Source organism: Flagellimonas pelagia (genome assembly GCF_003584135.1).
In the GTDB taxonomy this organism is placed as follows: Bacteria; Bacteroidota; Bacteroidia; order Flavobacteriales; family Flavobacteriaceae; genus Flagellimonas; species Flagellimonas pelagia.
In genome coordinates, this window is the sequence record NZ_QXFI01000036.1 from 362,495 (window position 1) to 420,165 (window position 57,671).

The following is a 57,671-nucleotide window of genomic DNA, read 5'->3' on the forward strand; positions in this document are numbered from 1 at the left end:
TTGGAGCCTGAACGGCAGCAATGCTTTTTACAATTCCGGGAACGTGGGCATCGGGACAAACGCCCCAGGATACAATTTGGAGGTAGCAGGTTCTTTTAATGCGACAAGCATTTTCCTCAATGGTGATGCCATAGCTTCATCACCATGGACTGTGGCGGGAAATGACATTATTTACAACAATGGAAATATCGGTATAGGTAAGACACCCGGTTACACACTGGATGTAGCAGGAACTATCAATGCAGCCAACATTTTAGTCAATGGGTCCCCCTTAACATCAGGTTCCTCACCTTGGTCCACTTCTGGAAATAACCTTTTTTATACTGCTGGAAATGTGTCTATCGGAACCAATAGCGTACCTAGTGGATATAACTTTGCCGTCGATGGAAATATTATAGCAGAGGGAGTTACCATACTGTTAAGTGAAAATTGGCCAGATTTTGTATTCATAAACAATTATGATCTTTGGAGCTTATACCAAGTCGAAACCTATATCAAACAGTATGGCCATCTACCCAATGTGCCTAGTGCCCAAGATATCCGAAAGAATGGGGTCCAATTGGGTGAAATGGATGCAACATTACTTCAAAAAATTGAAGAACTTACACTCCACTCCATACGACAACAAAAGGAAATCGACAGTCTTCGGGTCATTAACAAAAAATTGACCGATCAAGACAATATGATCAAACAACTTCAACAAAGATTAGAGAAATTGGAAAAGTCCAATTAATAAAAAAGGCCCCTAATCATAGGGGTCTTTTTATTTAAAAATAAAATGTTATTTGCTCAAATACATCTTTCTTCGAGAGTACAGGTTGTAGAACTCGTCGTCCTTCAAACTCTCAATGAACAGAATGCTCTCACCGGTACTCTTCATCTCGGGGCCCAAGTTCTTGTTTACATTGGGGAACTTATTAAAGGAGAACACAGGCTGCTTGATGGCATAACCCTCCAATTTTGGATTGAACACAAAGTCCTTCACCTTTTTCTCGCCCAACATTACTTTGGTGGCATAGTTCACATATGGTTCGCCATACGCTTTCGCGATAAAAGGAACCGTGCGCGACGCCCTAGGATTAGCTTCGATAATGTACACGATATCATCCTTGATGGCAAATTGGATGTTGATCAACCCCACTGTGTTCAAGGCCAAGGCAATCTTCTTGGTGTGATCCTTGATCTGCTGCAACACAAATTCTCCCAAGTTGAAAGGGGGCAATGTAGCATTGGAATCCCCGGAGTGTATTCCACAAGGCTCTATATGCTCCATGATACCGATGATGTACACATCCTCTCCATCACAAATGGCGTCGGCTTCCGCCTCAATGGCGCCATCCAGATAATGGTCTAGAAGCAATTTGTTGTTGGGGATACTTTTCAACAAGGAAACCACGTGGGATTCCAGTTCTTCTTTGTTGATCACGATCTTCATACCCTGTCCACCCAATACATATGAAGGTCTTACCAAAAGAGGGAAATTCAATTGATCCGCTAAATCCAAGGCCTCATCCGCTGTCTCGGCAACACCAAACCTAGGATAAGGAATGTTGTTGTCCTTCAAAAGCGTGGAGAAACTTCCCCTATCCTCGGCCAAATCCAGGGAGTGGAAACTGGTTCCGATGATATTGATCCCGTATTTGTCCAATTTTTCGGCCAATTTAAGGGCAGTTTGGCCACCTAATTGAACGATTACACCTTCCGGTTTTTCGTGAAGGATGATATCATAGATGTGTTCCCAGAATACAGGTTCAAAATATAGCTTGTCAGCGGTGTCGAAATCCGTGGAAACGGTTTCGGGGTTACAGTTGATCATGATGGTCTCATAACCACATTCGGCAGCGGCCAAAACCCCGTGCACACAGCAGTAATCGAACTCTATCCCTTGCCCGATTCGGTTGGGTCCAGAGCCCAGTACCACCACTTTTTTCTTATCGGTGACCTCACTATCGTTGGCCACGTAGCGTTTTCCTTCCGGAGTCTCTATCTCTTCTTCGAAAGTGGAATAATAGTATGGCGTTACAGCTTTGAACTCCGCCGCACAGGTATCCACCAGTTTATAGACCCTGTTGATTCCCAAATCCATACGTTTGGAGTGTACCTCACTTTCGTAGCAATCCAACATATGGGCAATCTGGCGGTCGGCAAACCCTTTTTGTTTGGCTTCGAGCAACAAATCTTTGGGCAGACTTTCTATGGTATATTTTGAAACCTCCAATTCCAGATAATGCAGTTCTTCATATTGTTTCAAGAACCACATATCGATTTTGGTGATATCATGAATCCTCTTCAACGGAATACCCAATTGAATGGCATCATAAATTACGAAAACCCTGTCCCAACTAGGCACGCGAAGTTTCTCGATGATGGTATCATAATCTTTATATCCTTTTCCATCGGCTCCCAATCCATTTCGCTTAATCTCAAGGGATTGCGTGGCTTTATGCAAAGCTTCCTGAAAAGAACGACCAATACCCATTACCTCTCCCACAGATTTCATCTGGAGTCCCAACGTCCTGTCAGAACCTTCGAACTTATCAAAATTCCAACGGGGTATTTTTACGATCACGTAGTCCAAAGTAGGCTCGAACAAAGCAGAAGTAGACTTGGTTATTTGGTTGTCCAATTCATCCAACGTATAGCCGATGGCCAATTTGGCGGCAATCTTTGCAATGGGGTAACCGGTTGCCTTGGATGCCAAGGCAGACGAACGGGAAACCCTTGGGTTGATCTCAATGGCGATGATGTCCTCTTTTTCATCCGGACTCACGGCGAACTGCACGTTACAACCCCCGGCAAAATCCCCGATACTGCGCATCATATGGATGGCCATGTCCCTCATCCGTTGGAAAGTCCTATCAGAAAGGGTCATGGCAGGGGCCACAGTAATGGAATCCCCTGTGTGGATACCCATCGGGTCCATATTCTCAATGGTACAGATGATCACCACATTGTCGTTCTTGTCGCGCAATAGCTCCAACTCATACTCTTTCCAGCCCATCAAGGCCTTGTCGATCATTACCTCGTGAATGGGCGATACTTCCAGGCCATGACTTAGCATATCATCAAAATCCTCTGGATCATAAACAATACCTGCCCCAGCGCCTCCCAAAGTAAAGGAAGCACGGATGACCAAGGGGAATCCAAACTCTTGGGCAATTTCTTTTCCTTTTAGGAAAGAAGTGGCCGAAGCCTGAGGGGGCATGCCTATCCCGATTTTCAACATGAGTTCCCTGAATTTCTCACGGTCCTCGGTAATGTTGATGGCATCAATATCCACACCTATGATCTCTACTCCAAAATCTGCCCAAATGCCTTTTTCATCCGCTTCAATACAGAGGTTCAAGGCCGTTTGTCCTCCCATGGTCGGTAAAACGGCATCAATATTGGGGTGTTTCTTTAAAATTTCCACAATGGATTTGGTGGTCAGCGGTTTCAGGTACACGTGGTCCGCCATGGAAGGGTCGGTCATGATCGTAGCGGGGTTGCTATTGATCAGGACGGTCTCAATACCATCTTCCCGAAGCGACCTAAGTGCTTGGGAACCAGAATAATCGAACTCACATGCCTGACCAATGATGATAGGGCCAGAACCAATAATCAAAATGGAATTTAAATCTTTTCTTTTTGGCATTCTCGTTGGTGTTTCTCGTTATTTGCTTTTAAGTCAAAAAAAAGGTGTTACCTAGAAAAGTAACACCTTTAATTTAAATTTTGAAAACTATCATTATTTTTTATGTCTTGGCTCAGAGGAAACAGTTAATCTCTTTCTTCCTTTGGCTCTTCTTCTCGCAAGAACTTTTCTACCATTGGCAGTCGCCATGCGCTCCCTAAAACCATGCTTGTTTCTTCTCTTCCTTTTTGACGGCTGATACGTTCTTTTCATTACGGAACTCTTTTATGGATTTTGTTGATTGGGAAAATTGTCCTTCCCGAAAAATTCTGGGCGCAAATATACAAAGACTTTTTACTTTGGCAAGCCCAAAAGGAAAATATTTAAATTAGTTTTTAGTACTTTTGCCACCTCTTAACCCAAGGAAAAATCTCCGGAGATATGTTCAATAAAAATATCAAGCTCGTTATCGCAGGTCTTATCATTGCTTATGCCATTTACCAGTTCGTGGAAGGCAACATTGGCAATGGCATTGCCCTGATATTGCTGTCCCTTGTTTTTATCTTTCTTTATTTTAGGAACGAGTTCATTCTATTGGCTTTCTTGAGAATGAGGAAACAAGATTTGGAAGGCACCCAAAAATGGCTTAATAAGATTAAGAACCCCGGAGCCGCTCTGATCAAGAAACAACAGGGATACTTTAACTACCTACACGGGATCATCTACTCCCAGAAAAACCTGACCCAGGCGGAAAAGTACTTCAAAAAGGCGTTGCAGTTTGGCCTTACTATGGATTACGATGTGGCCATGGCCAAGTTGAGCCTCGCTGGTATTGCCATGCAAAAGCGCAGAAAGCGCGAAGCCACCCAGTTGTTGCAAGAAGCCAAAAAGTTGGACAAAAACAACATGTTGACCGAGCAGATCAAGATGATGCAGCAGCAGATGAAGAAGATTTAAGGGGTTCTCTATTTATTCACATTAATAAATTTTCAATTCATTCGTCAATCCAGAAGTTCCTTTGGTCAATTTATAGAAATTTGTCCTGTGTCTTTTTTTTTCTTTGTTGCTGAAAATACCAGCTCGATACTTGATAACTAATGTCTAATCTTTATTATCATACTTCGAAGTCATGACAATATAACAATCGTGAAGAAAATATTCATTTCTATCGCCGTTACCTTATTATTAAGTGCAGCTTCAGCTTTTATCATATTCCTTTGGTTAGAAAAACAGGTTATTTCTCCAGAAATTGAAAATACTTTTGGCAAAGAGAATGCAATTTTTGATTACCTAAAATTATTTCTTGGCGCTATATCCTATTTTTTCTCTTTACTGACTTTACCTTTCCTATTGAATCATATACTATCAAAAAAGGTCGAAATCAAAGTAACATCATGGTGGAAAATCCTTGCTTTATTTGAGGTATATGTCTCTATACTTACCTTTTTCTGTTCTCCTTTCGAAAAAGTTGCAATGCTTATTTTTTTTACCGTAAGCCAACCCATCGTCATAATCAATACCATTATAGTATTCCAAAAAATGAACAAATTAAATTAGTCAATATACTTTCATAACTATGTATTAGAATAGCTTTATTTCCAAGAATTCCCAGCTTGGAAATATCATTTGTATGGCAATTCAATGGTTTATTTTTTAAACTTGCTCTCTTTATCTTGCTGATGATGGGTAATCCAAACATGGTAATGGTCCATTTCCAGTGGAATTTTAACCCGAAAAGTACTAACTTCACTTACCTGTGTCGAACTGGTTTCGGTATCGGTCACTAAAAATCATTGAAACGATGTTTAGTTTAACCGTTGCCAGCAATATGAACAAAAAAACGCATAGAAAAATTGAATTAATGAAATTACCTTTTTTTATACTACTTATGGGAATTACATTCTCATTAAACGCCCAAAATCTTTTCCCTGTAAAATTAGACAACTGTAAGACTGATAAATTTTGTCTGGACTGCGGAGATACCCAAGCTGGGTATCAAGAAAAGGAGTTTTTAAAACTTCAAGAAAAATTGAACGATGAATTAAAATTGGATGGAATTAAAGGAGCTGTTATGTTTCAAGTTCTTGTCAATTCAAAAGGACATGCTTGTGTTTTGAGTCATACAGACCAATCAAAAAACTTCATAACACAGAAATTAATTAAAGAGCTGAATCGATTCAAAAATTGGACACCTGCAATAACAAACGGTAAAATAGAAGAAAAATCTTCAATCAATATTGTTTTCAAAGTAGATAACAACAAAATCACAGGACAAATTGAGAGAGTTGATAAAAAGGCTTTTGAGAAATCATTTGACAAGCCAAATAGCCCAGAAATCTATAATGAAAATTACGTTTACAAAAACGAAAACTTAAGCAATTATGAAATAACTGTTTGGAATTCAAAAAACTCAAATTTACCTAATAATTGGAATGACCATATTTCCATTGATAAAAATGGCTTAATATGGCTTACAGTGAGCCAAGGTTTGGTAACTTTTGATGGAAGAGAATTTAAAAATGCCGAACAAAATATAACCGATAAAGGAAAATACTTCGCCTATTACGAATTAGCAACGGATAACAATAATGTAAAATGGATTTATGCTAAAAACAACATATACAGTTATGATAATGATAAATGGATAAAATATAACTCAACACAAATTGGAATTAATTCTGTCTATAATATTGTTAACAACCCAAAAACAGGCGAATTATTTTTCTGTTCAAAAAATGGAATAACTATTCTTAAAGATGGTAACTGGTCAAAAATTGATAAGAACTTATTCAAAGACTTACCTGGAGATAGAGTTTCATTTGCTAAAAGAGATTCTAAAAATAGAATTTGGATTGGAACTTATGATGGAACAGCAATGATAGATGAAAACAATCAAGTAACAAATTTCGAGAAATCATCCACAGTTTTAAAAGGGAAATGCATCACTTCGATGGACGAAGACGAAAACGGAAACCTATATTTTACACTTTACGAATTTGACAGAAAAAACAAAAAGCAGGTTAACAATGATGAGGGAATAGCAATACGAGATGTAAATGGTAACTTCAAACAATTTACAACTGAAAATTCTGGTATGCCCTTTAACCATACAACGTGTGTTCTTTATGACAAAAAAGAAAATATTATTTGGATTTCAACTGATAGAGCAGGATTGGTTAGATATGATTTAAATGGCAATTGGGAGAATTACCATACTGAAAACTCTGAAATTCCGACCTCTTACATTTCAACAATGACTTTTGACAATAACGGAGATTTGTATTTGGCAACGAGACAAGGATTAGTAAAAATTGAAAGAAAATAAAATACTGTTGGCAACAATGGCTATAAGTAATTGCTTGTTCTTGCCTACTTCTAAATATCCTCACGGATTTTCAGTTTGGTGTGTACTTGCAAAGTTTAATGCTAACCCACGCAACTACTCATAGCCGAGACCGATAAGTGCAACTCTAAAAACCACCAAAATCCTATTTGGCAATTCCTTGTATAGGTACATTTGTTAGATTTACATTTTTACATGCCAATTTATGTACTACCCCCTCAACCTTAACGGCGTTCCTATCCATCCCTTATTTGGTGATTTCCTAAAAGGAAAACCGCACATCTTTGATTTTTCCTCCAACAATCCAAAAGTTTTAGAATACAACCTTTTTGATTTTAAGGAGTTCAATGACATGATTTTTGAGGAACTGGATGCCTCTTCCCACCAATGGGGCATCGGTAAATACATGGAAGAACGCAAAACCTTTCTGAGAAACTGCACCAATATTATTGAAGAAAAACGGTATTATCATCTCGGTTTGGACATTGTTGTGCCATACAACACTCCGATGTTTTCACCTTTGGATGCCGAGGTCTATAAAACGGGGAAAGAAACTACCGTTGGTAATTATGGGGGCTACATCATTCTAAAACATGACATCAATGATGTGGTGTTTTATTCGTTCTACGGTCACTTGAAAACACCGCATTTGTTCAATTTAGGTGACAAGATCAAAGCTGGACAAGCGTTTGCGCACATAGGGCAAGAAAGTGATAGTGGTGGTTGGTTTTGCCATGTACATTTGCAAATCCTGACCCAAGAAGCTATCGATACCGGATATACGGATTGGGGCTATATCTCACCAGAACTTCTACCAAAGGTAGAGACATACTTTCCGTCTCCTTACTTTCTGTTCAAATATTAAAATCCTATTTCCCTACATTCCCAACACGGTAATACCCCTTGTTCGGAATCTCTATCACATATTTTTTATGGGAGGTATTGTTTAAATGGGGCTCACGCAACCAAGGATTGTGGCGTTTCAACACTTTATAGTTGATCTCGTAAAGCTCGGCAAAATCGGCCCAGCTGGTCACTGCCGTGTCCACTTCTACGGTAAAGGTGGGCACCTTCTCGTACATATCCTTTTGTTCGAGCTCAAAACCATATTTCTCTGGATGGGAAATAATCTCCTTGATGGCCATGATCCTGAACACATAGCGTCCGGTCTCTTGCCCCAATAACAGATCGTAGTAGTCATCCACTTGTTGGATGCCCATGTATTTTTGGATTCCGGCCGGTCCTGCGTTATAGGCCGCAGCGGTCAAGGTCCAACTACCGAAACGTTCCTTCCACTTTTTGATATAATCACAGGCCACTTGAGTGGCTTTTTCAATATGGAAGCGTTCATCCACATTGTCGTTCACCTCAAGGCCATATTCCCTACCCGTACCTTTCATAATCTGCCAAAAACCGGTCGCCCCTGCTGGTGAAACCACATTTTCAAGGCCACTTTCGGCAACGGCCAGGTACTTAAAGTCATCCGGGATGCCGTTCTTTTTCAAAATGGGCTCTATGATAGGGAAGTATTTGTTGGCCCGCTTCATCAACAAAAGGGCATTGGACTGCCAATAGGTGTTCACCAAAAACTCACGATCCACACGCTCCATGATCTCGGGATCATCCAAGGGAACCGCTTCTCCGGCAAAATTGAGGTCTTCAGGAATTTCAATGGCACTAATCTGGTAGCCATCCGCCACACTTTTATCGGTTTCATCATCTTTCTGCACCTGCTGATCTTGGGCTTTCTCTTCGGTAGGTTCTGACTGAACCGCAAAAATCAAGGTGCTTACCACCGCAATGAGTCCTATAAATGCCAATATGTTCTTGATGTGTTTCATAGCCGATTTTTTAAAAAGTACCCTAAAGATACTATTATATAGACGAAATTATTGCAAAATAATTGTAGGCAGGTGTTCATTGAACCATTTTGCCCGATGAATGATCATCGTGTGCGTGCCGTTCTTCACCGCAATACAGTCCTTCATGTTGTTTATCGGAAAAACCGTGTCCTTCTCCCCGTGAATGTGCACTACATTAGTAGGTGTTTCCTCCTGATTCCAATTGACGATCTGATCTATGGACCAATCAATATAATGCTTGTCACGAACGGATAAATATTGTTCGTATAAATGCAACCGCTTGGTCACGGTTTCCCCAAAGGCGTACTTGGCCAACAGTTCCACATTGTTCACCAAACCCGTGGGCAGTAGTTTGTGCACCTTGGTGTACTTGGCAAACAGCATTTTTTTAGGCAGTTCGTGCTTGTTGGTCACGGCGGACACCACAATGACCTTTTGCACCGGCATACATTTGGCCATTTCCTGTACCAGCATCCCTCCGAAGGAAACCCCCAACAATACTGGATTGGGGTGTACGATCTTATCGCACATCTTTTGGGCATAATCGTGAAGACTCATCCCTTTTTCGGGAACAAACCATTCCAGAGTATGCGTCTCAAAGGTATCGGTAGGAAGATGGATGCCATCGAATATGGATGGATTAGCGGCCATACCAGGCATCAGGTACACTTGGATTTTGTTATCGGGCATATCACACCAAATATCGATAAGCCCTAGGAAATTAGCAATATTTTGACTAAATTTGTACCCCTTTTGCAGTTAACCCCACCTAACGGATTATTTTTTATAATGGGGATTACCAAAATCATCGCTTTGATGGTTTTACAGAGTCATTAACAAAACAGTACTATATGACACAAATGGAAATCAATGACAATAGTTTCCTGCGCCAGTTTGAAACTAGGGTCAATGGGCATTTAGCCAAAATCGAGTACTCTTCACAAGAGCGCAAAGTATTCCTGACCAAGCTGGTTATTCCAGAAGAAATTGAGCAAGAAGGCTTTAGGGAGGAATTTATCAAAGCCGTGCTTCACGAAATCCAAGAGAAAAACCTAAGAGTGGTACCAACCAGCCCTCAAATTGCAGGTTTCTTGAGAAAAAACAGACAGTATAAGGAAATGTTGCCTGTTGGCATCCGTATCTGACACCAACACAACACCCTTAAAAACAAAACCTCTCAAAACTGGGAGGTTTTTTTATGCCATAACGTTTTCAGGAACAAATTCGAAACGCACCAGACCATCCTCATCAATAGAGGTCAACTCCACCTGGTGCAAAGTATTCACCAACTCAGGGTTCCAAGGAGCCTTTACCTTTACGTAGTTCTCGGTAAATCCGTGAATGTAGCCCATTTTGTTTTCTCCCTCGAAAAGAACCGTTCGTATACTTCCCAACTGGCTCTCATAAAAGGCCCTCCTTTTTTTGGCGGATAGACCACGGAGCATCTTGCTGCGCTTGTTGCGCACGTTCTTGGGAACCACGTCACCCATTTCAGCCGCTACCGTATTGTCCCGTTCCGAATAGGTGAACACGTGCAGATAGGAAATATCTAATTCGTTGAGGAAATAATAGGTCTCAAGGAAATGTTCATCGGTCTCCCCGGGAAATCCTACGATTACATCCACCCCGATACAGGCATGCGGCATCGCTTTTTTAATGCGTTTTACCCGATCCACGTATAGGTTGGTCAAGTACCTGCGACGCATTTTCTTTAAAATCTCGTCGCTGCCACTTTGTAACGGCACGTGGAAGTGGGGTACAAAGGAATTACTCTGCGCCACAAAATCGATGGTCTCGTTTTTTAACAGGTTGGGCTCTATGGACGAAATCCGTAAACGGTGAATGCCTTCCACGGTATCCAACGCTTTTACCAGATCCAAAAAGGTATGCTCATGGCGTTTGTTGCCAAATTCACCCTTGCCGTAATCCCCAATATTGACTCCTGTCAACACAATTTCCTTGATATCCTTTGATGCAATTTCTTTGGCATTGTGCAACACATTTTCCAAGGTATCGCTACGCGAAATACCACGGGCCAAAGGAATGGTACAATAGGTGCACTTGTAATCGCAACCATCCTGAACCTTCAAAAAGGCACGGGTACGGTCGCCGATGGCATAACTGCCCACATAAAAATCGGCTTCCTCGATCTCACAGGAATGTACTTCACCCTTGTCGTTCTTGGTCAAATCGTTCAGGTAATCCGTAATCTTGAACTTTTCGGTAGCACCCAAAACCAAATCCACCCCGTCCACAGCGGCCAGTTCTTCGGGTTTTAATTGGGCATAACACCCTACCGCGGCCACAAAGGCATCGGGATTGCTCTTTTGGGCCTGTTTTACAATGGTCTTGAAACGCTTGTCCGCATTCTCCGTTACGGAACAGGTATTGATCACATACACATCCGCTTTTTCAGAAAAGTCCACACGCTCAAAGTCTTCCTTTTCAAAACTCCTTGCAATCGTGGAAGTTTCGGAAAAGTTGAGCTTACAGCCGAGGGTGTAAAAAGCGACCTTTTTGTACATATGCCATTCTGCGTTTCAGGGCCGCAAAGATAGTGATTTGTTGGGAGTTATAAGAACAGCTTAACTATAGAAAAATCAAACTGTATTTGGCAAAATAATAGTGTGGACATCCCTACCACTCCAACAAATGACCGTTTGAACAAAGCATGTTCGGACGTTTGAACAAACCTGCCTGCTGTTTTCCCCTCTAGTTTTGTCCCATAAAAACAAATCAAAATGGAACAGAACAATTATCAAGGTGCCTTGCAAAACCCGATTGGTTCGGGATTCAACGCGGCATCAACAACAAACGAAGTGATCCAGGGAATCGACCTTTCCGGCAAAATTGCCATCGTGACCGGAGGCAACACGGGCATCGGCCTGGAAACCTCCAAAACGTTGGCAAATGCAGGGGCGACCGTAATCGTTCCGGCAAGGGATATCAAAAAAGCTAAGACAAACCTACAAGGAATGGTGAACGTAGAAGTAGAAGCCATGGACTTGATGGATCCCGAATCCATCGATGCCTTTGCAGAAAAATTCCTCGCCTCGGACAGACCGTTACACTTGCTCATCAACAATGCGGGCATTATGTGGGTACCGTTGCGAAGGGACGAACGCGGCATGGAATCCCAATTGGCAACCAACTACTTGGCACAGTTTCAACTCACCGCCAGACTATGGCCCTCTCTTAAAATAGCAAATGGTGCGCGAGTGGTCAATGTCTCTTCATACGGCCACCAATTTGCCCCCTTCAACTTTGACGACCCCAATTTTCTAAACAGGGATTATGAGACTTTGCAGGCGTATGGACAGTCAAAAACCGCGGTGAATCTATTTTCGCTTGAATTGGATAATAGGGCCAAGACCCACAACGTCCGGGCCTATTCGTTACATCCCGGATCTATTGGAGAAACAGAATTGGCTAGGGAAGCATCGCTGGAACTGTTCCAACAAATGGGTTTTTGTGATGCCGAAGGCAATATTCTGCCCGAAGTGGCCGCATCCTTAAAAACCATTCCCCAAGGAGCGGCCACAACGGTATGGTGTGCCACAAGTCCCATGCTCCACAACTTGGGAGGGGTGTATTGCGAGGATGTGGAAATAGCAACCCTAACAACCGAATCCTCAACATCCAATGGGGTCAACCCATATTCTTTGGACCAAACGTTTGCCAAACAACTGTGGGATTTGAGCGAAGAACTCATCGGGATACAATTTCCCATCCGTTGATATTGCTACCTTTACACTACACAGGCATATGGACTATCAATTAAAATACATAACACCCGATATCAAGCTTTCTTCCTACGAGGACAAGCTGTTTAAAACGGAAGTGGTGTTTGACCACCATATGCTTGTGTGGTTCATTTCGGGGGAAACAAAGATCATACAGGCAGATGAAAGCCATGTGTTCAAACCAGGGGACATCTTTTTGATTCCCAGAAACCAACTGGCCACCATCATCAACTATCCCAAGGATGGCCTCCCCCATAAATCGGTAGTGATGCACCTTTCCACGGACAGGTTGAGGGACTTTTATGCCAAACTAGATGTGAAACCAAAGGTGGTATCGACACCCAAAATAGTCCGTTTTGGGAACCATCCCTTATTGAAAAGTTGTCTGGCCTCCTTGATTCCCTATTTTGATATGCAAGAGGAAGCATTTCCAGAAAACATCGCTTCCTTGAAGATTACCGAGGCCATTTCCATCCTTAGAACATTGGATATGGGCATCGACGATGTTTTGGCCAATTTTGAGGAACCCCACAAAATAGATCTGGCCACTTTTATGGAAAGGAATTTCATGTTCAACATGCCGCTAGAAAAGTTCAGTTATTTGACCGGCAGGAGCTTGACCACTTTTAAACGGGATTTCCATAAGGTGTTCCGTACCACCCCGCAACGGTGGCTTACCCAAAAACGTTTGGAACTGGCCCATTACCAATTATCCAAAAACAATCGGAAGCCCGTTGAAGTCTACCTTGAAACGGGTTTTGAAAACCTGTCGCATTTTTCGTTTGCCTTTAAACGACATTTTGGGTACACCCCTACTGCATTGGCAGAAGGAGGACGCTGACCGTCACAATACATGATGTTGACCCCATTTTTGCTTAGTTTTGTAGCTATCTTGTCCTACGAAAGCCCAAGACCGTGCAGGAACTCTTTAAAATATTCAGGTTTACGGAAACGGATGCCAAGGCCCTTGAAAGCCAAAGTATAAAACCGCACGTCCACGATTTTGAGGAATTGATTATTGGGGTCAAAGGCAAGATTTCCCATTTTATCGATTTTGATGATGAAACGGTCTATGCCCCGTTTGTGAGTTTTGTGACCCAAGGTAAGCCCCACCTGCTCCAGCCACAGTTGCATGAAGGGAAATGCGACCTTTGGGTCATCCGGTTCCGAAGCGAGTTCATGTCGGAGACCATTTTTAACCTGTACGGGTATTTCCATAACAGGGCCAACATCACCTTACCCACCAATCGCTGTTTTGGAAGGCTTACGTCCCTTTGCGAGATGATGTACGATGAGGTAAATCGAGCCAATCCCAACCTGTCCATCATCAAACAATTGCTCACCACTTTACTCACCATGGTGTACAATGAAAAGCCAGAGGATCCGGAACAGGAATCCAGCAATGCCCATTCCCAGACCTATGCCAATTTTTTACGCATTTTGGAAGAAAACTTCCGAAGACCTGAAAAAATCTCCTTCTACGCCGAAAAACTGTTCATGAGCGAGCGCAACCTCAACCTCATCTGTCAGGAAGTGATGCAACAGAGTGTTGGGGAAATCATCGAGACCCGCAAATTGACCGAAGCCAAAAACCTGCTCATCAACACGAACAAGACCGTTGCTGAGATCGGTTTTGAACTTGGCTATAATGAAAAGGCCTACTTCTCCAAGGTCTTTAAACGCAAGACCGGACAGACCCCTTCCGACTTCAGGAACGAGATGAAACAGCTCATTTCCAAATAGTACAACCCTTCTTCCAAATGGTATTACCCCCTGCCCGCCTTCTTGCGGGATCTTTGTACCACCATTAAAAACATAAAAAGTAAAACAATGTCAACAACCATTTGGAATTTAGACCCAACCCATAGCGAATTGACCTTTAAGGTAAAGCACCTGATGATTTCCAACGTGAAGGGATCGTTCACCAAGTTCAATGCGAAAATCGAAGGAGACGATTTTGAAACCTCCAAAATCACCGCAACGGTGGATGCCTCTTCCGTTTTCACCAATAACGCCGATAGGGATGGACACTTGAAGAGTGCCGATTTCTTCGAGGTGGAAACTTATCCCGAATTGAAATTTGAAAGCACTGGCATCACCAAAACGGATGACGGGGAATATACCCTGATCGGGGACCTTACGATAAAAGGCATCACCAAATCCGTGGAACTCGATGTAGAGTTCGGGGGATTCATGAAAGACCCATATGGCAACGAAAAAGCCGGGTTCTCCTTTGAAGGAAAGATCAATCGCAAGGATTTCGGTCTCAACTGGAATGCTGCCTTGGAAACCGGTGGTGTTTTGGTAAGCGATGAAGTTAAAATTGCCGCCGAGGTTCAATTTGTAAAAGCCTAGGCGCAAATATGGCGTACCAGTTGCCCGGATTCCGAAAGGGTCCGGGCTATTTAAAGTTCCCCCTTTTATGAACAGAAAGGATTTTATCAAAATCTTGGGAATTGTACCTTTAACCACTACCATGAACAATTTAAGCACATTACGGTCGCTCGATCAGAGCCTTCCCCTTTCCGAAAAAATGCCTGCCCTCTTTTTGGGACACGGTAGCCCTATGAACGCCATCGAGGAAAACGAATTTGTATCCTCCTTCCGCAAACTGGGCAAGGAAGTGGCCAAACCCAAGGTCATCCTTTGTGTTTCGGCCCACTGGGAAACCCGCGGCACCAAGGTAACGGCCATGCAAAACCCGCCTACCATCCATGATTTTGGGGGGTTTCCGCAAGCGCTGTTCGATGTGCAATATCCAGCCCCCGGTAGTCCTGAAATGGCACAGGAAACCAAGGACATCATTACCAAGACCGAAGTGGAACTGGACCATCACTGGGGACTGGACCATGGCGCCTGGAGCGTGATCAAGCACCTGTATCCCGATGCCGATGTTCCCGTAATCCAATTGAGTTTAGATTATACCAAAGACCCGCAATACCACTACGAACTCGCCCAACAGTTGGAGCGCCTTCGACATAGAGGGGTATTGATCGTGGGAAGCGGCAACGTGGTGCACAACCTGCGTCGCGTAGCATGGCAAAAGTTGAACGACACCTATGCCTGGGATTGGGCCCAAGAAGCCAATGACAAGATGAGAGATTTCATTTTGGACGGCAATCACGATGCCCTTATCCACTATCACAAGCAAGGAAGCAGTTTTGCGATGTCCATTCCCACCCCAGAGCACTATTTGCCCTTACTGTATACCCTTGCCTTAAAAGACAAGACGGAAGAAGTGGAACTTTTCAATGACAAAACCGTAGGGGGTTCTATTAGTATGATGTCCCTTCGGATTGCATAAAACATTAATGACAATATTCAAATCCCAGATCAGGTAATCCTGATGTGATATGGTTACCTTCTTTTTTGATTGATGATGGAAACCCCAGTTGCCAACGTACCAGTGGCGCTGGGGTTTTTTGTGGCCCTTCAACAGACAAAACACCGAATATCTTAACAACTCCATCACCCAAAATAGGTTAGAAATCGTTACCTTGAAACCTTTAAAAAACCAACCTTATGAAACTTCGATTACTGATTTTTGGCCTGATCTTGTTGACAGGCCTTTCTTGTAAAAAAGAAACCGTTTCATCCCTGGCCAACTACCAAGGCGATGAAAGCTATACCGTGATCATCGGTGAAAACAAGGTGGGGTACCTCAAGACAAATACTACAGGGGACACCATCAACATCGATTACGATTTTAAGAACAATGGCCGTGGGCCGACGATGAAGGAAACCATCGTGCTAAATCCCGAAGGCTATCCCATCGATTGGAAAATCACCGGGAACACCACCTTTGGCAACGCCGTGGACGAACATTTTTCTTTGGAAGGCGAAAATGCCTCCTGGACGGATGCCACTGGAACCGGTTCCAAAACCGTTACCTCGCCACAATTGTACGTAAACCAATTTGGCAGCCCCTACTCCGCAGTTTTGGCCGCGCGCTTGCTTTTGGATGCCCCGGAGAACACCTTGCCCGTGTTGCCCGCCGGAAACCTAAAACTGACCAAAATGGAAGACCTTCTCATCCCCAAATTTTCTGGGGACGGAGAATTGGCCTTGACCACTTATGCCCTATCCGGCGCCGACCTGAACCCTTCCTATTTTATCCTGGATAGTGACCAACGCTTTTTTGCGGCCATTACCCCCAGGTTCATCATGATTCGTGAGGGGTATGAAAATGTGGAAAAAGACATGAGGGAACTCGCCGAAAACTACTCCACCCACCGATATGAGACCCTTCAAACCGAATACGCCCACAACTACGACAAAAAGGTGCGCATCCAAAATGTGCATGTGTTCGATAGCAAAAATATGACCGTTTCCGACCCTGTTTCTGTGGTGGTGGATGGCGATAAGATCGCTGCCATTGAAGCGGCCGATGCCTCTGGCGACAACGAAGTGGTGATTGCCGGCAATGGCGGCACTTTGGTTCCAGGTCTGTACGAAATGCACGCCCACTCCGGCGACAACGGTGCCTTGTTGAATGTATTGGCAGGAGTCACCTCCTTCCGCGATATGGGCAACGACACCGAAGTACTGGCCAACCTTATCGATAAAATCGAAAAAGGGGTGTTGGCCGGGCCCCGTATTACCCGTTTGGGCTTTATCGAGGGAAAAAGCCCCTTCAACAGCAACAACGGCATTCTGGTGGAAACCAAGGAGCAGGCCTTGGCCGCAGTGGACACCTATGACAGCCTTGGCTTTTACGGCATCAAACTCTACAACAGCATGAACGGGGATTGGGCTCCCGCCATCGTGAAAAAAGCCCATGACAAGGGCCTGTTCGTTACAGGGCACGTCCCTGCGTTTTCCAATGCGAACGCCATGTTGCGGGCCGGGTATGATGAAATGACCCACATCAACCAGACCATGTTGGGTTGGGTGTTGGAGCCTGAGGAAGATACCCGTACCCTCCTTCGATTGACGGCCATGAAACGTTTCCCTGGATTGGACCTCAACAGTCCCAAAGTGCAGGAAACCATGAACCTCTTCGTGAACAACAAAACGGCCATCGATCCCACCTTGGCCATCCATGAAAAATTGATGCTTTCCCGTAACGGGGAAGTAGCCCCAGGCTCCGAGGACTATATCGACCATATGCCTCCCAATGCGCAACGGGGATTGAAAGTGGCCATGGCCCAGATTGCCGATACCGAAGAGGACAAAGCGTATCGCGAAGCCTATCAAAAGATTGTGGAAACCCTCAAAATGATGAAGGACAAGGGCATCTTTATTGTGGCCGGAACCGATTTGGGCGGCGCCTTTAACCTGCACCGTGAATTGGAACTATACGTGGACCAATTGGGCTTCACCAATGGTGAAATCTTAAAACGCGCCACCTACGATATGGCCCAATACCTTGGGCAGGATGACTTGGGAACCTTGGAACCCGGCAAGCTGGCCGACTTTTTCTTGGTGCCCGGCAATCCCGTGGAGGACATCAAGGCCATCAAGACCATTGAAATGGTAAGCAAGGGCGGTACGTTCTACTACCCCACAGAGGTATATCCTGAATTTGGCATTACCCCTTTCACCGAAAAACCCGAAGTGAAGGAATAACGTCTTCAAACCAACCCATAAAAGCCAGTAGCTGTTGTTGCTGGCTTTTTTTATTCCCTAAATTCATAAAAATCATATATTTAGGGAAACCAACCTCGCGTGATCCGCTTTTTTCGCAACATTAGGCAACGATTAGTTACTGAAAACAAGTTCACCAAATACCTTGTGTATGCCATTGGGGAAATCATCCTGGTGGTCATCGGGATTTTGATCGCCCTCCAGATCAACAACTGGAACGAAAACCGAAAACTGCTACGGGAAGAAAAAGCCACCATTGCCAGTCTTAAATTGGAGTTTGAAAAAAACCTGGCCAGTCTGGAATGGGACATGCAGGGCGTTGGGGCCTTTATAGCCGCCGGGGACACCCTCTTGGCCCATACCGGTCCCGAATACGAATATGGCAGCCTGAAAAACGTGGACAGCCTACTCGACATGACCCCCAGAATGTCCGTTTGGGACCCCAGTCTCTATACCTTGGAAAATATCAAGAATTCTGGCAAGCTTTCCAGTTTGCACAACGAAGAGCTTAAACTCCTGTTGATCGAGTGGGACAGTTTTTACAGCAATTTGTTGGATTGGGGCGATTTTTATGTGGAACGGGGCAGTAAATATTTCGACTTTTTGGCGGCGAATGCCGTAAACCGAAACCTACCCTCCATGGGTACGAACACCAACAACCAAACCAGGTTTGATCGTACCAACGAAACTCTGCTACGCAACCCCGCCTTTGAAAACATCCTGTCTGAACGGGTGACCCACAACGGGTTTATGTTGCATTTTTATGAAGAGGCAAGAACCAGACTCATCGCAATAATTGAGCAATGTGAGACCTATGAGGATACACCATGATCAAATTCTTTAGAAAAATTCGGCAAAATCTGCTGATGGAGAACAAAACCACAAAATACCTGAAATACGCCTTGGGAGAAATTGTACTGGTGGTCATCGGGATCTTGATCGCCCTTCAAATCAATAATTGGAACGAGGAGCGAAAACGAAAGGAAAACTACCAAGCCACCATAGAACAGATTTACAATGGTCTGGAATTGGAAACCCAACAATTAAACTTTAATATGGCGGGATTATACCTGCAACAACGGTATGCGGATAGCCTCTACAACTTTTCGGATTCCCTGCGCATGGAACAAATCCCTGGACTTCTTTTTTATTTAGAATCCGAACCTCAGGCTTTTACTACGTCCATAGGTTTTCATATTCAAAATATGGTGGTGAACCCAAAGGACAAGAATGAAAACTTGTTGGCAAGAAACCTGACCAATTACCTATCCCTGGCTTCTTCAGATGTATCAACCAATGACAAACCCATTTCGGCCATTCTGATCAAAGAAGGGTTTCCTGTCCCATCGGTCAACTTTGGGTATTCGCTTTTTATGGGGATGCTCAACGACACGGCCTACTTTAAACAAAAGGATTGGGAAAAGGCCAAATCCCTGCTTCAAACCCCTGAAATTCGGTCCGGATTGGTGCAATTGGCCCAACAAAAGGAATTTTTAAAAAATGAATTGGGTCAATTGCTTGAACTCTCCACCAACTCCATGGCCCAAATTCACGATCTGTATCCCGAGGTGAGGCTCCTGTATGAAAATATTGGCATCATCGGCCAGGGAACCTCCAACCAAAACTGGGTGGATGATACTTCGCTAACCTTAGTGGACGAAAAGGAGGCCATTTGGGAAGCCGTTGTTACCTTAAAGGGAGGCGGCATTAAGTTTAGGGAAAACAAGAGCTGGAACGTAAACTGGGGCGGAGCCACTTTCCCAAAGGGACAACTGGAATGGTTTGGACCGGATATCATCACGGAACCAGGAACGTTTCGGCTGATCGTTAATCTCTCCGAAAAGAACTACGAATTTATTCCCGTGGCCCAATGATCGCATTCCTAAGTCATCATTCTTGAACTATGAACACAGCACAGCAATTGGGCTATGATCCCCAAGCCAAACTTTTGATGATCCATGCCGATGATGCTGGACTGTGCCATACTGAAAACCGGGCCACCATACATGCCTTGGAAAAAGGCATGGTGAACTCCTACAGCATTATGGTGCCCTGCCCTTGGTTTCATGAAATGGCGCTGTTTGCCAAAGATCACTCGCAATACGATATGGGCCTGCACCTTACCCTTACCTGCGAATGGGAAACCTACCGTTTTGGTCCCGTGTTGCCCGTTTCGGAAGTACCCGGTTTGGTGGATGAGCACGGACATTTCTTTAGAAAAAGGGAACAATTGCGTGAAAAGGCCACCGCCGAAGAAGTGGAAAAAGAATTGGTGGCCCAGATTGAAAAAGCCCTCCGGATGGGGCTGCGACCTACCCATTTAGACTCCCACATGTACAGCGTGGGATCCCACCCCGATTTTTTTACCGTTTACAAAAAGCTGGGCGAAGCGTATGGCCTCCCCGTGTTGATCAACAAACAGATGATGGAAATGGTGGGACTGGACCCCAAAACCTATATGGCCCCCAACGATCTGACGATCGATCACACCTATTTGGGAGCCATTGCCGATTTTGAAAAAGGCCAGTTTACCCAAGGGTACCAACACATCTTGGAAAACCTGCAACCAGGCCTGAACCTGATCTTGATCCACCCCGCTTTTGATGAGCCCGAAATGCAGGCCATTGCCATAAACCACCCCAACTTTGGGGCTGAATGGCGGCAGATGGACTTTGATTTTTTTACCAGTGAAAAAACCAAAGCAACCCTCGTAGAGCATAACATCCAGATGGTGACCTGGGGTGATATTAAAACCCAAAATTCATTTTAAAATGAATCTTATCTTTAACATATACCTTCTAACACAAAAGGAATGAAATACTTACTTTATCAACTTGCCACCATTTGTTTGGTCGCGACCCTTTTTTCGTGCAATCCAAAACAAACCACCGAAACAACGACCGAAAGCCCGACCCACTCCTATTCCGAGTCGTACAAAGCACCAGCTTTTGAGCCCGATGATCGGATAGAAAAGATCAAACAAATCGCACGAGAGCTACAAAAATCCATCGAGGAGCATGCCAAGGCCAACCATTTACCGGGTGTCGCCTTCGGTATTGTGGTGGATAACGAATTGGTATTTACCTCTGCCGCCGGATACCTGAATCTCGAGAAGAAGATTCCCGCTTCGCCCTCATCGGCTTTTCGAATAGCCTCCATGACCAAAAGTTTTACCGCGATGGCCATCATGAAACTCAGGGATGAAGGAAAACTGTCGCTGAACGATCCCGTGAGCAAATACATTCCCGAAATGTCGAAACTCACCTATCTCACCAAGGATGCACCGACCATAGATATTGAAAACCTCTTGACCATGACGGCCGGATTCCCCGAGGACAATCCCTGGGGCGACCGCCAATTGGACGAACCCGATCACATGTTGATCGATCTTGTGGACGAAGGAATCTCCTTTTCCAACGTTCCTTCGTACGGGTACGAATACAGCAACACCGGGTATGCCCTTCTGGGACATATTGTTTCCTTGGTTTCCGGGATGCCCTTTCAGGAGTATATCACGCAGAACATTTTTAAGCCCTTGGGCATGGACCACACCTATTGGGAATACGAAGGCATTCCCGAAGAACAACTGGCCATAGGATATCGCTGGGAAGACGAACAGTGGAAACTGGAACCCATGCTGCACGACGGCTCTTTTGGTGCCATGGGGGGGCTCATTACCTCCATAGCCGATTTTAGTAAATATGTAAGTTTTCACCTTTCTGCATGGCCTCCGCGAAATGACGATGGCAACGGCCCCATTAAACGGAGTTCTTTACGCGAAATGCAGACACCGCAGTTCCCAAGACTGTACGCCGATGCTAAGGACTATAACGGGGACGACTGCCCTGTTCTTGGCGGGTATGGCTTTGGATTGGGCATTACGGAATACTGCGATGGCCTAAAAAGGGTCTCCCACGGGGGTGCGTTGCCGGGCTTTGGAAGCAACTATGCCTTTTACCCCGAGTACGGCGTAGGCATTATGGCCTTTTGCAACCTTACCTATACGTCACCCTGGTCGTTAAACGAGCTTAGTAAACTATTGTTCGAGACCGCCGATCTACAACCACGGAAATTACCCGTCTCCGATGTGCTGCTGGAACGACAGGAACAGATCACCCAACTGATCCAACATTGGGAACCCGCATTGGAGGAGCAAATTCTGGCCGAGAATTTTTATCTGGACAAATCGAGGGAAAAACGGATGGCAGCGATACAACAGGTTTTGGAAAAAGCCGGCCCCATTAAAAACGTTGGTGACATGCACCCCATAAACCAACTACGGGGACGTTATACCTTACAGGCCGAAAACGGGGAAGTGAACATCTTCTTTACATTGACTCCCGAGAAATACCCAAAAGTGCAACGGTTGGATGTCTCCTTTGAGCCCAACAAACCGGATGCATGAATGAGGGCGGATTTATATATACTACCATCTATATCAACGCATTACTGTTGATAAAACGGGAAAACCTTATGCTTTTCCGTAAGGTTCGGCAAGCGTTTTTCTTTTAACTTGAATAATGTGACTAATTTAAAACGAATCATCTGATAACTTTTTGCTCCTTTTAAATTATTCTGAAATTCCAAATATTATTAAGGAGTTGCCGGATTTCTCTAGCTGAATCTATACAATTTTCATATTTAACATGAATACTATTTTGCTCTATGAATGCAAATCTTATAAGTCTTAAAAAGAATAATCCTAATCTAACGATTGAAGTTTTCGATAGCGAATACAAAATATTAAATCCATGGAATGATAAGTCCGTAGCGTTCTCTTTCAAAAAAAGACAAAAATTAACCGATTTGAAAAACATATACTTTCCGGAACAACTATCTGCTATTTTAGATAAACAAAAATCAGAACTTGAATTTGTTTATGGCCCAATAGATCCGAAAAGACCTATCAAATCAAGAGAGTTTGAATTTTTATTCAACGGTACGATATTCAAATGCTGGTTTGGTGAAATGTCTTCTAGTCTTGTCTTATTATCCAAAGCATTTAGGCCCAATGAAAGGGAAAGTCTTAGCGATTATCGAAATTTAAGGTTTTTGCGAGACCTCTTATCAGAGAAACATTATGAAGATTTACGGAAACGGTCATTTTTAGCCAGCTTCTTTATTAATGGGGACTTTGACAATATCAAACACGATTACGTTGGGTTGTCAAAATCCCTTAATTTTTACATGTCATATTTTGATCGTAGTACACCAAGGATTCTTATCCATGCTAAGGAAATAGACAATGAGAGATATAAGAACCCTTGTCTCAATGAATTATTTGATACCTTTCCAAGAAAAATAAATGCTACGATTATAGATTCAACCCTTCTTGATACTTTCATGGTAGCGCATCAAGCAGTAAATGTTAGGCTCAAATTTATATTCTACTATCAAGTACTAGAGTATTCATCTTACTACTATTTAGACAACAAAATTCAAGCTAAGATTCAAAAAACACTAAATGATCCACAGATATTTGATAAACCAGATTATTTTTCCAAATCACTTATTGAAGATTTAAAAGATCACTTTTCACAAAAGGACGATTCCATCAAACTGGAGAAAACAATTACCGAAAACTTATCAATTGAGGATGTTCGGAATGAATTGGAAGTCAATAAAGAATTTTTCTCCCAAGATTTAGAATTTGAAGGCGGTCTTAAAATTGATCGTATTTTAAATGGTGAAAATGCAATAGAACATTTGAAAGAAGCTGATCTAGTATTAATTAAAAAGAATATTGAACGAATTAGAAATGTACTTGTTCACCTTCGAGAATCTCGAGAAAATAAAGTTATTCTTCCTACTCAAAGAAACAACAATAAAATCTTGCCATATCTATACCTTATAAGAAGAATTGCCGAAAAAGTTGCAATAAATTTTTCCTGATATATATTATCAGGAAAGGGTATTTAAATACCATAATAATAGGAAGCACATGTTATCCCAAGAAAACTATTTTGGTTTTTTTCAATATATAGTCCTTGGTTTGCTGCACAATCTGGGGATAGTGCTAAATAAAAATACTTCTCGTCCAACATGAGGTCATATTCCACTTGTCCTCCGCAATAATCTTTTGGCTATACCCGTTTACCTACCAAACACTTTTTAGAAACCCTAACCTACTATGATGCACAAAAGACTTTTTTTATCTGCACTTTTCTTGAACTTGCTATTCGTTTCATGCGAAAGTGAGACCACCGATCCCGAACCGGATGAACCCCTTGTCGAAACAGAGCTATTGGGAACGTGGAACTACGTGGCCTACGTTGATGACGATGGTGAGGAACCCGCAACAGACTGCGAGCAAAATCAAACTTTGACCTTTGAGGAAGATGGGGTCTTTCGTTTTACCTATTATGATGACTCTGAAGGCCCATGCGAGAAAACCCAAGATTCACAAGGTACATGGGAATTTGTCTCCGATGCCGTAATCAAGACAGACTACACGTATGGCGATTATGTAGACCAAGACAAATTTGAAGTTGGCTTTGAAATCTCCGGGAACACCTTAACCCTTTATTTGGACGAAGGAGAAGGAGAATACCAAGAACGATACGAAAAACAATAGACTATTGTCACCCACAAAAAAGCCCTTTTTAGGGCTTTTTTTGTTTTCGGGGGTTAGCAACGCCTCTCAGTGGCCTCTTACTACCATCACCTTTTCTCCCCCAAACAAAAACTCTGTAACTTTAGTTACAGCAAAATTGCACAGATCGTTTTTAATTTGAAATATGCAGGGAATCCGCACATCACCACCTAGCACTAAAAAATGGTTGTCCGTTCTGTTGATCGGGCTGCTCCTTTTGGCGCCCTGCAAGGTCCGGAACACCATAGAGTCCTCCTTGGGCCTCACCACCACCAAGGTCACCAACAAGATCAAGGCCACCACAGCCTCCAAAACCTGTTGCGCGTCCTTTGTAACCGTGTCCACTTCCAAAGCAAAGGAAGTCAACGCCCAACCCCTGCCCTTTTTGCCTGTTACTACCACGGCTTTGGCAGCACTTGGGTCAACAAGAAATCAACTGGTACTAGATTCTAATAATAAAGTGGCTTTGTCCCCTTCGGTACCGTTGTACATTCTCTACCATCAGTTTAAGGGCTACCTGTAAGCCAACCTCACCCAGACCCTGTTTTTTATCCTTAGCTTACGTTTCATTACAAACACAAAACACATGATACCACATAAAATCCTGGGCTTGGTGGCCCTGGCCCTCCTCGGCGGAACCCTGTTTTCGTGCAAGGAGACCCCAAAAGAAAACCCCGAACAGACCATCACCATATTGCAAACCGCCGACATTCACGGGCAATTGCAGCCCCACGATGAGTTGTTTTGGGAAAACGACCAAATCACCTTTCGCAAATTGGGCGGTTTGGCCCATATGAAGACTCTTTTTGAGCAGGAACGCAACAAAGACCCCGAAGGCACCCTGATCTTGGACGGTGGCGACATGATTCAAGGAAGTGCCGTGGCGGCTCTTTCGCACGGGAAGGCCTTTGCGTCGATCATCAAGGCCATGGGTTACGATTTTCTGATTCCCGGCAACTGGGAGGTCGTCTATGGCAAACAGACCATGATGGACGTGCTGCAACACTACGACACCCCGGTCATTTCGGCCAATATGTACGATGAGGCTTCGGGCGAAACCCTGTTCCCCCAATACTTCATCAAGGAAATGAAAGGCGTAAAACTCGGTTTTATCTCCTACAACGATCCCGAGATTCCCGTGCGCCAAAATCCTTCGTTCAGCAAGGGCATCCGTTTTGATCCCATCGACAAAAACTTGGAGGCTTTGATCACCGAACTCAAGGACAATCAAAAGGTGGACCTGCTTTTTTTGGTGACGCATATCGGCATCAGCAAGCAATACGATTTGGCCAACCACCCTGCCTTGCAACGTGTGGATTACATTTTGGGGAACGATACCCACGAGCGCATCCGCAAACCGCTTCAGGCCAAATACTCCAAGGTGACCGAACCTGGGGCCTTTGCCTCCTTTGTGGGCAAACTGACCTTGACGGTGAAGGATGGCAAAATCGTGAAGGAAAATTACGACCTCATGGAAGTGGATCCTACCACCTATCCCGCCGACGCACAAGTGGCACAGCTCATAAATCAAGAAACCGCTCCGTACAAGGAAGAAATCGAACAGGTGTTGGGCTATACCAGCACCCCACTCTACCGCTATTTTGTGGTGGAAAATCCTATGGACAACTTCATCACGGATGCTGCTCGTTGGAAGACCGGAGCCGATATTTCCATTTCCAACGGATTCCGGTTCAGTACGCCCATTTCTATTGGCGAAAGTGGCAAGGCACCCATTACCCGGGCCGATCTGTGGAGCATGCTCCCTGTAAACGAAAAAGTGAAGATCGGCAAGGCTACGGGCAAGCAGATCAAGGATTGGCTGGAAAAGGAAATCCACAACGTATTTGCACAAAACCCCATGGAACGCTTCGGGGGTTGGTTGGTACGCTTTTCGGGTATGGAGCTCACCTTTTATGCCAACAAACCCAAAGGGGAACGCGTGGCGTCGATCATGATCGGTGGCGAGCCCATGCAGGAAGATAAACTGTACACCCTTTCGGCCTGTAGGCGCGAAGGCGAACCGCTGCCTACCCTTTGCCGTATGCCAAACACCATCGAGACTGAGGTGATGGACTATACCGTACATGACGTAATCGTGGAATACCTCAAGGCGAAGGGTACCATCGCCCCTGTGATGGATGGTCGCGCCAAAGCCTTGGATCTAGGCGACAATGTGTTGTCGCAATTGCCGGGAACCGATTATCAATTCCACTAAAACCTGACCGATATGGAAAACAAGACGATTACGGTCAGTCGTACTTCGGTAACCGTTCTGCGGATGTTGGTGAGCCTGATCTTTATTGTGGCCAGTCTGAACCATCTGCTCAACGTGGACAAGACCATTGCCAAAATGGATCAGGCCCGATTCGGTGCCTTGGGCCATTTGTTGGGTCCCCCCGAAATTTCCGTGATGGTGTCCGGCGTGGTGATGCTGGTGTTTGGCATTGCGCTTTTTGCGGGTTTCAAACCCCGTTTGTCGGCCATCGTGCTCATTTGTGTATTGGTGCCCATTACGCTCACCGTTCAAGTGGGACAAATGGCCACGATCGGGCCGTTGTTCAAGAACATCGCCATTTTGGGCGGACTCCTATTTATTGTACTGAATCCAAAACTTAAAAAATAATATTCATGAAACATATATTGACGATGGCTTTGGTAGCCATGACATTCATTGCCGGGCTCCAAGAAGGGAAAGCCCAGACGACTTATGACAAAGAGCTAAACAATTATTTTGTGCTCACCCGCAACGTACCCCAACTGAAGGCCATTATCCTGGCCGCCGATGCCCTAGCCACGGATGACGGGGAAAAATTTGGGGAGTTCCATGTGGTCATCTGCGGGCAGACCGTTTCCGACCTTACGAACTTGGAAATCATGCAACCCTATCTGGATATGGCCAAAAACAAGAACATTAAGTTGTTGGCCTGTGGATTTTCATTGAAAAAGTTCGGGGTGGATGCCACTAAACTTCCCAAGGAAATGGGGGTGGTGGAAAACGGCATTTTATATGGGTTTAACCTGCAAAAAGATGGTTTTCTGAGTATTACGCTATAGGGAAACCTGTTTTAGTTTTGTTAAAAGGGGCGATTTTCACATCGTCCCTTTTCTTTTTTTGGTACTTTCCATAAGGTTAGATGATGGGGTCCTTTTGAATTGCTCTAAAATTCAAAGCTTCCCATTTCATCCTCAATAGCAATCCTATGAAAAACGAAACCATCAACAGAAGAACAGCAGTAAAGGCCTATTCCTTGGGGATGCTGGGGCTATCCTTACCGGTCATCGGCATGGCCCATCCACCCAAAACCGACTCTTGGTTTAGCAGTGCGGAAATTCCCAAACACTTTCCCAATATTGCCCCTGAGATCATTTCCGAAGTGGTGGGCAGTTCCCATTTCGATTTGGATAAAGTAAAATCTTTGGTGGACAAAAGACCGGAACTTTCACGGTCGGTTTGGGAATGGCGATTTGGGGATTTTGAGTCCGCCATTGGCGCGGCTTCGCATGTAGGAAGAAGGGATATCGCCCAATACCTGATGCAAATGGGTGCCCGGCCTACCCTCTTCACTTTTGCCATGTTGGGACATTATCAGGTCATTAAATCCGCTGTGGAGGCAGCTCCTGGCATACAGGAAGTTGCGGGTCCTCACGGCATCAGTTTGTTGGATCACGCTTATGCAGGCGAGCGCATGAAGGACAGCATGACCGTATCGGAAATAGAACAATTGGAACAGACCATCGCCTATCTAAAAAATTTAGGCAATGCTGGTGGCCCTACCTATATTGAGGTAAGTCCTGAAGAACAACAGCAATATTTGGGCAATTACCTGTATGGTGCATCGGAAAACGAAGGGTTTACCATTTCCGTGAACATGAGGAAACTGCTTTCATTAGGCCCCATTGGTGGGTTTGGTGGCGGTCTGTACAAAATCGGGGATAACCAATTTACCTACAACGGCACCCCGTCGGTGACCATTTCTTTTGACATTCAGGAAGATATCGTTAAATCGCTGACCCTAACCGAACCCGATATCACCATTACGGCTAAAAAAGTTTCCTGAAAAGGGAGCCTCAATCTTTATTCACCGGAATTTTTAGATAACTATCGCCATACCATTTGATGATCAAGGGTTCCTGGGCATCTTTGATGGTTTCTTCACTTACCTTTTTGCCCGTGCCATAATTGATTTCAGTAAAGGGGTCCTTGACCCCATTGATGACCACAACCAATCTGCTACCCTTACTGATCTTCTTGCTCGTCATCCGTACGATACCAAAAGGAAGTTTGGTCTTTTCATTAGGCGTCAACAATTGTCGGTGTTCTCGATCTCGCACATAACTTGCCCTACCCACATAAGGTAATGCCAGTGCAAAGAATTTGCCATCAGGGGTCTGCTCAAACAACACCACTTTATAATCAAAATCCTTTTTGTTGATGGATACCGAGATCTCCCCTCCGAAAGAACCGTTCAGTTCAAAATCGGAGTCGAAAGGTTCGGTAGCAAAGGAAAAACCATGTCCCACCATCAAGCTGTCAGTAATAATGGTTCTCCAACCACTTGAATTCCAGGTGGGGTTGCTACGATCCGAAAAATCAATGGTCTGCTCCAAATATGCATTCGGGTCTTCAGGTTGCTCCGACAGTGTGTAATGAATATCTTCCCCGTTGTTTCCCGTACCAAACAGCGAGGAAAAGGCCACTCCTGATCGCTGGTTACTCAAATAATAATTGAGCGTGTCATTGGCCATCTGCCCCAATGAAGGAGCGTGTTCCCATTTGTTGGCCCCCATGACCTCGTAATTGATCTTGTCTTGAAGCAATGTGGGTTTGGCCTCACCCTTCATGACGTAATCAAACCACTCGAAAATCAACTCCGTGATATCAATTTGTGCCACGGAATCGATGTCATATCCCAAAACACGGGCATCTGGTTTTTGTTGGGCGCCAAAATGGGTATACGGCCCAATGACCAGGTAGTGTTCTGCATTTTTGTTGTATTTGGCATGTTCCCTCAAATAGTACTGGGTGCCGATTTGTCCCCCATCATAATACCCGGTCGTGGCCAAAACAGGTATGTTGATATGGGAAAAATCAGCTTTATAGGGTATCAAGTCTTGCCAATAAGTGTCAATGGTAGGGTGTAACAATCGCTCCCGAAACTGGGGATTGGGCAATCCATCCAAACTATCCATGGCATTGTAAGCCACCCCTCTTTGAAACCATTCCATGTTCAAATCCTGCCAACGTTGCCCGTTGTAATACAGGGTGGTATCCAAATACTTGTTGTTCGAAACATAATGGTGCCATGGAAAGTGAAAATTGAAATAGACCCCATTTTCCATGGGCTCCGCGATACCCGGTGCCGCAGAAACCGAAGGAACGATCGTTTTTAAGGCGGGATGCACCTTGTTTTTTATGGCGGCCCATTGTGTGAAGCCTACATAACTTCCGCCATACATCCCCACTTTTTGGTTGCTCCAATCTTGCTTACTAATCCAATCGATGACCGCATAGGTGTCGGTTGTTTCATGTTTATAGGGTATAATGGAATCGGGGCTCAATCCTTTGCCACGGGTATAGGAAACCACCCCAACATACCCGTGGTCCGCTGCCACTTTTGCTCTTTTTAGGTCGCTTTTACGTGCGTAGATGGTATGGAACAACACCGCAGGAGTGGGTTCCTCATTTTGGGCATTCCGAACCACGATTGCATGGATTTTGGCACCATCCTGCGTTGCAATCAAGACACTGTCCTGAACTAGATAGGTTGTGCCATTTTCGGTAACAGTCCTTGGGGTTTGAACTGGGGTCTGTTCCTTGCAAGAAGCTACGAAACATAGGGCTAGAACTGCCATACTACATGCTTTGCTAATCGATTTTTTCATTTTGATTGATTTTGAGTTTAGGGCATAGTCGCCCCTAAGCTTTATGCTTTTGCTATTCGTTTTTTGATGTGATTGCATGTTACACCGCTACAAACTGTTTCGGTTTTTGAAGGCTACCGATTGCCGGGTCGATAGATCTACGGTTTCCTCAGTGGTCATTACAATTCGTAGTTTGTTGTTGAAATAAGGTTGTATTTCCTTGATGTATTCCGTGTTGATGATTTGGCTCCTGTTGGCCCTGAAAAACGTATTGGGGTCCAATTTTTCCTCCAGTTGGTTCAGGGAACGCTTCACCATGGCTTTTTGATCACCAAAATATAGGCGCACATAATTGTCCATGGACTCGACCAACCGTATCTCGGCCAATGCAATGAAATATACCTTTTCCCCATCCTTGATAAAGATTTTTTGATGGCTTGCCAACGGTGCTTTCTGTGCCTCTTCCTTCTTTTGCAATTCAACCTTTACCTTTTCAATGGTTTTGACAAAACGCTCGTCCCTAAGCGGTTTTACCAAATAATCCAGCGCATTTACCTCAAAAGCTTGCACGGCATAATGATCATACGCGGTTGTGAACACCACTTCGGGAACGGTTCCCAGTTCCTCCAACAAATCAAACCCTGATTTCCCCGGCATGTGGATATCCAAAAAGATGATGTCAGGCTGTTCTTTTTCAATCAAACTGATGGCAACTTCTGCATTGTTCGCTTCTCCCACAATTTCAAATTCTGGATAGCCTTCAAGCGCCCTTCGGACCTCTTCACGGGCCAAACGCTCATCATCTATGATCAAAGTTGTATATCTATCCTTCATTTTTCAATCGGTATCATTAAGGTGGCAACCACATCGTTTTCAGAAGGAGACTCCATCTTAAAATCCGCCTTCCCTTCATATTGCAACAAAAGGCGTTGCTTTAGATTTTTTAATCCAACCCCAATATGATCATCTTTGGAGAGATTTCCAGGGTTTTTGACGGTTATCACCACATGGTCGTTCTCCTTTTGTACCGAAATAGCAACGGTACCTCCTTCCAACTGTTTATCTATCCCATGTTTGATGGCGTTTTCCACCAAAAGTTGAATACTCAATGGCGGGATTTTAAAGTGTTCAAGAGTCTGGTCCACATTGAATTGAATATTGAGACGTTCCTCAAATCGTAGTTTTTCCAACTCCACATAATCCTTTACCAATGCCATTTCTTCCGCAATGGATATGGTGGTATGCTCTTTTTCATAAAGTGATGAACGCAATAGATCGGACAATAGATCGATGGCCCTTCGTGCACTCTTGGGGTTTTCAATGACCAATGCCTTGATGGAATTTAGGGAATTGAACAGGAAGTGAGGGTTCAACTGTGCCGCCAGATTGTCCAGTTGGGTCTGCTTTGCAATTACCGAAAGCTGTGCATTCGCCTTTGTCGTTTTTACTTCTCTTTGGTAAAAATGATAAGCATGATAGGCCAGCACCCAAATGGCCATATGCCTCAATCCTGTTATCAAAACTGGGTTCCAAATCCATACGTTGTCCTCAAAGGTATTGTTGTGATGCACCAAATAGATATAGGCCGAAGTTTTTAGATTCATCAACTGCATAAACAAAACGGCCAAAATCAATATGGATGGAATGATCCTTTTTAGCAGTTGTTTAATGCCCAGTTGATTCCATCCTGACCTTAACGCAATCGCCCTGTACGCGTGGGTTAGGCCAATGCAAACAGAAACGTCCAACACATAATTGACAATGGCATGGGGAACCGTAAAATGATCTCTGTCCAAAGCAATGTACAACCACAACAAGGAAACCACACCCCAACATACGATTTGGCATTTCCAATAAAGCGATATTCCCGTATTTGATTTATTTGCTCCCAAAGTTCTGGTTTGAAATGTATTGGATTTAGGCTAAGGTCATTTTAATCGGCTTTTGAATAGCTAGTCAATTCATTGGTATATAAGCCATAACCATCATCGTTGACATGTTTGATATAGGTTTTCAATTCCGGGGAATACCACCAAATATCGTTCATCTCCCCCTTAAAACCTCTGGAATTTGTTACAATTCCTTTGTATTCTATTTTATATGCCTTGAATGTACCGGCCACCACATGTAAATCTTCAAATGCGGTAATTTCAGCATCTTGGCTTGTTTTTCCAGTAGTACCTTCATTATTTTCCCATTCCGATACATATTTCCATTTTTTTCCTACCTCTAAAGGCCAATTCCGAAATGGGGTATCGCTCTGCTCTTGATGAATCGTTTTTGAAATTTGAAGCGTATCGATACCGTTCCAAAGCCCTAAAGTCCCGTTGTAGTTGACTACTTCTTGAATGTCTTCCCCTTGTGCACGAACCTCCCCTTCAACTACACGTTCCCATTTCCAGATCCATTTTTCCCCAAGAGTATAATCTTTTAAAATGGGTGAATTGGTTTTTGTTGTTGCACAATTACCGAAGATCAGTAGGAGTGCCATGTAGAATAGTACCTTTGTTTTCATCTCTGTTGATTTTTTGATTGATGTATCATGATGGTTGTGACCGTATCCTTCACAACCGGTACAAAGCAACAGAAAACATCCCATCCGAGGAATAGAAAGTACATGGACGTAAAAAACTAGGGGTTAAGCGTATGACATCAGTTGGACGTATGCCACTTTTGGATAATCTCAAAACCTTTTCCAAATACAGCCCACTATTCCAAAACAGTTGACAAAAAGGGTGATAACCTTCTTGAGCTTCCGTATCAACCATATCATTTTTCCACTAAATTCGAAATCTCTCTACAAGAATAGTGTATTGGTCAAAGCCCCTGAAACATGAATGTGGAATTCACCCCTAAATTATTTTCCCTCCTAAAAGGAGGCATCTCCAAGGAAACACTTTCAAAAGATATTATTTCTGGTTCCATTGTGGGAATCGTGGCCCTGCCCTTGGCCATCGCTTTTGCCATTGCTTCTGGGGTTTCGCCTGAAAAAGGATTGATCACGGCCATTGTAGCCGGAATCATTATTTCAGTGCTAGGTGGAAGTCGGGTGCAGATTGGAGGGCCCACAGGTGCCTTCATTGTCATTGTTTATGGCATTGTGCAACAGTTTGGTCTTTCCGGTTTGACCATAGCCACTTTTATGGCAGGTTTTATCCTCATCGGGTTCGGACTTGCCAAACTGGGCAATCTCCTGAAATTTATCCCCTATTCGTTGATTGTGGGATTCACCAGTGCCATAGCACTGATCATCCTATCTTCCCAAGTGAACGATTTTTTGGGATTGGGGGTTAAAGAAGTTCCTTCCGATTTTTTGGAGAAATGGTCCATATACTTTCAAAATTTCAGCCATGTCAATGGGTATGCCATTGCCATTGCTGTGGGTACGGTCTTGCTGACCCTGTTCTTTCAAAAATGGATAGCAAAAGTTCCTGGGTCCATTGTGGCCATCCTGTTGTCCACCATAGCTGTCAGCGTTTTTGATATTCCTGTGGATACCATCGAAAGCAACTTTGGGGAAATCCCGAACCATTTTGATTTTTCCTCTTTTCCTTCCATTGATTTTGAAACCGTGAAATCCCTCATTCAGCCTGCATTTGCCATCGCTTTGTTGGGTGGCATCGAATCCTTGCTCTCTGCTGTGGTCTCCGATTCCATGATAGGTGGAAAACACCGCTCCAACATGGAACTCATCGCCCAAGGGGCGGCCAATATTTTTTCTGCACTTTTGGGCGGAATCCCTGCCACCGGTGCCATCGCCAGAACTGCCACCAACGTAAAAAACGGTGGACGTACCCCAATTGCGGGCATTGTGCATGGACTGGTCTTGTTGGCCATTATGTTGTTATTTGCCCCTTATGCCAAATTGATTCCGCTTTCCTGCTTGGCGGGCATCTTGGTGGTGGTCGCATACCACATGAGTGAATGGAGGCAATTTGTATCCATTCTCAAAGGAAACCGAATGGACATCATCATTTTATTGACTACATTTTTGCTTACCGTTCTATTTGATTTGATCATTGCCATTGAGGTTGGTGTAGTACTCGCAAGTTTTTTATTCATGAAAAGAATGAGTGAATCTGTTCAAATACAGAATATTACCCACGAAAGTCAAGAAGCGGAACAACTTTTTGAGAACGAAAACTTGGCAATACCCAAAAATGTGGTTTTATATGAGATCAACGGTCCCCTCTTCTTTGGTGCGGCAAGACAATTTCAGGAAACCATCACCCAAACCCATATCCAGCCCAAGGCGGTGATCATACGAATGCGATATGTTCCGTTGATAGATGCCACGGGTTTCCAAGGATTGAAGGAAATCATCAAAACCTTTAAATCCAAAGGGATTGAGGTCATTATTTCAGGGGTCAATGATGGTTTGGAGAAAGATTTTGAAAAATTTGGCCTTTACACTTTGATAAACAAGGAATTGGTTGTTCGGGATATCCAAACCGCTGTGGAAAAAGCCAAAATCATTTAAAATTCCTTCAATAATTCCGCCACTTCTGGGTAAGTTCAAAAACGTGTTCCAGGATACGGGCCTCGGTTTCGTTGAACTGCATGCCTCGGCGTTCCATCATGGCCGTAGCCACCTCAAAGACTTTTTTAGGTAAAAACGTAGTAAACCCGGATGCCCCACCCCAGCTGAAACTGGGGACAAAATTCCGTGGAAACCCACTACCAAAAATATTGGCACTCACCCCAACCACGGTTCCTGTGTTGAACATGACGTTGATACCACATTTGCTGTGATCGCCCATCATCAGCCCACAAAACTGAAGACCTGTTCTGGCAAAACCTTCGGTTTTGTAGTTCCACAGGCGTACCTCTGCGTAGTTGTTTTTTAAATTGGAAGTATTGGTATCGGCTCCGATATTGCACCATTCCCCCAACACGGAATTGCCCAAAAAACCATCATGTCCCTTATTGGAATTGGCGAACAGAACTGAATTGTTTACTTCGCCACCGAGTTTACAACCGGGTCCAGCCGTGGTGGGTCCGTAAATCTTGGCACCCATTTTCACAACGGCATTTTCACAAAGGGCGAAACCTCCCCGGATCATGCAGCCCTCCATCACCAAGGCATTTTTACCAATATAGATGGGTCCTGTGGACGCGTTCAAAATACTGAACTCTACCGTGGCACCTTCTTCGATGAAAATATTTTCAGGGTTCAACACTTGGTTGGTACTTGAAATGGGTTGACTTTTTCTTCCTTTGGTCAACAGGTCAAAATCGGATTGCAAAGCTTCACCGTTTTTGGAAAAAATGTCCCAGGTATGCTTGATGGTCAAGCTGTCCGAAGTATACGGAATCAGCACATAGTCATCACTGTTGAAAGGTGTCTTGGCACCATCGGTACCATAAGCGATGTATTGATCTTGATCCATCAAAGCCTCTCCTTTTTTCAAACTTTGGATAGCGGCCAATAAGCTGGCATTGGGAAGATAGCTTCCGTTGATCACTACATTCTCCTTCCCTATCTCTAGCGAAAATTTTTCTGAAAGGTATTCTTCGGTAAGGCTGCTGACAGAAGTGCCTAGCCATTTTTCCCATTTCTCCCGAATGGTCAGGATGCCTACCCGAATCTCGCATACGGGCCGTGTGAAGGTAAAGGGAAAAAGATCTTCGCGTTGGTATCCGTCGGAAAGAATATAGTTCATGGCTTAACTTTGGTTGGTACAAAAATAAAAAACGCCCCTGAAAAGATTCAGGAGCGCTTGTATATTTCGTTAAAGAGACGGCCCTTATCGGCCTATTCCCCTTACTTGCTGAATTTCTTGTACTTGTTCTTGAACTTGTCAATCCTACCAGCAGTATCCACCAATTTGGTCTTACCAGTGTAGTATGGGTGCGAAGTTCTTGAAATCTCCAATTTCACCAAAGGATACTCAACGCCATCCACAGTGATGGTCTCTTTTGCTTCAGCAGCGGATTTGGTGATAAAGACATCCTCATTGGACATATCTTTAAAAGCTACCAATCTATAGTTCTCTGGGTGTATACCTTTTCTCATCGTCTTAAATGCTTAATCTCAGAATTTTCGAGGTGCAAATTTAATGATTTCTTTGATACCTCCAACTTAAAATAGGTAAAAAATAAAAAAGTAAATTTATTGTAACAAAATCCATCTAGCAAGCACTAACAAGCTACAATCAACACAAAAATCAATAAAATGGAAGAACAACAACCAAAAGCCAGTAAATTCATGTTGAACTATGGCCTGATTCTAGGCGTAGTTTCCGTAATCTTCGGGGTAATGCTCTACACCCAAAAGATGCACTATGAGATGAGCACTCCTGTTATTGTCATTTCGGTTCTATTGACCGTAGTGGCTATTTTCCTTGGGGTGAATGCCTACAAAAAAGCCAACGGGGGCTATCTGAAAATTTCCGAGGCCCTAAAGATCGCTGTGGGAATCGCATTGGTATCCACCATCATTTCCCTTGTTTACCAGTACGTGCTCATCAACTTTATTGAGCCCGATTTTATGGACAAGGCAATCGAAATGGCAAAACCAAAGGCCATGGCACAGAATCCTTCCATGACGGAGGAACAATGGCAACAAGGTGTGGCCATGCAGAAAAAACTAGGATGGTTACGCTATCCGATTGGTTTGATCTTCAGTTGCATCATCGGTTTGGTCGTGGGAGTCATCACTGGGCTCATCCTAAAAAAGTCCAAGCCGGAATACTAAACCAAAAAATGCTACTTTTGAAGGGAATTCGAGAAACAAGCAATGCAGATTTCCATTGTAATTCCTTTACTCAACGAGCAAGAATCGCTTAAAGAACTACATGATTGGATTGTACAGGTGATGCAATCCAATCATTTTTTATATGAGATCATCTTTATTGATGATGGCAGTACCGATGGTTCTTGGGAAACCATCATGGAGCTTTCGCAAAAAAATGAACATGTGAAAGGTATCCGATTTTTGAAGAACTTCGGAAAGTCCCAGGCTCTTCACGCTGGATTTAAGGCCGCCGAAGGCGATGTGGTCATCACCATGGATGCCGATTTGCAGGACAATCCAGAGGAAATCCCCGAAATGTACCGCATGATTACCCAAGAAGGCAACCAAGTGGTTTCCGGCTGGAAGAAAAAAAGATATGACTCGGTCATTGCCAAGAACATCCCTTCCAAATTGTTCAACTGGGCCGCCCGCAAAACCTCCGGGGTAAAATTGCACGACTTTAACTGTGGATTAAAAGCCTTTGACCATCAGGTGGTGAAGGCCATAGAAGTTCACGGGGAAATGCACCGCTACATCCCTGTTTTGGCCAAGAATGCAGGGTTTTCCAACATTTCCGAAAAAGTGGTCCAGCACCAGGCCCGAAAATACGGTACCACCAAATTTGGGATGGAACGTTTCATCAATGGCTTTTTGGACCTGATCACCATTTGGTTCGTTTCCAAGTTCGGCCGTAGACCCATGCACCTGTTCGGGGCGTTGGGCGTGCTTATGTTCATCGTAGGTTTTGGATTTTCGCTCTATTTGGGCATCGATAAACTCTTTTTGAATCCTACAGGACGATTGATCACGCAACGACCACAATTCTACATCGCCCTAACAGCCATGATTATAGGTACCCAACTATTTTTGGCAGGTTTTTTGGGCGAGATTATGGTACGTTCCAGAAAAAACGACACCCGATACACCATCTCCGATAAAATTAATCTTTAGGGTATTCCCAAACCCCTTTAATCTTTGTATTTTTAAGCATCTAAACAAGCATAAAACACTATGGATTCCATTACCGCTACTGCACAATCTTGGTTGACCGATTTTTTTGACGACGAAACAAAAAAAGAAATCCAACACCTCATAAAAAATGATCCCGAAGAACTTAAGGAACGTTTTTACAAGGATTTGGAATTTGGTACCGGGGGTATGCGCGGTGTAATGGGGGTCGGCACCAATAGAATCAACAAATATACCTTGGGCAAGAATACACAGGGATTGAGCAACTATCTCAAAAAATCGTATACCGACCACGATCTTAAGGTGGTCATTGCTTACGACTGCAGGCACAATTCCAAAACATTGGCAAAGACCGTGGCGGATGTTTTTTCCGCAAATGGCATAAGTGTTTACCTGTTTTCCGATCTACGTACCACTCCAGAACTTTCCTTTGCCGTAAAATATTTGGGATGTCATGCGGGTATTGTTTTGACTGCATCTCATAACCCCCCGGAATACAATGGGTACAAGGTGTATTGGGCTGATGGCGGACAGATCGTTCCCCCACAGGATGGAGAAATCATTGCAGAGATCGATTCCCTTTCCTTTGAGGATATCAAATTCGATAAAAACGAAGCACTGATCCATCTGATCGATGAGGAAGTGGACGAAGCCTTCTTTGATGGTTCGTTGAAAAATGGCAACTTCAACGCTAAAGGAAAAGACGATTTCAAGATCGTATTTACCTCCTTGCACGGAACATCCATTACCGCCATTCCAGAGGTGTTGAAACGGGCAGGGTATAAAAACGTGACCATTATTGAGGAACAGGCCACCCCTAACGGTGACTTTCCAACGGTAAAATCCCCAAACCCCGAAGAACCCGAAGCTTTGGAAATGGCCATTAAAAAAGCTGAGGAAATTGGCGCGGACATGGTTGTCGGCACCGACCCCGACAGTGATCGCTTGGGCATTGCCGTGCGCAACCTGGAAGGTAAAATGGAATTGCTCAACGGCAACCAGACCATGGTTTTGATGACCAAGTTTTTGTTGGACCAATACAAGGAAAAAGGATTCAAGGGCAACGAATTTATTGCTTCCACCATCGTTTCCACCCCAATGATGGCCCAATTGGCCAAAGCCTACGGTGTGGAATACAAAACAGCCCTGACAGGCTTTAAGTGGATCGGCAAGATGATCAAGGATTTCCCGAACTCCAAATTTATTGGTGGTGGTGAGGAAAGCTTTGGTTTTATGGTGGGAGATTTTGTCCGCGATAAAGATGCCGTGACCTCTACCCTTTTGGCCTGTGAGATTGCGTCCAATGCCAAGGCGGAAGGAAGCTCGTTCTACAAGGAATTGATCAATGCCTATGTGCAATTTGGCTTTTACAAGGAAAAGCTGGTTTCCCTGACCAAAAAAGGAATGAGTGGTGCTGAGGAAATCAAACAAATGCTCAAGGATTTTAAGGAAAATCCCGTGGCATCCGTTCAAGGTTCCAAATTGCTTTGGATCGAGGATTACAACACTTCCACGGCCAAAAATGTGCAGACGGGAGAGGAATTTTCCCTTAACCTGCCCAAATCCAATGTATTGATCTATGAGACCGAGGATGGCACCCGAATTGCGGCCCGTCCCAGTGGTACCGAACCCAAGGTCAAGTTTTACATCAGCACAAATGCAAAATTGGACAAGGCGGCCGATTATAAATCCGTAAATTCGCAGCTGGAAACCAAAATTGACGGTATCCTATCCGAACTGAATTTGTAGGTGAATGAACTACTTTAAAAAAATTCTCCGATTTGCAGGACCATACCGCAAATACGGGTATTTGAATATATTTTTCAATATTCTATACGCACTTTTCAGTGCATTGTCCTTTGCGGCCCTGATTCCCATGTTGGACGTTCTGTTCAAACCGGAGGAAAAGGTGCATGCCGAACCTGTATATCAGGGGATTTCCAATTTGAAGGACTATTTGCAGGATTACATCAACTATCGCGTCACAGCCTATTCCGGAGATGATGACATGAAAGGTCTTGTGCTGGTCATTGGCTTGGTACTGGTGCTTTTTCTTATGAAAAATGCCTTCAACTATTTGGCCATGTACTTTATCACCTTTCTTCGGAATGGGGTACTCAAGGATATCCGGAACAAGATGTACGAGAAAATCGTGGACCTGCCCATCTCTTATTTCTCCGAAAAACGAAAAGGTGATGTCATTGCCCGTATTACCTCGGATGTATTGGAAATCCAACATTCGTTTTTATCCATTTTGGAGCTCATCGTTAGGGAACCATTGACCATCCTGTTCACTATTTTGGTAATGTTCGGAATCAGCACCAAACTCACCATCTTCGTGTTCGTTTTTATCCCTATTGCGGGAATGATCATTTCACGGATCGGCAAATCCCTTAAACGAAAATCGGACAAGGTGCAAAAGGAACAAGGCGAATTTTTGTCCATTGTGGAAGAAACCTTGGGCGGATTGCGTGTCATCAAGGCTTTCAATGCTGAATCCAAGTTTTATAACACGTTTAAAAAATCCACAGACCGATTCTTTAAATTTTCCAACTCCCTTTTGAATCGACAAAACCTAGCCTCACCCACTGGAGAGTTTCTGGGCATATTGGTCATCGGGGTTTTGTTATGGTTTGGGGGCAAAATGGTATTGGTCGATAAAACCCTGGATGCGTCCTCGTTCATCGCTTATATGGGATTGGCCTACAACATCTTAACCCCTGCAAAGGCCATAAGCAAGGCTTCATACGGGGTGAAAAAAGGAAATTCAGCGGCAGAGCGTGTGCTGGAAGTGTTGGAATCCGAAAACCCCATCAAGGACAAAGAAGGTGCAGCCGAGAAAATGGATTTCAATACAGGTATTGAGCTGAGCAATGTAGGTTTCAAATATGAAAAGGATTATGTGTTGAAAGACTTCAACCTAAAGGTTGAAAAAGGCAAGACCGTAGCGTTGGTGGGGCAATCCGGAAGCGGAAAAAGTACCGTGGCCAATCTGGTCACCCGATTTTACGATGTGAACAAAGGCCAAATTTTGATAGATGGCACCAACATCAAGGACATTACCAAAAAGTCCCTGCGTGGGCTTATGGGATTGGTGACCCAGGATTCCATCCTCTTCAACGATTCGGTAAAAAACAATATCTCCCTAGGTAAGGAAAATGCCACTATGGAAGAAATTGTGGCCGCTGCCAAAGTGGCCAATGCACATGACTTTATTATGGACCTTCCCCATGGCTACGACACCAATATTGGCGATGGCGGTGGCAAATTGAGTGGCGGTCAAAAACAACGTCTCTCCATAGCAAGGGCCGTACTCAAAAATCCACCTATCATGATCTTGGACGAGGCTACCTCGGCCCTCGATACCGAAAGTGAACGCTTGGTGCAGGATGCCTTGGAAAAAATGATGCAGAACCGTACTTCAATCGTCATTGCACACCGCCTATCCACCATCCAAAATGCGGATACCATTGTGGTCATGAGCAAAGGGAAAATTGTGGAACAGGGTACCCATGATGAACTCATGAAAGCACAGAACAGCTACAAAAAGCTGGTGGAGATGCAATCATTCAGCATTTGATTATCCAAAGATTCAAAATTCAAGAATCAAGAATCAGGAGCCAGGAGTCAAGAGATTCTTCGCTTCGCTCAGAATGAACATAGAATAAATTAGCACCAAAATGTCATGCTGAACACCGTGAAGCATCTCAATTAAATCCCTACCAAAAGAGATTCTTCGCTTTGCTCAGAATGACAATCCTGGCAATTGATTATTGCTAATTGATAATTGCAAATTGTCCATTGAATAATTAAACCTTTTCCCCTTACCTTAGTCAAAGCATCAAATTGTACGGACCATTGATCGCTGAGGAAACCTTAGTACAAGAACTTAAGGACAAAAATAGCCAGGCAAAGGCCTTTGAGGTGTTGGTGAACACTTACAAAGAGCGGCTTTATTGGCATATTCGGAGGATTGTACTGGACCATGACGATTCCGATGATGTGTTACAGAATACCTTCATCAAGGTGTACAAAAATATAGATGGCTTTAAAGGGGAAAGCAAGTTATATTCCTGGTTGTACCGCATTGCCACCAATGAATCCTTGACATTTTTGAAGCAAAAATCAAAAAAAATGGGAATCGGTGATCAAGAACTCAAGGAGAGATTGGTAGAAAATCTTGAAGCCGATGTGTATTTTGAAGGAGATGAGATCCAATTAAAATTGCAAAAAGCATTGGCCGAACTCCCAGACAAGCAGAAACTGGTCTTCACCATGAAGTATTTTCAGGAAATGAAATACGAGGATATTTCCGAAGTACTGGAAACCTCGGTGGGTGCGCTAAAAGCTTCCTATCATTTGGCAGTAAAGAAAATTGAAGCGTATCTTAAAGCAGATTAAACCTTTGGCAAAAATTGATGTCAAAACCATATCATGAAAAAGGACAAAAAAAATAGTTTCAACACCCCGGAAGGCTACTTCGAAAGCTTCAACGAACGTTTGATGGCTCGAATCCAGCAAGAAGCAACGGATGAAACGAGTTCCATCATCCCGAAAACGGATGGTTTTGGGGTACCCGAGGGCTATTTTGATGCTGTTGTCCCTAAGATATTGTCCCGAACCACAGAAGAAAAGGGCAAGGTAATCCAGCTCAAATCTTACAGGAAAGTATACTATGGAGCAGCCGCTGTGGCAGCGGTTTTCATTTTGATCTTCGGATTCAATTGGAAGTCAGAGCCTTTACCTGTTACATTTGATGATTTGGCGAATACCGAAATTGATGCCTATTTTGACAACAACCGCATCGATATGAGTTCCTACGAACTGGCCGAAATGGTCTCCTTTGAAAACGTTCAATTGAACGATATCCTGGAAGATGACCTCAGCGGAGAAATCATTTTGGAATATCTTGATGCCAATGTTGACGACCTGAGAGACCTAAACATAGAATACATTGATTATGAGTAAAAAAATACCCATAGTGATCGCGTTTTTGATCGGCACCTTTTGGATGCAGGCCCAAGGACCGGTACGGGATCGCATCAAAACCTTGAAAGTGGCCTTCATCACCGAACGGGTAGGCCTGACCAGCAAGGAAGCACAACAATTTTGGCCCATTTACAACGAACATGAGGATGTTTTGGAAAACATTCGGAGAAAGGAACGTGCCGAGCTGCAATCCAAAATTTCCATGGCGCAAGGGCTATCGGATGCAGATTCGGAAGAATTGTTGAACAATCTTTTATCCCTTCAAAACGAACGCCACAATGCCGAACAGCAATTTATGGGAGATATTAGAAAAGTGATTCCTGCCAAAAAAGTACTGTTGCTCATCAAGGCTGAGGAAGACTTCAAAAAACAGCTACTACAAACCTATCGAAATCGAAAAGGCGGGGGATAAACCGCATAAAAAGTCAACAAAAAACAAGAGAAGAGCCGATTTGGCTCTTTTTTTATTAAACCATTTTACAATTCCATAGTCTTAGATACAGAAACCATAAAAATCCGCATTATGAAACGTATGAAGACACTTTTGGTTATCGTGGCCTTTTTGGGAACCATTTTGGCTGCACAAGCACAAAGAAGAACCGTGGTGAAGGTTTATCCAAAATATGGAACTGTTGTCACCACCATTTCAAGTCCCACAATTGTGGTGCACAATAGCAACAATTTTTATTATGCCGATGGCGTATGGTACAAACCTCGGGGAAGAAAATATGTGGTATGCGCCGCACCACGGGGAGTTGTCGTGAACACCTTGCCCAGAGGAAGCAAAGTGGTGTATGTAAATGGCAGAAGACTCTATAAATATAGAGGTGTTTGGTATAAAAGAGCAGGACGACAATATGTAGTCGTGACCGTATAGTTTTAATTGTTTTTTGGTTGGTTATGAATGGAGAGGGGGCTTTGATGAGGTCCCTTTTTTGTTTTTTTAAAGCATTTACGCTGGATTCATCGATTTTATAATCCTTATATCTATTTACCAAAAACATATGATAAATGTCATACTACCAAGGGAATTCTTGCTTTACTTTGCCCTATATTCCATAAATTATGCACATACGGGCCTTAGAGGATAAAAATATTTGGGGAGAAGTAATAGAACAATGCGAACAGTATGACTTCTACCATACATTCGATTATCATCAAATCTCCAAGAGGGATGGAGAAAAGCCCATTCTCTTGGAATTTAGGGATGGGGATAATCTTATAGCCCTACCTTTGCTCATTCGAGACATAGATGGAACACCGTACAAGGATGCCACTTCCGTTTATGGGTATGCTGGTCCGTTAACTAGGAATATTACGAGGAACTTCAACAATGCCTCTTTTAAAAAAATGTTGAAGGAATTTTTAATGGACAGCCAAATCGTTTCTGTTTTCTCCAGACTCCATCCTTTTATTAAAAACCAGGAGCCAGTTTTATCTGGAATAGGAGAAATCATTCCGCATGGACACATTGTGAACATTGATCTTACCAAAAACCTTAACGAACAAAAGCGGGGATACAATAGAAGGCTAAGGACCTATATCAATAAAGAGGCACATGAATATAAAATCATAGATGGCACCTGCGAGGAGTGTCTGGATGCCTTTATAGGTGTTTACTGTGAAAACATGAAAAGGGTAAAGGCAAATCCTTCCTATTTCTTTGGAAAAAAATATTTCTACGAACTTTTGGCCAGTGGTCAGATCCATGCTCGACTATTGGTTGCCCAGCATATTAAAACTAGTCAATTGGCGGGAGGGGCTATTTTTACCATGAACAATGGAATTGTTCAATATCATCTATCTGGTGTCAAGGAGGAGTTTCTCAATCTAAACCCGATCAAATTACTTATAGATCATGTTCGTGTGCAGAGCACGAACGAAGGTTACTCCTATTTTAACCTTGGCGGTGGACTTGGAGGACAGGATAATGACTCCTTATTCTACTTTAAGTCTGGTTTCTCAAAGGATTTTAAGACTTTTCAATCCTGGCAATACGTGGTGGACAAACGAAAATACCAACAAATCATAAAGCAAAAAGAAACTTTGGATGGACAAAACACCAACAATTCCTGTTTTTTTCCCATTTATCGACAAACGCCCCCAAACGAAATGGAAATATCTGAAATTAATTGCCTAGGCAATGATTGAAAACCCATTTACCTCAAAGACCTTTACAAATATCTGGGTCAAATTTTTTGGGGGCCATCAAAATACTTCTAAGTTTTCGGGCATAGAAGGGATACAGTTCATAAAGGGCAACTGGGGAATCTATCATAACCTGGGAAAAACACACACCAAAGGGATGTTTTATTCTATAGAAAACCCAATATCCTTGCAGGGAAAAACCTGCTTGATCTATGATGTCCCTTCCTATTTCAAATGCCCAGGACCCAATGTCCCTGAATCAACAACGCTTCTGAAAATAAGACAATATCCTGGTTTTCTAATTGAATTGGATCAATTCAAAGACCTACAGGATTATATGAGACACAAATTTCAAAAATCCAGCAGGTATAAACTCAATAAATATCAAAAGAGGCTGAACGAATGTTTCGACATCAAACCGGTTATGCACGATGCGGCCCTAAACTTGGACGAATTCAACAAGATATTCGAAAAATTCAGGTCGCTTTTGGTAAAACGATTCGAAGGTAAGGGGGAGCACAACAACAATTTGGATATTGAAGAATGGGAATTCTATAAGAACGTCGCTTTCCCAATGATACAGGAAAAAAAAGCCGGCCTATTTGTGGTTTACAATGACGGTGAACCTATTGCCATTACACTCAATTACTTTTCAGGAGACATTATTTTTGATGCGATCACCGTTTTTGATATCGATTATGCCAAATTCAATTTAGGCTCCATCAATATTATGTTCTTGATCCAGTGGGGAATTAAAAACGGTTACAAGATTTTGGATTTTTCCAAAGGGTATTTTGATTACAAGACACGTTGGGCCACAAAAAAATATGATTTCGAGTACCACATTTTATATGGAACCAAATCAATCCTTTCCAAAATAAAAGGAAAGTCTTTGGCCACCCTACTAAAATTAAAACAATATTTAAGGGAGAAAAACCTGAACCATCTTTTAAATAAAATTCGTTTTGCAATACAACCGAAGGAGAAAAGCGAGCCCAATGCAATCAACGGCAGGACCAAAAAATTTATTTTTAAGGACTATGATGACAGCAATGGTCTTCCTTTGGGAAAAGAGACTGTCGTTACCCCTGAAACCAGGGCGTTGCTATTTGAATTCCTATATCTTTTTGGGGAAAACTCCAGAGAGGTAGAGATATATAAATTAAAGGATTCCGACAATCTATTTGTGTTCATGGGAAAAAACATCAAAAAAATGGCTGTTGCAATAAACGACCCATTACCCCCGAACTATGTATAATAAACCACCATGCTCTTTAACTCTGTAGAATATTTGATTTTTCTCCCCATAGTCTTCTTTGCCTATTGGGCCATCGGAAAATTCGGCAATCTAAAGTCACAGAATGGCCTGTTACTTATTGCCAGCTACTTTTTCTATGGCCTTTGGGACTGGAGGTTCCTTTTCCTTATCCTGGCCAGTACTGTAGTGGACTATTTGGTGGGCTTGGCCATCCATCAAAAACAGTCCCAACAGAAAAAAGGAAAGCTCTTGTTATGGTGTAGTATCGTATTTAATATCTCCTTGTTAGGTTTTTTCAAATACTACAATTTTTTTGTTGAGTCCTTTATTGATATGGTCAGCTTGTTCGGATATACCATAAAAAGCACATGGACCTTAAAAATCATCCTACCCGTAGGAATCTCGTTCTATACCTTTCAAACCATGTCCTATTCACTGGACATTTATTACAAACGGATTAAACCGACCAGGAGCTTTTTGAACTTTGCCACCTTTGTGGCCTTCTTTCCGCAATTGGTTGCCGGTCCTATTGAACGGGCTTCCAATCTGTTGGGTCAGATTACCAATAAACGCTCATTCAATTATCTACAAGCCACGGAAGGCCTGAAATTGGTTCTATGGGGCCTTTTTAAGAAAATGGTGATTGCTGATGGTATTGCCCCTATTGTGGACGATATTTTTGCCAACTATGACAATTTTTCCGCCAGTACGCTCATCATGGGAGTCACCTTTTTCAGTTTTCAGGTTTACGGGGATTTTTCAGGTTATTCCGATATTGCAATAGGCACCTCCAAATTATTCGGAATAGAGTTGATGTCCAACTTCAAGTTCCCAAATTTCTCCAGAAATGTGGCCGAATATTGGCAAAGATGGCATGTTTCCTTGTCTACATGGTTCAGGCACTATCTATACATTCCATTGGGAGGGTCCCGGGGCAGTAAGCTTCAATCCATTCGAAACATTAGTATCATTTTCTTGGTGAGTGGTTTTTGGCATGGGGCCAATTGGACCTTTATATTTTGGGGAGGATTCCACGCCTTGGCCTATATCCCTGTTTTTTTGATGGGGAGGAATACCATATACAAGGACAGTGTAGTGGCACAAAACACATTTCTGCCTACCTTCAAGGAAATGGGACAATTGATCCTGACATTTGCCATTGTGACTTTTTCACGCATTTTTTTCAGATCGGAATCCCTTCAAAATTCTTTTGCCTTCATCAAAAGGTTGTTTACACAATTCCATTGGGAAGAATATCATCATCCCATGGGATATCGAATGATCGATTATTTTGTTCTGTTGGTCCTTTTTGTGGTATACGAGTATATTATCCGAAAGGATGAACGCAGCCCGTTCAAGTTCAAGTATAGGGCAGTACGCTTCTGTGTATATACATTGGTCGTTTTTTGTATTTTATTGTTCTACGATGATGGTGTAGACCGTTCATTCATTTATTTTCAATTCTGACATGTTCAAGTTTCTTTTAAAAACCGCCATATATTTCGTACTAATTCTAGTTGCTTTGGAACTTTTGGTAAGGGTATTCCATCTTTACCCGGAAGACTCCCCAAGATACATTGACGAATATGGTGTGGAGAAAAGGGTTCCGCATTACCGTGGATATAGTGTGACCGGCAATAGGCTTCAAAACTTTTCTGAATATAGGATAAACGATCAAGGTTTCAATTCCTATAGGGAGTTCAACCCTAGCTATACAAAAAAGGAACTTGCCCTGATCGGGGATTCCTTCATACAAGGTTTCCATCAAAATTACTACAACTCCATTGGCAAGAAAATAGAGAACAACACCTCTAACCTTGAAGTATATGAATATGGCTATGCTGGATGGGACCTGGCAGACCAGCTTCATTTGATACATGCCTATAAAGAAGCTTTCGCTAAAATAGATAAGATCGTGGTCTACGTTAAATATCCCATGGACTTTGAAAGGGCTGTTTATGCGCCAAACGTGGACCGGATCAAACTTCTTCAATCTACCTCTTTCAAGATACGCGATAACATCAAATTACTTTATTATGCCTCGCAAATTGGCATTCTTGATCCTGTAAAAGATTTAATGGTAAACAACATAGAAAACGGAAATGACAAAGTGGAACACACCATCACATCGAAGGATACCGATAGCCTCAGCATTGCCAACTTTGAAACATTGATCAATACCTATCCCATTGACAAGTCAAAAACCAGTCTCTTATTGGACAAGAGAAATACATCGAGGATATTTCTGGAATATTGTGCCAAAAATGGAATTGACATCATAGACTTTGGAGCTTGGTTCGAAAAATCGAAAAAGCCGGTCACTTTGATTTATGACAAACATTGGAACAACAACGGAAGAACCTTGGTCGCCAAAAGCATCATCGACCATTTACAGCTATAATAACCGTAAGTTCAATTAAACTGTAACCTTGCGATCCTATTTCTACCGGCAGCATAGGCAACGGAATCGTTCAAAAATCGAAGGGTAAAAAAAGATTCTTCGCTCAGTTCCTTCCAATTCTCGCCACCATCGGCAGAATAAGAAATCCCGGTAAATCCAATAGCCACCAATCCCTTTCCTTCAGAATTGGGCACAAACTGCACACAGCTTTTATAATCAGGTTCCTTTCCATCAGCAATCAGGCTCCAGGTTTTCCCGCCATCCAGGGTAATAATCTTGTTCTTTTGGTTGGATTCGGGCGAAGTGTAATCCCCTCCTATGGCAAAACCAAGGTTTTGATCATAGAAATCCATGGAATAGATGCCTTGTGTGGGCTTCTCATGAATGATCGGGGTTTGTTGGATATCCCAAGTGCTTCCCTTGTTCGCAGAATGATAGATCCGCCCTTCAGTGGTACCTATCCAAACTTGGTTACCCGTCACTGCAATGTTACTGTTACTGGCCGCAAAGGCACCTTCCCCATCAATCCCTTCGGGTAAATTGGAACAAGGTATTTTAGTCCAGGTTTGTCCTCCATCCTTGGTCAAGATAATGGAAAGACAACCATCTACGGTATCGCCCACCGCAATGCCTTCCATATCGTTCCAAAAAGTCATGGCATCATAAAAAATCCCTTCACCCTCTTCTTTATAGACCACTTCCATTTTACCATTACCTCCTGTTTTGTAGAGCAAGGCCGGACTTTCAATGGATAACATGAAAAAATCTTTTGATGTTTTACCCACTGCCCTAAAACTTGGGGTCAACGAATCATAAGTCTGGATGTTGGAACGCACTTTGTGAGTGTTCACATCCACAGTTCCATAAACCCCGCCACTCCCTGCAAAAGCCAAGGTTTGGCTATCTAAAAAAGTTATGGCCCTGATACTCACGGAATCTTCAAAAATAGGTGTTACGGATACCGATTGAAAGGGTTGTTGTTTTTTTTCGGTGGAACAGGACGCCAAAACCAAGAGCGTCAAGAGAAGAATGGATAACCTCATTACATTTATTTTCCCCAAAAGTAAGGAGAAATGATACCTTTGCAACCTTATTTTATGTCATGCGTCTACACAGAAACTTGGTATTTGCCGTAATTGATGCCCTACACCTTATTTTTAACGAAGGGGAATATGCCGATAAGGTCATTGAAAAAGTATTGAAGTATGACAAACGCTGGGGCGCCAGGGACCGTGCCTTTATTGCCGAAACCACCTATGACATTGTCCGTTGGAAACGGTTGTATACCGAAATAGCCGAGGCCCACGAACCCTATACCCGTCCCCATTTGTTCCGATTGTTTGGAGTTTGGTGTGTATTGCGCGGCATAAGGCTTCCCGATTGGAAACAGCTGGAAGGAACCCCTGAACGACGTATCAAGGGGCGGTTTGACGAGCTTTCCAAAATTAGGAAGTTCAGGGAATCTGTTCCCGATTGGATGGATGAGCTGGGAGAAAAATCCTTGGGGAACGAACTTTGGACCAAGGAAATAGCAGCACTCAACCAACAAGCAGAAGTCATCCTTCGAACCAATACCCTAAAAATTCCAAAGCCCCAGTTACAATCGTTTTTGGCGAAAGAAGAAATTGAAACCGAAACTTTGAAAGGCTATCCAGATGCTTTAAAATTGAAGGAGCGGAAGAACGTTTTCACCACGGAAGCATTTAAGGACGGGCTTTTTGAAGTGCAGGATGCGTCTTCACAATTGGTGGCGCCTTATTTGGAAGTGGAACCAGGTCAACGCGTTGTCGATGCCTGCGCCGGTGCCGGAGGGAAAACGTTGCATTTGGCTTCTATGATGCAGAACAAGGGCCAACTCATCGCACTCGACATTTATGAGAGCAAATTGAAAAAACTGAAAATCAGGGCTAGACGCAATGGTGTGCACAATGTGGAAACCCGTGTCATCGATTCCAATAAAGTCATCAAAAAACTGCACAACAGTGCCGATAGACTCCTCCTTGATGCGCCTTGCTCCGGATTGGGGGTCATTAAACGAAATCCAGACTCCAAATGGAAATTGGAACCCGAATTCATTGACCGTATTATGGGTGTTCAGCAGGACATTCTCCAGAATTATAGCAAAATGCTGAAAAAAGGCGGACAAATGGTCTATGCCACCTGTTCCATCCTTCCGCAGGAAAACACCGAACAGGTCAAAAAATTCTTGGCCTCCGAAGCCGGGAAAGAATTTGAATTGGTAAGAGAGCAGAATGTTTATGCTTCCGAAACAGGTTTTGACGGATTTTATATGGCGCTTCTCAAAAAGAACTGATTCGATTCACACAAGCCCTAATTTTTTCCAACAATAAATTTTCGGCTACAACAACCTTAGATTAGACTACATCCCCCCTCTCGTATTGGGCCAACTTTGCTGTGTCAATTCATAACAATAAAAATTCTAAGAAAATGGACACAAAAAAAGTATGGTTGGTTACCGGAGCCTCTAAAGGATTGGGACTGACTTTGGTTAAAACATTGTTGAACCACGGATACCAGGTAGCGGCCACTTCCAGAAGCTTAAACGCTTTGGAAAATGCCGTGGGAAAACAGGAAGCTTTCCTGCCGCTCCAAGTAGATTTGATGAACGAGGAAAGTGTGGGATCTGCAATTTCGAAGGTACTGGAAACTTTTGGCCATCTCGATGTGGTGGTCAACAATGCCGGATATGGGCAAAATGGAACTTTGGAAGAGATTACCGATGAGGAATCACGACAAAATTTTGACGTGAATGTATTTGGTCTGTTGAACGTCATCCGTAAGTCCATACCGCATTTAAGGGCACAGCAATCGGGGCATTTTTTCAACATTGCATCCATTGGTGGTATGGTAGCCACTTTTCCCGGATTTGGCGTGTATTGTGCCACAAAGTTTGCCGTCGTTGGTTTAACAGAGGCTTTGTATACTGAAGGAGGACCTTTTGGGGTACATGCCACAGTGGTTTATCCAGGGTATTTCCGCACCGAGTTCCTATCCGATGATTCCCTGAAATTAGCCAAAAACCGCATGGATATATATTCCCAAGCTAGGGAATCGGAACGCTTGCACAAAGAAGAGATTGCCGGAAACCAATTGGGGGATCCCGAAAAAGCTGCAGAGGTACTCATCAAGGTGGCCGAAAGCGATGACCCTGCCCTACATTTGTTCTTGGGTAGCGACGCTTATGGCATGGCACACCAAAAATTGAAAACCTTGGAATCTGCCTTGGAAGCCAACAAAGCATTAAGCCATTCCACGGACTTTAAAAATTAATGTGTAATTTGAAAATGGGGCAAGGCTTTCCGCCTTGCCCCATACCTATCAATAGCGTATGCATACTTTTAATACCTTAAGTGAGTTCCACAAATTTTGTGCACTCCCCAAACCTGAACATCCTTTGATAAGTGTGGTCAATTACGGTCAAGTGGACTATCAGACCATTGAAAAGCAAATCACTTGGACGCAAAATTTTTATTCCATCGGTTTGAAACGGGATATACAGGCCAAGGTCCGATACGGGCAACAGGAATACGATTTTGATGAGGGGTTGTTGAGTTTTATCGGCCCAAGACAAGTGCTGCAGTTTGAAATGCTTCCAACGGAAAGGAAACCCTCAGGCTGGTTGTTGCTCATCCACCCTGATTTCTTGTGGAATACCCCTTTGGCCAAGACCATCAAAAACTATGAGTTCTTTGGCTATGCCATCAATGAAGCTCTATTTCTTTCAGAAAAGGAAGAGAACACTATCATCGATATTCTGTTGCACATTCAGCAAGAATATCGGTCCAACATCGACAAATTCAGTCAGAACATCATCATTGCCCAACTCGAATTATTGCTCAATTATGCCGAACGATATTACCAAAGACAATTTCTTACGAGAAAGATCAACAACCACGAGGTTTTGGTTCGGTTGGAGGATTTTCTCGACACCTATTTCAACGGAGAGGAAGCCATTGACAAAGGGATACCGACCGTCCAATTCGTAGCGGACACCTTAAATGTTTCTTCCAATTATCTGAGCAGTCTGCTTAAAGTCCTGACGGGGCAAAGTACCCAACAGCACATCCATGAAAAACTGATAGAGAAGGCCAAGGAAAAATTATCGACCACCCAACTTTCGGTCAGCGAGATTGCCTACACCCTAGGATTTGAGCATTCCCAATCCTTTAGCAAGTTGTTCAAAAGCAAGACCAAACAGTCGCCGCTGGCTTTTAGGGCATCATTCAATTAAAACAGCCATGTCAAGCCGAGTCGAGATATCAGTTTAAAGGTTCTCGACTCCGCTCGATATGACAGTATTTTCATAACCTTAAGGCTTCACAGTAGGATACTCCACTCCCAATTGCTCCAAGTAGGTGTCGTATTTGTTCTCATCGAAGTAAAATTTCTCCAACTCGGGACGGAAGCTTTCCTGTTTTTCTTTATTCAAATAGATGGGGGGCATATCATCTGCAGCGATCATCGGCTGATACTTGGTCTCCTTGGTCTGCTCGTTGTTGAAATAATCCCAAGCCTGCGTCAACAGTTCTGGTTTCAACAAGAAATCCAAAATGGTCATGGCCTCGGCCTTAGCGCCGGCAGTCACGCCTTTATGAGCAATGGGAGTGGCCATGGCGATGGCGTTGGCCCAATGGTGACCGGGCAATCCTGGAATGTTTGAAGGAAAACGCATGGTCACGGTCGGCACTTTCCAAGAAATATCACCAATATCATCAGAGCCACCGCTGATGGGCTCCAAAACCGGTAATCCCAATTCGGATAATTCTGTGGGCAGTCCCTCAATCTTTTTGGCCTTCACTTCAGTTTGAACGGCCTTGGCCAATTCCTGATCAGCCTCCGTCCAAGTAGGAAGCCCCACATCCTTGATGTTCTCGTACATGGTCTCGGCAATCACTTTGTTATAGTGACGTGGCCAAGCGGTACCCAAAACCCTAGAGGTCATGGTCGTGCTGGTCATCAAGGCAGCACCTTTGGCAATATCATTGGCCTGGGCATACATTTCCATGATACCTTCGTAGGTGACATCCCTGAAATAAAACCAAATAGCAGCTTTGGAGGGCACCACGTTAGGCTGGTCGCCCGCATCCGTAAAAATAGAGTGGGAACGTTTTAGGGGGTGCAAGTGCTCCCTTTTGTAGTTCCATCCAATGTTCATCAATTCAGCGGCATCCAAGGCGCTACGTCCTCTCCATGGTGCTCCTGCAGCGTGTGCAGCTTCCCCTTCAAAAAGGTATTCCACGGAAATTAGGCCCGTACCACTGGTAGGTCCCCATGAAACCCCCAGATTGTTACCCACATGGGTAAAGATGCACATATCAATTTTGTCAAAAAGGCCATCACGAACATACCAAGCCTTTGCGGCTACCAATTCTTCGGCAATACCTGGCCATAAGATCAAGGTACCACCAATATTCTCGCGCTCCATAATTTCCTTCACGGCCAATGCGGAAGTGATGTTCAATGGGTTACCGGCATTGTGCCCCTCTCCGTGTCCGGGTGCCCCATCCACAATCGGTTTATGATAGGCCACTCCTGGATATTGGGAGGCTTTGGGAATACAATCCACATCACTACCAAGAGCGATGACGGGGCCATCCCCATTGCTCCACGTGGCGAACCAAGCGGTTGGGATTCCCGAAATGGAATGCTCGATGGTAAAGCCGTTGCTTTCCAGGATTCCAGTGAGGTATTTGGAGCTTTCTTCCTCCTGAAAACCAAGTTCAGCAAAGCTGAAAACCTTGTCCACCATCACTTGGGACTGCTTTTTATGGGCCTCCACAATGGCAGCGGCTTCGCTTTTTAGTTTTTCAATCTGTTTTTTGGAGTATTTTTTTTGAGCGGATGCAAAGGTGACACTGCTCAGGATCAGTATCCCGGACAATAGGATCTTGGCATTTTTCATAAGGTTGGTCATTTGAGTTAGTTACAATGCTTCTAAGATAGGAAATCAGTTAAGGAGTCAATCAAATTCCAGTCTAAAACTTTAATTTTTAATTGCTTTATAATATTGATCAATTTTAATTGTCATTTTGACTTTATTATAACCCAAATCCTACCTCTTGAATAAGCCACTTGCCTTAATCTATGGAGATTTCCAACTAAACTAGATTCTTAAAATGGCAACTTGGCTGGTCTTGCATAACGAACATTCTGATTACGGGGATATAATAGGAGAGATTTATGAATTTCCCATAGGAATACCCAATTCCAAGCAAATCAAAATTGGAGATACATTAGTTTTTTGTTTGACTAAAAAATCATCAGAATCGAATAAAAGAATACTTGGATTTGGACAAATTATTCAATTAGAACCAAGACCTCCAATGGCAAATGACAAACATAAAAGAGAGAGATTTGCCGCATATCTTACTGATTACAGAAAATTTAATCCCCTTCTTTCTTTTGATGATATCGGCGGTGACCCCAGAACTAATTACACCAACTCTATTAGTAGAGTGAATATTGATTTTAGTGAATTTGGAAATGAACCGTTCAATCCTATTCCGAATGATGATTTTAACGAAAAACAGCAATACGCCCGAATAATAAGAAGAGGGCAATTTCAATTTAGAGAAGAATTATTAAAAGCATATGATTATAAATGTGCGGTTTCCGGACATGGGCCAATCAATGTCCTTGAGGCATGTCATATTCTACCTCATAGTAAATCTGGCATTAATCAACTAGATAATGGAATTCTATTGCGGTCTGATTTACATAACTTATTTGATGATGGCTATCTCAGGATTCAACCTTCAACTTACATAATAGAAGTAGATTCAACATTATCCGAAACACCATACTACAAGTTTAACGGTGAAAAACTGAGAGCGCGGGGTGATGGAAAGCAACCAAATAATGAATATTTACAAAAACGGAATAAGTTATAACGTTTACAAAACTTTAAAACTATATCAACATCCATAGTTAACAATTCCAAAATCCCATTCGTCATTTTCCACTCCAAAATCGTAAATTTGCACTTTCTAAAACCGCTCAACGCACCACTCGTATGATCCATTTTTTTGGGGACAAGGCTACCAAGGTTTTTGCCGTCCAGACCACACAGGAAATTGCTCAGGAAGACAACAGTAAACTGACATGGTTGTTCGGCAACCAACCCAGGATAGAAGCGGCGTCACTCGACGCCTTTTTTGTTGGCCCACGTGCCGCCATGGTCACGCCCTGGAGTACCAACGCCACCGAGATTACCCAGAACATGGGCATATCGGGCATCATTCGAATTGAGGAGTACCATACTGTTTCCGAGGATTTTACGGATTACGACCCCATGCTCTCCCAAAAATACAGGAGCTTGGGACAGGATATTTTTACCATCAACATCGTTCCCGAACCCATTTTGGAAATTGAGGACATTGCCGCCTACAACCAAAAGGAAGGTTTGGCCTTGAGTGATGAGGAAGTGGACTATCTGGAAGGATTATCCAAAAAGCTCGGCCGTATGTTGACGGATTCCGAGGTGTTCGGCTTTAGTCAAGTAAACTCGGAGCACTGCCGACATAAAATTTTCAACGGAACTTTTGTGATCGATGGCGAAGAGATGCCTTCTTCCCTTTTCAAGTTGATCAAAAAGACGTCTGAAGCCCATCCCAACGATATTGTTTCGGCTTATAAGGATAATGTGGCCTTCATCAAGGGTCCCAAAGCAATCCAATTTGCACCCAAAAGTGCCGATAAACCCGATTTTTACGAGGAAAAGGAATTCAATTCCGTGCTTTCCCTAAAAGCGGAAACCCACAACTTCCCTACCACGGTTGAACCCTTCAACGGTGCCGCTACTGGTTCCGGAGGAGAAATCCGCGACCGTTTGGCTGGAGGAAAAGGTTCACTGCCTTTGGCCGGGACCGCCGTGTATATGACTTCCTATTCCCGCTTGGAGGAAAACCGTCCGTGGGAAAAAGGAATGGCAGTAAGGGAATGGTTGTACCAAACCCCAATGGATATTTTGATCAAGGCGTCCAATGGTGCTTCCGACTTCGGAAATAAATTTGGACAGCCCCTGATCGCAGGTTCCGTTTTGACCTTTGAACACCAAGAAGAAGCCCGAAAATTGGGCTTTGATAAGGTCATTATGATGGCTGGTGGCATCGGGTATGGCAAATCCGAACAGGCATTGAAAGAAACGCCAAAAACAGGAGACAGAATAGTCGTTCTAGGTGGTGACAATTACCGCATCGGGATGGGCGGAGCGGCCGTATCAAGCGCCGATACGGGCGAATTCAGTTCTGCCATCGAGTTGAACGCTGTACAACGTTCCAACCCCGAAATGCAAAAAAGGGCTTCCAATGCCATCCGTGGTTTGGTGGAAAGTCATGACAACCCTATCGTTTCCATTCACGATCACGGTGCAGGTGGCCACTTGAACTGCCTATCCGAATTGGTGGAAGAAACCGGTGGAAAAATCGATACGGACAAACTCCCCATCGGTGACCCTACCCTATCCAAAAAAGAATTGATCGGCAACGAATCCCAAGAGCGAATGGGATTGGTGATTGGTGAAAAAGATATTGAATTATTAGATCGTGTG

At 43.5% G+C, this 57,671-nt stretch carries 52 protein-coding genes and 2 pseudogenes (1 of these 54 cut by a window edge); 41 read left to right on the forward strand and 13 right to left on the reverse strand.

Features of this window, described 5'->3' with window-relative positions; all coding sequences use genetic code 11:
• Positions 1 to 733 (forward strand): annotated as a pseudogene (locus tag D2V05_RS18655) (hypothetical protein); the annotation flags it as partial.
• Positions 734 to 781: 48 nt separating this feature from the next.
• Here D2V05_RS18655 and carB read toward each other — a convergent pair.
• The gene (gene carB / locus D2V05_RS18660; RefSeq protein ID WP_119649085.1) at positions 782 to 3,634 is read right to left on the reverse strand and encodes a carbamoyl-phosphate synthase large subunit; all 2,853 of its coding nucleotides are present in this window, start codon (positions 3,632 to 3,634) and stop codon (positions 782 to 784) included.
• A 93-nt stretch (positions 3,635 to 3,727) separates the two neighbouring features.
• Positions 3,728 to 3,886 carry a 50S ribosomal protein L34 gene (gene rpmH / locus D2V05_RS18665; RefSeq protein ID WP_072882462.1) on the reverse strand — a complete coding sequence of 53 codons (159 nt, stop codon included), beginning with the start codon at positions 3,884 to 3,886 and terminating at the stop codon, positions 3,728 to 3,730.
• Between the two features lie 168 nt (positions 3,887 to 4,054).
• On the opposite strand from rpmH, the gene D2V05_RS18670 reads away from it, so the two are divergent.
• The 4 genes from D2V05_RS18670 to D2V05_RS18685 all read left to right on the forward strand — a co-directional run bounded on the left by D2V05_RS18670 (position 4,055) and on the right by D2V05_RS18685 (position 7,821).
• Positions 4,055 to 4,570, forward strand: a complete 516-nt coding sequence (locus D2V05_RS18670) for a DUF2892 domain-containing protein (RefSeq protein WP_119649087.1) — start codon at positions 4,055 to 4,057, stop codon at positions 4,568 to 4,570.
• A 189-nt stretch (positions 4,571 to 4,759) separates the two neighbouring features.
• Positions 4,760 to 5,170: a hypothetical protein gene (locus D2V05_RS18675; protein ID WP_119649089.1), complete on the forward strand. Its 411-nt coding sequence runs from the start codon at positions 4,760 to 4,762 to the stop codon at positions 5,168 to 5,170.
• Between the two features lie 271 nt (positions 5,171 to 5,441).
• Positions 5,442 to 6,938, forward strand: coding sequence for a ligand-binding sensor domain-containing protein (locus tag D2V05_RS19750; protein ID WP_220473578.1), 1,497 nt, complete (start codon positions 5,442 to 5,444; stop codon positions 6,936 to 6,938).
• A gap of 223 nt (positions 6,939 to 7,161) precedes the next feature.
• Positions 7,162 to 7,821: a peptidoglycan DD-metalloendopeptidase family protein gene (locus D2V05_RS18685; RefSeq protein WP_119649091.1), complete on the forward strand. Its 660-nt coding sequence runs from the start codon at positions 7,162 to 7,164 to the stop codon at positions 7,819 to 7,821.
• Between the two features lie 4 nt (positions 7,822 to 7,825).
• On the opposite strand, the gene D2V05_RS18690 is transcribed toward D2V05_RS18685, so the two are convergent.
• Positions 7,826 to 8,797, reverse strand: a complete 972-nt coding sequence (locus D2V05_RS18690; RefSeq protein WP_119649093.1) for a lytic transglycosylase domain-containing protein — start codon at positions 8,795 to 8,797, stop codon at positions 7,826 to 7,828.
• Positions 8,798 to 8,845: 48 nt separating this feature from the next.
• Positions 8,846 to 9,508 carry an alpha/beta hydrolase family protein gene (locus tag D2V05_RS18695; RefSeq protein ID WP_119649095.1) on the reverse strand — a complete coding sequence of 221 codons (663 nt, stop codon included), beginning with the start codon at positions 9,506 to 9,508 and terminating at the stop codon, positions 8,846 to 8,848.
• A 161-nt stretch (positions 9,509 to 9,669) separates the two neighbouring features.
• Here D2V05_RS18695 and D2V05_RS18700 point away from each other — a divergent pair, with 161 nt between their 5' ends.
• Positions 9,670 to 9,963, forward strand: a complete 294-nt coding sequence (locus tag D2V05_RS18700; protein WP_119641241.1) for a GNAT family N-acetyltransferase — start codon at positions 9,670 to 9,672, stop codon at positions 9,961 to 9,963.
• A 51-nt stretch (positions 9,964 to 10,014) separates the two neighbouring features.
• Here D2V05_RS18700 and mtaB read toward each other — a convergent pair whose 3' ends face one another.
• On the reverse strand, positions 10,015 to 11,343 hold the full coding sequence (mtaB, locus tag D2V05_RS18705; protein WP_119649101.1) for a tRNA (N(6)-L-threonylcarbamoyladenosine(37)-C(2))-methylthiotransferase MtaB: 1,329 nt from the start codon (positions 11,341 to 11,343) through the stop codon (positions 10,015 to 10,017).
• Between the two features lie 216 nt (positions 11,344 to 11,559).
• Between mtaB and D2V05_RS18710 the strand changes: the two genes are divergently transcribed.
• The 17 genes and pseudogenes from D2V05_RS18710 to D2V05_RS18790 all read left to right on the forward strand — a co-directional run bounded on the left by D2V05_RS18710 (position 11,560) and on the right by D2V05_RS18790 (position 28,797).
• Positions 11,560 to 12,555 carry an SDR family NAD(P)-dependent oxidoreductase gene (locus D2V05_RS18710; protein WP_119649103.1) on the forward strand — a complete coding sequence of 332 codons (996 nt, stop codon included), beginning with the start codon at positions 11,560 to 11,562 and terminating at the stop codon, positions 12,553 to 12,555.
• Positions 12,556 to 12,583: 28 nt separating this feature from the next.
• On the forward strand, positions 12,584 to 13,402 hold the full coding sequence (locus D2V05_RS18715; protein ID WP_119649105.1) for an AraC family transcriptional regulator: 819 nt from the start codon (positions 12,584 to 12,586) through the stop codon (positions 13,400 to 13,402).
• 74 nt (positions 13,403 to 13,476) lie between these two features.
• Positions 13,477 to 14,304, forward strand: coding sequence for a helix-turn-helix transcriptional regulator (locus D2V05_RS18720; RefSeq protein ID WP_119649107.1), 828 nt, complete (start codon positions 13,477 to 13,479; stop codon positions 14,302 to 14,304).
• A gap of 87 nt (positions 14,305 to 14,391) precedes the next feature.
• Positions 14,392 to 14,916, forward strand: a complete 525-nt coding sequence (locus D2V05_RS18725; RefSeq protein WP_119649109.1) for a YceI family protein — start codon at positions 14,392 to 14,394, stop codon at positions 14,914 to 14,916.
• Positions 14,917 to 15,037: 121 nt separating this feature from the next.
• The gene (gene ygiD / locus D2V05_RS18730; protein ID WP_119649410.1) at positions 15,038 to 15,865 is read left to right on the forward strand and encodes a 4,5-DOPA-extradiol-dioxygenase; all 828 of its coding nucleotides are present in this window, start codon (positions 15,038 to 15,040) and stop codon (positions 15,863 to 15,865) included.
• Positions 15,866 to 16,083: 218 nt separating this feature from the next.
• The gene (locus tag D2V05_RS18735; RefSeq protein WP_119649111.1) at positions 16,084 to 18,129 is read left to right on the forward strand and encodes an amidohydrolase family protein; all 2,046 of its coding nucleotides are present in this window, start codon (positions 16,084 to 16,086) and stop codon (positions 18,127 to 18,129) included.
• Between the two features lie 99 nt (positions 18,130 to 18,228).
• Positions 18,229 to 18,978, forward strand: a complete 750-nt coding sequence (locus tag D2V05_RS18740; RefSeq protein ID WP_119649113.1) for a DUF6090 family protein — start codon at positions 18,229 to 18,231, stop codon at positions 18,976 to 18,978.
• Positions 18,975 to 19,175: pseudogene (locus tag D2V05_RS19990) on the forward strand (DUF6090 family protein); the annotation flags it as partial. The gene D2V05_RS18740 and the pseudogene D2V05_RS19990, both read left to right, overlap by 4 nt.
• A gap of 875 nt (positions 19,176 to 20,050) precedes the next feature.
• Positions 20,051 to 20,917 carry a polysaccharide deacetylase family protein gene (locus D2V05_RS18750; protein WP_119649117.1) on the forward strand — a complete coding sequence of 289 codons (867 nt, stop codon included), beginning with the start codon at positions 20,051 to 20,053 and terminating at the stop codon, positions 20,915 to 20,917.
• Between the two features lie 42 nt (positions 20,918 to 20,959).
• Entirely contained in the window at positions 20,960 to 22,552 is a 1,593-nt protein-coding gene (locus tag D2V05_RS18755; RefSeq protein WP_119649119.1) for a serine hydrolase domain-containing protein, read from the forward strand.
• A gap of 260 nt (positions 22,553 to 22,812) precedes the next feature.
• Positions 22,813 to 24,039 (forward strand): hypothetical protein, encoded by a 1,227-nt coding sequence (locus tag D2V05_RS18760; RefSeq protein ID WP_119649121.1) that lies wholly within the window; start codon positions 22,813 to 22,815, stop codon positions 24,037 to 24,039.
• A 238-nt stretch (positions 24,040 to 24,277) separates the two neighbouring features.
• Complete coding sequence (locus tag D2V05_RS18765; protein WP_119649123.1) at positions 24,278 to 24,721, forward strand: lipocalin-like domain-containing protein; 444 nt, start codon at positions 24,278 to 24,280, stop codon at positions 24,719 to 24,721.
• A 163-nt stretch (positions 24,722 to 24,884) separates the two neighbouring features.
• A complete protein-coding gene (locus tag D2V05_RS19580; RefSeq protein WP_147378314.1) occupies positions 24,885 to 25,262 on the forward strand; it encodes a hypothetical protein in 378 nt (125 codons plus the stop codon).
• Between the two features lie 63 nt (positions 25,263 to 25,325).
• Positions 25,326 to 26,954, forward strand: a complete 1,629-nt coding sequence (locus D2V05_RS18775; RefSeq protein WP_119649127.1) for a bifunctional metallophosphatase/5'-nucleotidase — start codon at positions 25,326 to 25,328, stop codon at positions 26,952 to 26,954.
• A 12-nt stretch (positions 26,955 to 26,966) separates the two neighbouring features.
• Positions 26,967 to 27,362 carry a DoxX family protein gene (locus tag D2V05_RS18780; protein ID WP_119649129.1) on the forward strand — a complete coding sequence of 132 codons (396 nt, stop codon included), beginning with the start codon at positions 26,967 to 26,969 and terminating at the stop codon, positions 27,360 to 27,362.
• A gap of 5 nt (positions 27,363 to 27,367) precedes the next feature.
• A complete protein-coding gene (locus D2V05_RS18785) occupies positions 27,368 to 27,793 on the forward strand; it encodes a sulfur reduction protein DsrE (protein WP_119649131.1) in 426 nt (141 codons plus the stop codon).
• A gap of 146 nt (positions 27,794 to 27,939) precedes the next feature.
• A complete protein-coding gene (locus D2V05_RS18790) occupies positions 27,940 to 28,797 on the forward strand; it encodes a hypothetical protein (RefSeq protein ID WP_119649132.1) in 858 nt (285 codons plus the stop codon).
• A gap of 10 nt (positions 28,798 to 28,807) precedes the next feature.
• Here D2V05_RS18790 and D2V05_RS18795 read toward each other — a convergent pair whose 3' ends face one another.
• From D2V05_RS18795 to D2V05_RS18810, 4 genes are all read right to left on the reverse strand, one after another.
• Positions 28,808 to 30,622 (reverse strand): CocE/NonD family hydrolase, encoded by a 1,815-nt coding sequence (locus D2V05_RS18795; RefSeq protein ID WP_119649411.1) that lies wholly within the window; start codon positions 30,620 to 30,622, stop codon positions 28,808 to 28,810.
• An 87-nt stretch (positions 30,623 to 30,709) separates the two neighbouring features.
• On the reverse strand, positions 30,710 to 31,435 hold the full coding sequence (locus tag D2V05_RS18800) for a LytR/AlgR family response regulator transcription factor (protein ID WP_119649134.1): 726 nt from the start codon (positions 31,433 to 31,435) through the stop codon (positions 30,710 to 30,712).
• Positions 31,432 to 32,493 (reverse strand): sensor histidine kinase, encoded by a 1,062-nt coding sequence (locus D2V05_RS18805; RefSeq protein WP_119649136.1) that lies wholly within the window; start codon positions 32,491 to 32,493, stop codon positions 31,432 to 31,434. Before D2V05_RS18805 ends, D2V05_RS18800 begins: the two co-directional genes overlap by 4 nt.
• 41 nt (positions 32,494 to 32,534) lie before the next feature.
• Positions 32,535 to 33,116 (reverse strand): hypothetical protein, encoded by a 582-nt coding sequence (locus tag D2V05_RS18810; protein ID WP_147378315.1) that lies wholly within the window; start codon positions 33,114 to 33,116, stop codon positions 32,535 to 32,537.
• Between the two features lie 318 nt (positions 33,117 to 33,434).
• Between D2V05_RS18810 and D2V05_RS18815 the strand changes: the two genes are divergently transcribed.
• Entirely contained in the window at positions 33,435 to 35,081 is a 1,647-nt protein-coding gene (locus tag D2V05_RS18815; RefSeq protein WP_119649140.1) for a SulP family inorganic anion transporter, read from the forward strand.
• Between the two features lie 7 nt (positions 35,082 to 35,088).
• Here the strand turns inward: D2V05_RS18815 and D2V05_RS18820 are convergent, their stop codons facing one another.
• Entirely contained in the window at positions 35,089 to 36,264 is a 1,176-nt protein-coding gene (locus D2V05_RS18820) for a GlmU family protein (protein ID WP_119649141.1), read from the reverse strand.
• A 101-nt stretch (positions 36,265 to 36,365) separates the two neighbouring features.
• Positions 36,366 to 36,617, reverse strand: a complete 252-nt coding sequence (locus tag D2V05_RS18825; protein WP_119641221.1) for a type B 50S ribosomal protein L31 — start codon at positions 36,615 to 36,617, stop codon at positions 36,366 to 36,368.
• A 159-nt stretch (positions 36,618 to 36,776) separates the two neighbouring features.
• Between D2V05_RS18825 and D2V05_RS18830 the strand changes: the two genes are divergently transcribed.
• From D2V05_RS18830 to D2V05_RS18885, 12 genes are all read left to right on the forward strand, one after another.
• Positions 36,777 to 37,298, forward strand: a complete 522-nt coding sequence (locus D2V05_RS18830; protein WP_119641220.1) for a DUF4199 domain-containing protein — start codon at positions 36,777 to 36,779, stop codon at positions 37,296 to 37,298.
• Between the two features lie 42 nt (positions 37,299 to 37,340).
• The gene (locus D2V05_RS18835) at positions 37,341 to 38,288 is read left to right on the forward strand and encodes a glycosyltransferase family 2 protein (RefSeq protein ID WP_119641219.1); all 948 of its coding nucleotides are present in this window, start codon (positions 37,341 to 37,343) and stop codon (positions 38,286 to 38,288) included.
• 60 nt (positions 38,289 to 38,348) lie between these two features.
• Positions 38,349 to 40,055 carry a phospho-sugar mutase gene (locus tag D2V05_RS18840; protein WP_119649143.1) on the forward strand — a complete coding sequence of 569 codons (1,707 nt, stop codon included), beginning with the start codon at positions 38,349 to 38,351 and terminating at the stop codon, positions 40,053 to 40,055.
• A 4-nt stretch (positions 40,056 to 40,059) separates the two neighbouring features.
• Positions 40,060 to 41,886 (forward strand): ABC transporter ATP-binding protein, encoded by a 1,827-nt coding sequence (locus tag D2V05_RS18845; RefSeq protein WP_119649145.1) that lies wholly within the window; start codon positions 40,060 to 40,062, stop codon positions 41,884 to 41,886.
• 278 nt (positions 41,887 to 42,164) lie between these two features.
• The gene (locus tag D2V05_RS18850) at positions 42,165 to 42,707 is read left to right on the forward strand and encodes an RNA polymerase sigma factor (protein WP_119649413.1); all 543 of its coding nucleotides are present in this window, start codon (positions 42,165 to 42,167) and stop codon (positions 42,705 to 42,707) included.
• A gap of 33 nt (positions 42,708 to 42,740) precedes the next feature.
• Positions 42,741 to 43,274, forward strand: a complete 534-nt coding sequence (locus D2V05_RS18855) for a hypothetical protein (RefSeq protein ID WP_119649147.1) — start codon at positions 42,741 to 42,743, stop codon at positions 43,272 to 43,274.
• Entirely contained in the window at positions 43,267 to 43,707 is a 441-nt protein-coding gene (locus tag D2V05_RS18860) for a hypothetical protein (RefSeq protein WP_119649149.1), read from the forward strand. The genes D2V05_RS18855 and D2V05_RS18860 overlap by 8 nt, the downstream gene beginning before the upstream one ends.
• A gap of 111 nt (positions 43,708 to 43,818) precedes the next feature.
• A complete protein-coding gene (locus D2V05_RS18865) occupies positions 43,819 to 44,172 on the forward strand; it encodes a DUF6515 family protein (protein ID WP_119649151.1) in 354 nt (117 codons plus the stop codon).
• 188 nt (positions 44,173 to 44,360) lie between these two features.
• Positions 44,361 to 45,446 carry a GNAT family N-acetyltransferase gene (locus D2V05_RS18870; RefSeq protein WP_119649153.1) on the forward strand — a complete coding sequence of 362 codons (1,086 nt, stop codon included), beginning with the start codon at positions 44,361 to 44,363 and terminating at the stop codon, positions 45,444 to 45,446.
• A 334-nt stretch (positions 45,447 to 45,780) separates the two neighbouring features.
• Entirely contained in the window at positions 45,781 to 46,701 is a 921-nt protein-coding gene (locus D2V05_RS18875; RefSeq protein ID WP_220473579.1) for a GNAT family N-acetyltransferase, read from the forward strand.
• A gap of 9 nt (positions 46,702 to 46,710) precedes the next feature.
• Positions 46,711 to 48,168 carry an MBOAT family O-acyltransferase gene (locus D2V05_RS18880; protein ID WP_119649156.1) on the forward strand — a complete coding sequence of 486 codons (1,458 nt, stop codon included), beginning with the start codon at positions 46,711 to 46,713 and terminating at the stop codon, positions 48,166 to 48,168.
• A 55-nt stretch (positions 48,169 to 48,223) separates the two neighbouring features.
• The gene (locus tag D2V05_RS18885; RefSeq protein WP_235855499.1) at positions 48,224 to 49,102 is read left to right on the forward strand and encodes a hypothetical protein; all 879 of its coding nucleotides are present in this window, start codon (positions 48,224 to 48,226) and stop codon (positions 49,100 to 49,102) included.
• A gap of 11 nt (positions 49,103 to 49,113) precedes the next feature.
• On the opposite strand, the gene D2V05_RS18890 is transcribed toward D2V05_RS18885, so the two are convergent.
• Entirely contained in the window at positions 49,114 to 50,145 is a 1,032-nt protein-coding gene (locus D2V05_RS18890) for a WD40/YVTN/BNR-like repeat-containing protein (RefSeq protein ID WP_119649160.1), read from the reverse strand.
• A 59-nt stretch (positions 50,146 to 50,204) separates the two neighbouring features.
• On the opposite strand from D2V05_RS18890, the gene D2V05_RS18895 reads away from it, so the two are divergent.
• The 3 genes from D2V05_RS18895 (at position 50,205) to D2V05_RS18905 (ending at position 53,354) form a co-directional block, all read left to right on the forward strand.
• Complete coding sequence (locus D2V05_RS18895; protein ID WP_119649162.1) at positions 50,205 to 51,416, forward strand: RsmB/NOP family class I SAM-dependent RNA methyltransferase; 1,212 nt, start codon at positions 50,205 to 50,207, stop codon at positions 51,414 to 51,416.
• Between the two features lie 134 nt (positions 51,417 to 51,550).
• Entirely contained in the window at positions 51,551 to 52,393 is an 843-nt protein-coding gene (locus D2V05_RS18900; RefSeq protein WP_119649164.1) for an SDR family NAD(P)-dependent oxidoreductase, read from the forward strand.
• Positions 52,394 to 52,451: 58 nt separating this feature from the next.
• Entirely contained in the window at positions 52,452 to 53,354 is a 903-nt protein-coding gene (locus tag D2V05_RS18905) for a helix-turn-helix domain-containing protein (protein ID WP_119649166.1), read from the forward strand.
• 78 nt (positions 53,355 to 53,432) lie between these two features.
• On the opposite strand, the gene D2V05_RS18910 is transcribed toward D2V05_RS18905, so the two are convergent.
• A complete protein-coding gene (locus D2V05_RS18910) occupies positions 53,433 to 55,025 on the reverse strand; it encodes a zinc-binding metallopeptidase family protein (protein ID WP_119649415.1) in 1,593 nt (530 codons plus the stop codon).
• 214 nt (positions 55,026 to 55,239) lie between these two features.
• Here D2V05_RS18910 and D2V05_RS18915 point away from each other — a divergent pair, with 214 nt between their 5' ends.
• The gene (locus tag D2V05_RS18915) at positions 55,240 to 56,013 is read left to right on the forward strand and encodes an HNH endonuclease (protein ID WP_119649168.1); all 774 of its coding nucleotides are present in this window, start codon (positions 55,240 to 55,242) and stop codon (positions 56,011 to 56,013) included.
• A gap of 122 nt (positions 56,014 to 56,135) precedes the next feature.
• Positions 56,136 to 57,671, forward strand: the 5' portion of a protein-coding gene (gene purL, locus D2V05_RS18920; protein ID WP_119649170.1) for a phosphoribosylformylglycinamidine synthase. It continues 2,136 nt past the right edge of the window; 1,536 of the gene's 3,672 nt are visible here — the first part of the coding sequence; it begins with the start codon at positions 56,136 to 56,138; its stop codon lies off the right edge, out of view.

Bases quoted from the DNA above. Each gene is read 5' to 3' on its own strand.
- carB (WP_119649085.1), bottom strand. From the start codon at position 3,634: ATGCCAAAAAGAAAAGATTTAAATTCCATTTTGATTATTGGTTCTGGC.
- rpmH (WP_072882462.1), bottom strand. From the start codon at position 3,886: ATGAAAAGAACGTATCAGCCGTCAAAAAGGAAGAGAAGAAACAAGCAT.
- D2V05_RS18670 (WP_119649087.1), top strand. From the start codon at position 4,055: ATGTTCAATAAAAATATCAAGCTCGTTATCGCAGGTCTTATCATTGCT.
- D2V05_RS19750 (WP_220473578.1), top strand. From the start codon at position 5,442: ATGAACAAAAAAACGCATAGAAAAATTGAATTAATGAAATTACCTTTT.
- D2V05_RS18685 (WP_119649091.1), top strand. From the start codon at position 7,162: ATGTACTACCCCCTCAACCTTAACGGCGTTCCTATCCATCCCTTATTT.
- D2V05_RS18690 (WP_119649093.1), bottom strand. From the start codon at position 8,797: ATGAAACACATCAAGAACATATTGGCATTTATAGGACTCATTGCGGTG.
- D2V05_RS18695 (WP_119649095.1), bottom strand. From the start codon at position 9,508: ATGCCCGATAACAAAATCCAAGTGTACCTGATGCCTGGTATGGCCGCT.
- D2V05_RS18700 (WP_119641241.1), top strand. From the start codon at position 9,670: ATGACACAAATGGAAATCAATGACAATAGTTTCCTGCGCCAGTTTGAA.
- mtaB (WP_119649101.1), bottom strand. From the start codon at position 11,343: ATGTACAAAAAGGTCGCTTTTTACACCCTCGGCTGTAAGCTCAACTTT.
- D2V05_RS18710 (WP_119649103.1), top strand. From the start codon at position 11,560: ATGGAACAGAACAATTATCAAGGTGCCTTGCAAAACCCGATTGGTTCG.
- D2V05_RS18715 (WP_119649105.1), top strand. From the start codon at position 12,584: ATGGACTATCAATTAAAATACATAACACCCGATATCAAGCTTTCTTCC.
- D2V05_RS18725 (WP_119649109.1), top strand. From the start codon at position 14,392: ATGTCAACAACCATTTGGAATTTAGACCCAACCCATAGCGAATTGACC.
- ygiD (WP_119649410.1), top strand. From the start codon at position 15,038: ATGAACAATTTAAGCACATTACGGTCGCTCGATCAGAGCCTTCCCCTT.
- D2V05_RS18735 (WP_119649111.1), top strand. From the start codon at position 16,084: ATGAAACTTCGATTACTGATTTTTGGCCTGATCTTGTTGACAGGCCTT.
- D2V05_RS18750 (WP_119649117.1), top strand. From the start codon at position 20,051: ATGAACACAGCACAGCAATTGGGCTATGATCCCCAAGCCAAACTTTTG.
- D2V05_RS18755 (WP_119649119.1), top strand. From the start codon at position 20,960: ATGAAATACTTACTTTATCAACTTGCCACCATTTGTTTGGTCGCGACC.
- D2V05_RS18760 (WP_119649121.1), top strand. From the start codon at position 22,813: ATGAATGCAAATCTTATAAGTCTTAAAAAGAATAATCCTAATCTAACG.
- D2V05_RS18765 (WP_119649123.1), top strand. From the start codon at position 24,278: ATGATGCACAAAAGACTTTTTTTATCTGCACTTTTCTTGAACTTGCTA.
- D2V05_RS19580 (WP_147378314.1), top strand. From the start codon at position 24,885: ATGCAGGGAATCCGCACATCACCACCTAGCACTAAAAAATGGTTGTCC.
- D2V05_RS18775 (WP_119649127.1), top strand. From the start codon at position 25,326: ATGATACCACATAAAATCCTGGGCTTGGTGGCCCTGGCCCTCCTCGGC.
- D2V05_RS18780 (WP_119649129.1), top strand. From the start codon at position 26,967: ATGGAAAACAAGACGATTACGGTCAGTCGTACTTCGGTAACCGTTCTG.
- D2V05_RS18785 (WP_119649131.1), top strand. From the start codon at position 27,368: ATGAAACATATATTGACGATGGCTTTGGTAGCCATGACATTCATTGCC.
- D2V05_RS18790 (WP_119649132.1), top strand. From the start codon at position 27,940: ATGAAAAACGAAACCATCAACAGAAGAACAGCAGTAAAGGCCTATTCC.
- D2V05_RS18795 (WP_119649411.1), bottom strand. From the start codon at position 30,622: ATGAAAAAATCGATTAGCAAAGCATGTAGTATGGCAGTTCTAGCCCTA.
- D2V05_RS18800 (WP_119649134.1), bottom strand. From the start codon at position 31,435: ATGAAGGATAGATATACAACTTTGATCATAGATGATGAGCGTTTGGCC.
- D2V05_RS18810 (WP_147378315.1), bottom strand. From the start codon at position 33,116: ATGAAAACAAAGGTACTATTCTACATGGCACTCCTACTGATCTTCGGT.
- D2V05_RS18815 (WP_119649140.1), top strand. From the start codon at position 33,435: ATGAATGTGGAATTCACCCCTAAATTATTTTCCCTCCTAAAAGGAGGC.
- D2V05_RS18820 (WP_119649141.1), bottom strand. From the start codon at position 36,264: ATGAACTATATTCTTTCCGACGGATACCAACGCGAAGATCTTTTTCCC.
- D2V05_RS18825 (WP_119641221.1), bottom strand. From the start codon at position 36,617: ATGAGAAAAGGTATACACCCAGAGAACTATAGATTGGTAGCTTTTAAA.
- D2V05_RS18830 (WP_119641220.1), top strand. From the start codon at position 36,777: ATGGAAGAACAACAACCAAAAGCCAGTAAATTCATGTTGAACTATGGC.
- D2V05_RS18835 (WP_119641219.1), top strand. From the start codon at position 37,341: ATGCAGATTTCCATTGTAATTCCTTTACTCAACGAGCAAGAATCGCTT.
- D2V05_RS18840 (WP_119649143.1), top strand. From the start codon at position 38,349: ATGGATTCCATTACCGCTACTGCACAATCTTGGTTGACCGATTTTTTT.
- D2V05_RS18845 (WP_119649145.1), top strand. From the start codon at position 40,060: ATGAACTACTTTAAAAAAATTCTCCGATTTGCAGGACCATACCGCAAA.
- D2V05_RS18855 (WP_119649147.1), top strand. From the start codon at position 42,741: ATGAAAAAGGACAAAAAAAATAGTTTCAACACCCCGGAAGGCTACTTC.
- D2V05_RS18860 (WP_119649149.1), top strand. From the start codon at position 43,267: ATGAGTAAAAAAATACCCATAGTGATCGCGTTTTTGATCGGCACCTTT.
- D2V05_RS18865 (WP_119649151.1), top strand. From the start codon at position 43,819: ATGAAACGTATGAAGACACTTTTGGTTATCGTGGCCTTTTTGGGAACC.
- D2V05_RS18870 (WP_119649153.1), top strand. From the start codon at position 44,361: ATGCACATACGGGCCTTAGAGGATAAAAATATTTGGGGAGAAGTAATA.
- D2V05_RS18875 (WP_220473579.1), top strand. From the start codon at position 45,781: ATGAGACACAAATTTCAAAAATCCAGCAGGTATAAACTCAATAAATAT.
- D2V05_RS18880 (WP_119649156.1), top strand. From the start codon at position 46,711: ATGCTCTTTAACTCTGTAGAATATTTGATTTTTCTCCCCATAGTCTTC.
- D2V05_RS18890 (WP_119649160.1), bottom strand. From the start codon at position 50,145: ATGAGGTTATCCATTCTTCTCTTGACGCTCTTGGTTTTGGCGTCCTGT.
- D2V05_RS18895 (WP_119649162.1), top strand. From the start codon at position 50,205: ATGCGTCTACACAGAAACTTGGTATTTGCCGTAATTGATGCCCTACAC.
- D2V05_RS18900 (WP_119649164.1), top strand. From the start codon at position 51,551: ATGGACACAAAAAAAGTATGGTTGGTTACCGGAGCCTCTAAAGGATTG.
- D2V05_RS18905 (WP_119649166.1), top strand. From the start codon at position 52,452: ATGCATACTTTTAATACCTTAAGTGAGTTCCACAAATTTTGTGCACTC.
- D2V05_RS18910 (WP_119649415.1), bottom strand. From the start codon at position 55,025: ATGAAAAATGCCAAGATCCTATTGTCCGGGATACTGATCCTGAGCAGT.
- D2V05_RS18915 (WP_119649168.1), top strand. From the start codon at position 55,240: ATGGCAACTTGGCTGGTCTTGCATAACGAACATTCTGATTACGGGGAT.